Origin of the sequence: Streptomyces sp. NPDC047917, assembly GCF_043204345.1 — a bacterium.
GTDB lineage: Bacteria > Actinomycetota > Actinomycetes > Streptomycetales > Streptomycetaceae > Streptomyces > Streptomyces sanglieri.
Map to the genome: position 1 here is coordinate 112,932 of NZ_JBIDCA010000018.1, position 56,552 is coordinate 169,483.

At 70.8% G+C, this 56,552-nt stretch carries 50 protein-coding genes and 5 tRNA genes (2 of these 55 cut by a window edge); 16 read left to right on the plus strand and 39 right to left on the minus strand.

What is annotated here, in order from left to right; all coding sequences use genetic code 11:
• A protein-coding gene (gene ndgR / locus ACGF8B_RS36250; protein ID WP_014048551.1) for an IclR family transcriptional regulator NdgR crosses the window boundary here: on the plus strand, nt 1-101 show its end. It extends 616 nt beyond the left edge of the window; only the last 101 of its 717 coding nucleotides appear in the window; its start codon lies off the left edge, out of view; its stop codon occupies nt 99-101.
• 57 nt (nt 102-158) lie between these two features.
• Here ndgR and ACGF8B_RS36255 read toward each other — a convergent pair whose 3' ends face one another.
• Nucleotides 159-656 (minus strand): DUF4188 domain-containing protein, encoded by a 498-nt coding sequence (locus tag ACGF8B_RS36255; RefSeq protein ID WP_392746585.1) that lies wholly within the window; start codon nt 654-656, stop codon nt 159-161.
• An 88-nt stretch (nt 657-744) separates the two neighbouring features.
• Between ACGF8B_RS36255 and ACGF8B_RS36260 the strand changes: the two genes are divergently transcribed.
• Nucleotides 745-1,386: a MerR family transcriptional regulator gene (locus ACGF8B_RS36260; protein ID WP_392746587.1), complete on the plus strand. Its 642-nt coding sequence runs from the start codon at nt 745-747 to the stop codon at nt 1,384-1,386.
• Between the two features lie 86 nt (nt 1,387-1,472).
• On the opposite strand, the gene ACGF8B_RS36265 is transcribed toward ACGF8B_RS36260, so the two are convergent.
• The 9 genes from ACGF8B_RS36265 to ACGF8B_RS36305 all read right to left on the minus strand — a co-directional run bounded on the left by ACGF8B_RS36265 (nt 1,473) and on the right by ACGF8B_RS36305 (nt 5,441).
• A tRNA-Glu gene (locus ACGF8B_RS36265) sits at nt 1,473-1,545 on the minus strand.
• A 35-nt stretch (nt 1,546-1,580) separates the two neighbouring features.
• A tRNA-Gln gene (locus tag ACGF8B_RS36270) sits at nt 1,581-1,652 on the minus strand.
• Between the two features lie 12 nt (nt 1,653-1,664).
• Nucleotides 1,665-1,737, minus strand: a tRNA-Glu gene (locus tag ACGF8B_RS36275).
• 60 nt (nt 1,738-1,797) lie between these two features.
• Nucleotides 1,798-1,870 (minus strand) — tRNA-Glu (locus tag ACGF8B_RS36280).
• Nucleotides 1,871-1,905: 35 nt separating this feature from the next.
• A tRNA-Gln gene (locus ACGF8B_RS36285) sits at nt 1,906-1,977 on the minus strand.
• A gap of 87 nt (nt 1,978-2,064) precedes the next feature.
• Nucleotides 2,065-2,784 carry an HAD family hydrolase gene (locus ACGF8B_RS36290; RefSeq protein ID WP_392746589.1) on the minus strand — a complete coding sequence of 240 codons (720 nt, stop codon included), beginning with the start codon at nt 2,782-2,784 and terminating at the stop codon, nt 2,065-2,067.
• 99 nt (nt 2,785-2,883) lie between these two features.
• The gene (gltX, locus tag ACGF8B_RS36295; RefSeq protein WP_392746591.1) at nt 2,884-4,356 is read right to left on the minus strand and encodes a glutamate--tRNA ligase; all 1,473 of its coding nucleotides are present in this window, start codon (nt 4,354-4,356) and stop codon (nt 2,884-2,886) included.
• Nucleotides 4,349-5,125, minus strand: a complete 777-nt coding sequence (locus ACGF8B_RS36300; RefSeq protein WP_392746593.1) for a fumarylacetoacetate hydrolase family protein — start codon at nt 5,123-5,125, stop codon at nt 4,349-4,351. Before ACGF8B_RS36300 ends, gltX begins: the two co-directional genes overlap by 8 nt.
• A gap of 127 nt (nt 5,126-5,252) precedes the next feature.
• On the minus strand, nt 5,253-5,441 hold the full coding sequence (locus ACGF8B_RS36305) for a hypothetical protein (protein ID WP_392746595.1): 189 nt from the start codon (nt 5,439-5,441) through the stop codon (nt 5,253-5,255).
• 577 nt (nt 5,442-6,018) lie between these two features.
• On the opposite strand from ACGF8B_RS36305, the gene ACGF8B_RS36310 reads away from it, so the two are divergent.
• From ACGF8B_RS36310 to ACGF8B_RS36345, 8 genes are all read left to right on the plus strand, one after another.
• On the plus strand, nt 6,019-9,807 hold the full coding sequence (locus ACGF8B_RS36310; RefSeq protein WP_392746596.1) for a nitrate- and nitrite sensing domain-containing protein: 3,789 nt from the start codon (nt 6,019-6,021) through the stop codon (nt 9,805-9,807).
• A 9-nt stretch (nt 9,808-9,816) separates the two neighbouring features.
• Nucleotides 9,817-10,230 carry a roadblock/LC7 domain-containing protein gene (locus ACGF8B_RS36315; protein WP_259934900.1) on the plus strand — a complete coding sequence of 138 codons (414 nt, stop codon included), beginning with the start codon at nt 9,817-9,819 and terminating at the stop codon, nt 10,228-10,230.
• 133 nt (nt 10,231-10,363) lie between these two features.
• Nucleotides 10,364-10,771 (plus strand): DUF742 domain-containing protein, encoded by a 408-nt coding sequence (locus ACGF8B_RS36320; RefSeq protein WP_003966010.1) that lies wholly within the window; start codon nt 10,364-10,366, stop codon nt 10,769-10,771.
• The gene (locus ACGF8B_RS36325) at nt 10,752-11,333 is read left to right on the plus strand and encodes an ATP/GTP-binding protein (protein ID WP_072487286.1); all 582 of its coding nucleotides are present in this window, start codon (nt 10,752-10,754) and stop codon (nt 11,331-11,333) included. The genes ACGF8B_RS36320 and ACGF8B_RS36325 overlap by 20 nt, the downstream gene beginning before the upstream one ends.
• 347 nt (nt 11,334-11,680) lie before the next feature.
• Nucleotides 11,681-14,890, plus strand: a complete 3,210-nt coding sequence (locus tag ACGF8B_RS36330; protein WP_392746598.1) for a nitrate- and nitrite sensing domain-containing protein — start codon at nt 11,681-11,683, stop codon at nt 14,888-14,890.
• A 10-nt stretch (nt 14,891-14,900) separates the two neighbouring features.
• The gene (locus ACGF8B_RS36335) at nt 14,901-15,314 is read left to right on the plus strand and encodes a roadblock/LC7 domain-containing protein (RefSeq protein ID WP_006127847.1); all 414 of its coding nucleotides are present in this window, start codon (nt 14,901-14,903) and stop codon (nt 15,312-15,314) included.
• Nucleotides 15,315-15,399: 85 nt separating this feature from the next.
• Complete coding sequence (locus ACGF8B_RS36340; RefSeq protein WP_392746600.1) at nt 15,400-16,026, plus strand: DUF742 domain-containing protein; 627 nt, start codon at nt 15,400-15,402, stop codon at nt 16,024-16,026.
• Nucleotides 16,007-16,588, plus strand: a complete 582-nt coding sequence (locus tag ACGF8B_RS36345; protein WP_014048542.1) for an ATP/GTP-binding protein — start codon at nt 16,007-16,009, stop codon at nt 16,586-16,588. Before ACGF8B_RS36340 ends, ACGF8B_RS36345 begins: the two co-directional genes overlap by 20 nt.
• 73 nt (nt 16,589-16,661) lie before the next feature.
• On the opposite strand, the gene ACGF8B_RS36350 is transcribed toward ACGF8B_RS36345, so the two are convergent.
• The 11 genes from ACGF8B_RS36350 to ACGF8B_RS36400 form a co-directional block, all read right to left on the minus strand.
• The gene (locus ACGF8B_RS36350) at nt 16,662-16,865 is read right to left on the minus strand and encodes an acyl-CoA carboxylase subunit epsilon (protein ID WP_093545194.1); all 204 of its coding nucleotides are present in this window, start codon (nt 16,863-16,865) and stop codon (nt 16,662-16,664) included.
• A 65-nt stretch (nt 16,866-16,930) separates the two neighbouring features.
• On the minus strand, nt 16,931-18,514 hold the full coding sequence (locus ACGF8B_RS36355; RefSeq protein ID WP_392746602.1) for an acyl-CoA carboxylase subunit beta: 1,584 nt from the start codon (nt 18,512-18,514) through the stop codon (nt 16,931-16,933).
• A gap of 153 nt (nt 18,515-18,667) precedes the next feature.
• Nucleotides 18,668-19,903: a carbohydrate ABC transporter substrate-binding protein gene (locus ACGF8B_RS36360; protein ID WP_392746604.1), complete on the minus strand. Its 1,236-nt coding sequence runs from the start codon at nt 19,901-19,903 to the stop codon at nt 18,668-18,670.
• A complete protein-coding gene (locus ACGF8B_RS36365; protein ID WP_392746606.1) occupies nt 19,900-20,907 on the minus strand; it encodes a hypothetical protein in 1,008 nt (335 codons plus the stop codon). The genes ACGF8B_RS36360 and ACGF8B_RS36365 overlap by 4 nt, the downstream gene beginning before the upstream one ends.
• Entirely contained in the window at nt 20,904-22,313 is a 1,410-nt protein-coding gene (locus ACGF8B_RS36370) for a hypothetical protein (protein ID WP_392746607.1), read from the minus strand. Before ACGF8B_RS36370 ends, ACGF8B_RS36365 begins: the two co-directional genes overlap by 4 nt.
• Nucleotides 22,313-24,658, minus strand: a complete 2,346-nt coding sequence (locus ACGF8B_RS36375; RefSeq protein ID WP_392746609.1) for a tetratricopeptide repeat protein — start codon at nt 24,656-24,658, stop codon at nt 22,313-22,315. The genes ACGF8B_RS36370 and ACGF8B_RS36375 overlap by 1 nt, the downstream gene beginning before the upstream one ends.
• On the minus strand, nt 24,655-26,037 hold the full coding sequence (locus tag ACGF8B_RS36380) for a serine protease (RefSeq protein WP_392746611.1): 1,383 nt from the start codon (nt 26,035-26,037) through the stop codon (nt 24,655-24,657). Before ACGF8B_RS36380 ends, ACGF8B_RS36375 begins: the two co-directional genes overlap by 4 nt.
• A 161-nt stretch (nt 26,038-26,198) precedes the next feature.
• Nucleotides 26,199-30,071, minus strand: a complete 3,873-nt coding sequence (locus tag ACGF8B_RS36385) for an endo-alpha-N-acetylgalactosaminidase family protein (protein WP_392746613.1) — start codon at nt 30,069-30,071, stop codon at nt 26,199-26,201.
• A gap of 184 nt (nt 30,072-30,255) precedes the next feature.
• The gene (locus tag ACGF8B_RS36390) at nt 30,256-31,629 is read right to left on the minus strand and encodes a cryptochrome/photolyase family protein (RefSeq protein WP_392746615.1); all 1,374 of its coding nucleotides are present in this window, start codon (nt 31,627-31,629) and stop codon (nt 30,256-30,258) included.
• Between the two features lie 54 nt (nt 31,630-31,683).
• A complete protein-coding gene (locus ACGF8B_RS36395; protein WP_392746616.1) occupies nt 31,684-33,237 on the minus strand; it encodes an SDR family oxidoreductase in 1,554 nt (517 codons plus the stop codon).
• A gap of 195 nt (nt 33,238-33,432) precedes the next feature.
• Complete coding sequence (locus tag ACGF8B_RS36400; RefSeq protein WP_392746618.1) at nt 33,433-33,849, minus strand: hypothetical protein; 417 nt, start codon at nt 33,847-33,849, stop codon at nt 33,433-33,435.
• Between the two features lie 114 nt (nt 33,850-33,963).
• Here ACGF8B_RS36400 and sigJ point away from each other — a divergent pair, with 114 nt between their 5' ends.
• On the plus strand, nt 33,964-34,881 hold the full coding sequence (gene sigJ / locus ACGF8B_RS36405) for an RNA polymerase sigma factor SigJ (protein ID WP_392746619.1): 918 nt from the start codon (nt 33,964-33,966) through the stop codon (nt 34,879-34,881).
• 6 nt (nt 34,882-34,887) lie between these two features.
• Here the strand turns inward: sigJ and ACGF8B_RS36410 are convergent, their stop codons facing one another.
• Both ACGF8B_RS36410 and ACGF8B_RS36415 read right to left on the minus strand, forming a co-directional pair.
• Nucleotides 34,888-35,760 (minus strand): MBL fold metallo-hydrolase, encoded by an 873-nt coding sequence (locus ACGF8B_RS36410; protein ID WP_392746620.1) that lies wholly within the window; start codon nt 35,758-35,760, stop codon nt 34,888-34,890.
• A gap of 116 nt (nt 35,761-35,876) precedes the next feature.
• Nucleotides 35,877-36,320 carry an ATP-binding protein gene (locus ACGF8B_RS36415; RefSeq protein ID WP_392746622.1) on the minus strand — a complete coding sequence of 148 codons (444 nt, stop codon included), beginning with the start codon at nt 36,318-36,320 and terminating at the stop codon, nt 35,877-35,879.
• 111 nt (nt 36,321-36,431) lie between these two features.
• Here ACGF8B_RS36415 and ACGF8B_RS36420 point away from each other — a divergent pair, with 111 nt between their 5' ends.
• The 3 genes from ACGF8B_RS36420 to ACGF8B_RS36430 all read left to right on the plus strand — a co-directional run bounded on the left by ACGF8B_RS36420 (nt 36,432) and on the right by ACGF8B_RS36430 (nt 38,889).
• A complete protein-coding gene (locus ACGF8B_RS36420) occupies nt 36,432-37,256 on the plus strand; it encodes a helix-turn-helix domain-containing protein (protein WP_392746624.1) in 825 nt (274 codons plus the stop codon).
• Nucleotides 37,253-37,501, plus strand: coding sequence for a DUF397 domain-containing protein (locus ACGF8B_RS36425; protein WP_392746625.1), 249 nt, complete (start codon nt 37,253-37,255; stop codon nt 37,499-37,501). The genes ACGF8B_RS36420 and ACGF8B_RS36425 overlap by 4 nt, the downstream gene beginning before the upstream one ends.
• Nucleotides 37,502-37,659: 158 nt before the next feature.
• Complete coding sequence (locus ACGF8B_RS36430) at nt 37,660-38,889, plus strand: glycoside hydrolase family 64 protein (protein WP_392746627.1); 1,230 nt, start codon at nt 37,660-37,662, stop codon at nt 38,887-38,889.
• Nucleotides 38,890-39,338: 449 nt separating this feature from the next.
• Here the strand turns inward: ACGF8B_RS36430 and ACGF8B_RS36435 are convergent, their stop codons facing one another.
• The gene (locus ACGF8B_RS36435; RefSeq protein WP_392746628.1) at nt 39,339-39,728 is read right to left on the minus strand and encodes a hypothetical protein; all 390 of its coding nucleotides are present in this window, start codon (nt 39,726-39,728) and stop codon (nt 39,339-39,341) included.
• Nucleotides 39,729-39,835: 107 nt separating this feature from the next.
• A complete protein-coding gene (locus tag ACGF8B_RS36440) occupies nt 39,836-40,390 on the minus strand; it encodes a hypothetical protein (protein ID WP_392746629.1) in 555 nt (184 codons plus the stop codon).
• Nucleotides 40,391-40,527: 137 nt separating this feature from the next.
• On the opposite strand from ACGF8B_RS36440, the gene ACGF8B_RS36445 reads away from it, so the two are divergent.
• Nucleotides 40,528-40,815 (plus strand): DUF1905 domain-containing protein, encoded by a 288-nt coding sequence (locus tag ACGF8B_RS36445; RefSeq protein WP_392746631.1) that lies wholly within the window; start codon nt 40,528-40,530, stop codon nt 40,813-40,815.
• A gap of 28 nt (nt 40,816-40,843) precedes the next feature.
• Here the strand turns inward: ACGF8B_RS36445 and ACGF8B_RS36450 are convergent, their stop codons facing one another.
• The 6 genes from ACGF8B_RS36450 to ACGF8B_RS36475 all read right to left on the minus strand — a co-directional run bounded on the left by ACGF8B_RS36450 (nt 40,844) and on the right by ACGF8B_RS36475 (nt 45,331).
• A complete protein-coding gene (locus ACGF8B_RS36450; RefSeq protein ID WP_392746632.1) occupies nt 40,844-41,614 on the minus strand; it encodes an alpha-ketoglutarate-dependent dioxygenase AlkB in 771 nt (256 codons plus the stop codon).
• Nucleotides 41,598-42,833, minus strand: coding sequence for a hypothetical protein (locus ACGF8B_RS36455; protein WP_392746633.1), 1,236 nt, complete (start codon nt 42,831-42,833; stop codon nt 41,598-41,600). The genes ACGF8B_RS36450 and ACGF8B_RS36455 overlap by 17 nt, the downstream gene beginning before the upstream one ends.
• 65 nt (nt 42,834-42,898) lie before the next feature.
• The gene (locus tag ACGF8B_RS36460) at nt 42,899-43,144 is read right to left on the minus strand and encodes a hypothetical protein (RefSeq protein WP_392746634.1); all 246 of its coding nucleotides are present in this window, start codon (nt 43,142-43,144) and stop codon (nt 42,899-42,901) included.
• Nucleotides 43,141-44,094 (minus strand): hypothetical protein, encoded by a 954-nt coding sequence (locus ACGF8B_RS36465; RefSeq protein ID WP_392746636.1) that lies wholly within the window; start codon nt 44,092-44,094, stop codon nt 43,141-43,143. The genes ACGF8B_RS36460 and ACGF8B_RS36465 overlap by 4 nt, the downstream gene beginning before the upstream one ends.
• Before the next feature lie 61 nt (nt 44,095-44,155).
• Nucleotides 44,156-44,632 (minus strand): hypothetical protein, encoded by a 477-nt coding sequence (locus ACGF8B_RS36470; protein WP_342283343.1) that lies wholly within the window; start codon nt 44,630-44,632, stop codon nt 44,156-44,158.
• Between the two features lie 174 nt (nt 44,633-44,806).
• Nucleotides 44,807-45,331: a hypothetical protein gene (locus tag ACGF8B_RS36475; RefSeq protein ID WP_360548719.1), complete on the minus strand. Its 525-nt coding sequence runs from the start codon at nt 45,329-45,331 to the stop codon at nt 44,807-44,809.
• Between the two features lie 236 nt (nt 45,332-45,567).
• On the opposite strand from ACGF8B_RS36475, the gene ACGF8B_RS36480 reads away from it, so the two are divergent.
• A complete protein-coding gene (locus ACGF8B_RS36480; protein WP_392746639.1) occupies nt 45,568-46,194 on the plus strand; it encodes a YceI family protein in 627 nt (208 codons plus the stop codon).
• Between the two features lie 103 nt (nt 46,195-46,297).
• On the opposite strand, the gene ACGF8B_RS36485 is transcribed toward ACGF8B_RS36480, so the two are convergent.
• From ACGF8B_RS36485 to ACGF8B_RS36520, 8 genes are all read right to left on the minus strand, one after another.
• Nucleotides 46,298-47,377, minus strand: a complete 1,080-nt coding sequence (locus tag ACGF8B_RS36485) for an NAD(P)/FAD-dependent oxidoreductase (protein ID WP_392746640.1) — start codon at nt 47,375-47,377, stop codon at nt 46,298-46,300.
• Between the two features lie 101 nt (nt 47,378-47,478).
• Nucleotides 47,479-50,277: a SpoIIE family protein phosphatase gene (locus tag ACGF8B_RS36490; protein ID WP_392746642.1), complete on the minus strand. Its 2,799-nt coding sequence runs from the start codon at nt 50,275-50,277 to the stop codon at nt 47,479-47,481.
• A gap of 53 nt (nt 50,278-50,330) precedes the next feature.
• Entirely contained in the window at nt 50,331-51,713 is a 1,383-nt protein-coding gene (locus ACGF8B_RS36495) for a hypothetical protein (RefSeq protein WP_392746644.1), read from the minus strand.
• 91 nt (nt 51,714-51,804) lie between these two features.
• On the minus strand, nt 51,805-53,229 hold the full coding sequence (locus tag ACGF8B_RS36500; RefSeq protein ID WP_392746645.1) for a GH1 family beta-glucosidase: 1,425 nt from the start codon (nt 53,227-53,229) through the stop codon (nt 51,805-51,807).
• A gap of 25 nt (nt 53,230-53,254) precedes the next feature.
• Complete coding sequence (locus ACGF8B_RS36505; RefSeq protein WP_392746646.1) at nt 53,255-54,268, minus strand: ABC transporter ATP-binding protein; 1,014 nt, start codon at nt 54,266-54,268, stop codon at nt 53,255-53,257.
• Nucleotides 54,265-55,242: an ABC transporter permease gene (locus tag ACGF8B_RS36510; RefSeq protein ID WP_392746648.1), complete on the minus strand. Its 978-nt coding sequence runs from the start codon at nt 55,240-55,242 to the stop codon at nt 54,265-54,267. Before ACGF8B_RS36510 ends, ACGF8B_RS36505 begins: the two co-directional genes overlap by 4 nt.
• A 3-nt stretch (nt 55,243-55,245) precedes the next feature.
• The gene (locus ACGF8B_RS36515; RefSeq protein ID WP_392746650.1) at nt 55,246-56,226 is read right to left on the minus strand and encodes an ABC transporter permease; all 981 of its coding nucleotides are present in this window, start codon (nt 56,224-56,226) and stop codon (nt 55,246-55,248) included.
• A protein-coding gene (locus ACGF8B_RS36520) for an ABC transporter ATP-binding protein (protein WP_392746652.1) crosses the window boundary here: on the minus strand, nt 56,223-56,552 show its end. 795 nt of this gene lie beyond the right edge of the window; 330 of the gene's 1,125 nt are visible here — the last part of the coding sequence; its start codon lies beyond the right edge, outside the window; the stop codon is at nt 56,223-56,225. The genes ACGF8B_RS36515 and ACGF8B_RS36520 overlap by 4 nt, the downstream gene beginning before the upstream one ends.

Consider the following 56,552-nt stretch of genomic DNA (forward strand, 5'->3'; position numbering starts at 1 on the left):
GACCGATCGAGCGCCTGACCAGGCACCCGGGCCGGATGCACGCCCAGGCGGTCATCGACTCGGCGGCGAGGCTCAGCGAGGCCCTGCGCCGCACCGGCTGACCCGTCCGGCACCCCTCCCCGGCCGCCCCAGCGTCGTGGCGGCCCCCTTCCAGCGCCTCACTTCGCGGGCGAGCGGTGCGCGAGCCGGTCCGCCGCGCGGCGCCCCCGCCCCTCGATCGGCAGTACGCCGGTCGCCCCGGCCAGTCCGTAGGCCGGCATGTCGGCGTAGATCGATTCGTATCCGCCCTCGGGAACCACATAGGTCTCGTGCCACAGCCCCACGTGCTGCCGGGACTTCCTCTCCTTCCGGTTCACGATCGCCCAGGCCTTGCGGTGGAACATGTCGGGAGCGCTCGCGTACGCGTAGAGCTTCTCCTTCGACTCCCAGTACTGGACGACGTAGTACGTCCGCGGCGAGCCGGTCAGCAGCGTCCAGCCCAGCAGGCCGCGCTCCTTGTCCCTGCCCAACTCCCGCAGCATGCGCGGCATCGCGGCGAGGACCGGCAGCCAGTGGTGCACGCCCCAAAAGTGGTTGATGCGCATCCCGATCAGCAGCACGACCACCTCCCCCTCGGCCGCGGCGGTGGTCCGTCCCGGTATCGGCTTCGCGAACATGGCTGCCCCTTCACTGTTGGAGAGTGTCACTATCCAATGATTGGATAGTGGCACTGCCCAAGAGGTGGCGCAAGGGAAGGCACGGAACATGCGACTCTCGGAACTGAGCGAGCAGAGCGGTGTGAAGACCGCGACGATCAAGTACTACCTGCGCGAGGGGCTGCTCCACCCCGGCCACCGGGTCACCGCCACACAGGCCGAGTACGACGAGAGCCATCTGCGCCGGCTGCGCCTGGTGCGGGCACTGATCCAGGTGGGCCGCCTTCCTGTGGCGACGGCACGCGAGGTCCTCTCGCACATCGACGACGAGTCCCTGGGCCGGACGATCCGGCTGGGCGCGGCGCTGTGGGCGCTCCCGCACGGCCCGGACCCCGATGAGGAGGCACCGGAGACGGCGGAGGCCCGCGAGGCCGTCGAGCGGCTCCTGGACCGGATCGGCTGGGCGACGTCGCAGGAGATCGGCGCCCTCTCCCCCGCACATCGCTCACTGGTGTCGTCGGTGGCGACACTGATCCGCCTCGGCTACCCCTGTGACGTCGACTACCTGGCCGAGCAGGCCCGGCTGATGCACCAAGTCGCCGTCCAGGACCTGGACATGATGGAGACGCATCCCACGGAGTCGGAGCAGGTGGAGATCGCGGTCGCGTCGGCCGTGCTCTACGAGCCGCTGCTGATGTCCCTGCGGCGGATGGCCCAGGAGGAGGAGTCGGCCCGCCGCTACGGTCTCTGAAACGTTCTCTGCGGCCCGAACGGGCCGCGGGGACAACGGAGAAGGCCCTCCACCGGGGTGAAGGGCCTTCGTCCGTCCTGCTGTTGTACCCCCGACCGGATTCGAACCGGCGCTACTGCCGTGAGAGGGCAGCGTGCTAGGCCGCTACACAACGGGGGCTTGTTACTACTGATTACTACTGTTGCATTTCTGCGCTGGGCTACCAGGACTCGAACCTAGAATGACGGTACCAGAAACCGTAGTGTTGCCAATTACACCATAGCCCATGGTGTTACAAGTACCCCCGACCGGATTCGAACCGGCGCTACTGCCGTGAGAGGGCAGCGTGCTAGGCCGCTACACAACGGGGGCCCTAGCGATCCTGCATCGAGAGCGTGGGTGCGACCCAGATGATCTCGCGGGAAGGATCTGTACCCCCGACCGGATTCGAACCGGCGCTACTGCCGTGAGAGGGCAGCGTGCTAGGCCGCTACACAACGGGGGCTTGTTACTACTGATTACTACTGTTGCATTTCTGCGCTGGGCTACCAGGACTCGAACCTAGAATGACGGTACCAGAAACCGTAGTGTTGCCAATTACACCATAGCCCACCAAAACTCAACCCCTGCGAGGGGTCTTGTTCGGCTTGCGCTTCCCGTTCGGTTCTTTCGTTCCGCTCGGGCGGCGCAGGAAGAACATTACCCGAAGGTGTCCGGCGCTCCAAAACGGGTATTGCCCGCCAGCAGTCCGGGCAGCTGATCGAGCCCGCTGATACGGATCAGCTCGGGCCGTCCACCGCGCCCGTCCCGGTCCAGCCAGATCCCCATCAGCCCGGCGGCAACCGCCCCACCGGCGTCGATGTCCGGCTCGTTCCCCACGTACGCGACCTCCCGGGGCTCCAGCGCCAGGGCCTCGCAGCCGGCGTGGAAGGCGCCGGCCTCGGGCTTGGAGATGCCCAGCTCCACGGCGCACACCATGGCCTCGAACCGGTCCCGCACTCCGAGTCTGCGCAGCTTCCGGTCCTGGTTGTGGATGCTGGCGTTCGACAGCACCGCGTGCCGGAACCCGCCCGCCAGCAGGTCCAGGGCAGGCAGCACATCGGGGAAGAGCGACCAGGCGGCCTCGTAGTGGGCCGCGTGCCGGGCGAACCAGCCGTCGGCCTCGTCGTCGCCCAGCGGCCGCGAGAGGAACTCCCTGACCCGGTCCCGGCGCTGCCCCTGGAAGTCGGTCTCCCCGGCGGCGAACCGCGCCCAGTGCACGTCGGTGAGCTCCCGCCATGCGGCGAGGGCCTGCTCGACGTTCTCGTATCCGTCGGGCAGGCCCTCGTGTTCCAGGTGCTTGTGCATGCCGAGGCGGTCGGCGGTGGTGTAGTCGAAGATCGTGTCGTCGATGTCCCAGAGAACCGCGCGGATCGTCATACGGGCCAGCGTAGGTTCCCGCGCGGTGGCCGTGAACGGCGCGGAGGGGGCGGCCTCCGGACGAACCGGCGGCCGCCCCCTCCGGGCGTGGTGCGGGTGCTACGCGGCCAGCCTGGCCAGCGCCGCGTCCACCCGGGCCAGGGTCTTCCCGCGGCCCAGGATCTCCAGGGACTCGAAGAGCGGCAGGCCGACGGTGCGGCCGGTGACCGCGACGCGGACCGGGGCCTGGGCCTTGCCGAGCTTCAGGCCGTGCTCCTCGCCCGCGGCGAGGATGGCGTTCTTCAGGGCGTCCGCGTTCCACTCGGCCTCGGCCAGCTTGGCGCGGGCCGTGGTGAGCAGGGCGTCGGAGCCCTCCTTCATCGCCTTGTTCCAGGACGCCTCGTCGGTCGCCGGCTCGTCCAGGAAGAGGAAGTCGACGTTGGCCGTGATGTCCGAGAGGACCGTGACGCGGGTCTGGGCGTGCGGGGCGATCTCGGCGAACTGCGCCGCGTCGAAGGACTCCGGGGCCCAGGGGGCGAACGGGGCCTTCAGCCAGGGGCCGCACGCCTCGGTGAACGCCTTCACGTCCATCTTGCGGATGTGCTCGGCGTTGATGTGCTCGCACTTCTTCAGGTCGAAGCGCGCCGGGTTGGCGTTGACGTCCGCGATGTCGAACGCGGCCACCATCTCGTCGATGGAGAAGATGTCGCGGTCCTCGGCGATGGACCAGCCCAGCAGGGAGAGGTAGTTGAGCAGCCCCTCGGGCAGGAAGCCGCGCTCGCGGTAGAGGTTGAGCGAGGCCTGCGGGTCGCGCTTGGAGAGCTTCTTGTTGCCCTCGCCCATCACGTACGGCAGGTGGCCGAAGGCCGGGGTGTCCTTGGCGATGCCCAGCTCGATGAGCGCCTTGTACAGGGCGAGCTGGCGCGGGGTGGAGGAGAGCAGGTCCTCGCCGCGCAGGACGTGGGTGATCTCCATCAGCGCGTCGTCGACCGGGTTGACCAGCGTGTAGAGCGGCGCGCCGTTGGCGCGGACGATGCCGTAGTCCGGCACGTTCTCCGGCTGGAAGGTCAGCTCGCCGCGGACCAGGTCGTCGAAGGTGAGCGCCTCGTCGGGCATCCGGAAGCGGACGATGGAGGTCCGGCCCTCGGCCTCGTACGCGGCGATCTGCTCGGCGCTCAGCTCGCGGCAGTGGCCGTCGTAGCCGGACGGCCGGCCGGCGGCGCGGGCGGCGTCGCGGCGGGCGTCGAGCTCCTCGGTGGTGCAGTAGCAGTGGTAGGCGTACCCGCCCGCCAGGAGCTTCTCGGCGACGTCCCGGTAGATGTCCATGCGCTGCGACTGGCGGTACGGGGCGTGCGGGCCGCCGACCTCGGGGCCCTCGTCCCAGTCGAAGCCGAGCCAGCGCATCGAGTCCAGGAGCTGGTTGTAGGAGTCCTCGGAGTCGCGGGCCGCGTCGGTGTCCTCGATGCGGAAGACCAGGGTGCCGCCGTGGTGCCGGGCGAAGGCCCAGTTGAACAGGGCGGTGCGGACCAGGCCCACATGGGGGTTGCCGGTCGGGGAGGGACAGAAACGTACGCGGACTGGTGCGTTAACCACGCTTGATCACCTTGTTGGTGAGAGTGCCGATGCCTTCGATGGTGACGGCGACCTCGTCGCCGACATGGAGGGGTCCGACCCCTGCGGGAGTGCCGGTGAGGATCACATCGCCCGGGAGCAGCGTCATGGCTTCCGTGATGTGGACGACCAGGTCCTCGATCGAGCGGATCATGTCGCTCGTACGGCCGAGTTGCCGTTGCTCTCCGTTGACCGTCGCCTGAATGGTGAGGTCGTGGGGGTCGAGGTCGGTCTCCACCCAGGGGCCGAGCGGGCAGGACGTGTCGAAGCCCTTGGCCCGGGCCCACTGCTTCTCGCGCTTCTGGGCGTCGCGGGCGGTGACGTCATTGGCGCAGGTGTAGCCGAAGACGACGTCCTTCACGCGCTCGCGCGGAACTTCCCGGCACATGCGGCCGATGACCACGGCCAGCTCGGCCTCGTGGTGGAGTTCCTCGGAGAAGGAGGGGTACTCGATGGCGTCGCCGGAGCCGATCACCGAGGTGGTGGGCTTGAAGAAGGCGACGGGTACGTCCGGTACCTCGTTGCCCAGCTCCTTGGCGTGCTCCGCGTAGTTGCGGCCGATGGCCACGACCTTGTTGGGGAGCACGGGGGGCAGGAGGCGGACCTTGCTCAGCGGGACCTTGGTGCCGGAGAGCTCGAACTCGGCGTACGGGATGCCCTTGATGATGTCGAGGACGAGACCATCGGGCCCCTCGCCCTCGACGGCGCCGAAGGCGACATTGCCGTCGATGGAGAACCTGGCGATGCGCACGGGATGCTGTCGCCCCTCACTTGCTGGCTGAAGACTGACGCTCCAGGCTAACGCCTCGCCCGTCGGGAACTGCCCGATCACCGGGCGGCGCGGGCCCGACGGGCCCTGAGGGGGGACGGCGTCCGGGCTACTCCGCGGCGGCGGCGGTGACCGGGGCGTCCATCAGGATGGTGCGCCGGGGGTTGGCTGTCTGGGTGGGCAGGTCCACGGCGTGCTCCGGCTGCTCCGGCGTCCGCGGTCCGTCGGCGTCCTTGAGGTGCGCCAGCGTGGTGCGCCGGGGGTTGGCAATGTTGCGGAACATCATCGTCGTCTTCATCTGCCGATCGGACCCTGTCGGTTCGGGCACCGCCCGAAGGGGCGCCGGTTGTCGGATTTGCCATCCCTGTAAAGCGTCAGGCTAAACATCCAATTCCCTCCGGAAGCCCGGAAGAGACGACGATCATCATGTGAGTTTCCTCACGACCGGGCAGACAATTCCCTCATTCCGGGCGGTCCATCACGTCGACAGAAACGGACATTACGTAACTGAATCAGCCATTCCGCTCCTGATCATGTCGACTGGGACACCCTTCACGCTTCACTGATTCGCCCGTAATCATCCGTTTTAACCATGATCACGCTCCACGGCTTGTTACTCATTCATCACAACGCGTCACTCACGTCACGGCCGGGCGTTGGGCCCTTGTTGGAGATCCTGCACTGTGCTGGAATTCCACGCACCGCCGCGGGTTTCAAGCCGGCGCGCAGGGGGCGCAACGGAGCGCCGAGTGGCGGCGGGAAGGGGAAGGACGCCGGTCACTCACGACCACCATGGGGCGGTTACAACGCCCCACGACGCCGACACCGTCCTACCGCCCAGCGGGAGGACGCCTGGTCCAGAGGTTGCGACGCTAGTGCAGGGACGTTTCAAGAGGGATGGCAGCGCTGCGGCGGAGCAGGAGCCGCACGGCGGGACCGACCGCGGCTCCTCGGCCCAGCACGCCCAGAACCCCGGGCCTGCCGCGGCCGGTGACAGTGGCGACCGCGCCCAGCGCCCCGGTGCAGCGGCGAGCGGCGACACGGATCCGAGCACGCCGGCCAAGTCCCGGGGGTCCGTCAGCACCGGCTCCCGAGTCGCTCTTCGCAACTGGCGCATCAGCACCCGTCTGGTCTCCCTGCTCGCCCTCCCCGTGGTCGCCGCGACCACCCTGGGTGGTCTGCGGATCAACGAGTCCATGAACGACATCCAGCAGCTGGACCACATGCAGCTGCTGACCCGGATGACCAAGCAGGCGACGTCGCTGGCGCAGGCACTCCAGGAGGAGCGCGACCGTTCGGCCGGTCCGCTGGCCAACGGGGTGAAGGCCGACGACTTCAAGGTCACCGAGCCCCGGAAGAAGACCGACCGGGCGAAGACGGCCTTCCTCGACGCGACCACCTCGATCAGCGACCCCACCGGCGACGAGGCCCTCGAAGGCATCTATTCGAGCGTCACCCAGATCGCGAGCCAGCTCGCCGACATCCGCAACATCCGCAAGACGGCGTACGCCGACGGCACTCCGAGCCTCCAGACCGTCGACCAGTACAGCCAGCTGATCACCTCGCTGCTGAGCCTCTCGCAGGACATGGCGCAGGCGACCAGCAACTCCGAGATGATCAAGCGGACCCGGGCGCTCGCGGCCTTCTCCTCCGCCAAGGAGTACGCCTCGGTCCAGCGGGCGATCATCGCCGCCGCGCTGCCCGGCGGCAACGACAAGCAGCCGCACCTCGACGAGAACGACAAGCAGTTCGGCCGCGCCGCGCTGCGCAAGGAGGCCTCGGCCCTCCGCTCCTTCAAGGCGGTGTACAAGGCGACCGGCAACAACGCCGAGGAGCTGACCGCCACGCTCGACGAGGGCAACCCGGAGATCAAGGCCGCCAACACCTACGCGAAGAAGGTGCTGGACAGCCCCTCGGGCATGACCGGCACCGCGCGCCGCTCCTACCTGGACTGGTACGACCAGAGCTCCACCAAGATCCAGGCCATGAAGACCATCGAGGAGACCCTCCTCAGCGACATGGAGGGCAAGGCCCGCGAGCTCCGCGACGAGTCGAAGCGCGAAGCGATCATCAGCGGTGCGCTCATCCTGCTGGTGCTCGGTGTCTCGCTGGTCGGCGCCTTCGTCGTCGCCCGGTCGATGATCCGCTCGCTGCGCCGTCTCCAGGACACCGCTACGCGCGTCGCGCAGGACCGTCTGCCCGAGCTCGTCAAGCAGCTCTCCGAGGCCGACCCGCAGGACGTGGACACCTCGGTCGAGTCGGTCGGTGTGCACTCCCGGGACGAGATCGGCAAGGTGGCCGCGGCCTTCGACGACGTGCACCGCGAGGCCGTCCGCCTCGCCGCCGAGCAGGCCCTCCTGCGGGGCAACGTCAACGCGATGTTCACCAACCTCTCGCGCCGCAGCCAGGGCCTCATCCAGCGTCAGCTCTCGCTCATCTCCGAACTGGAGTCGCGCGAGGCCGACCCGGACCAGCTCTCCTCGCTCTTCAAGCTCGACCACCTCGCGACCCGCATGCGCCGTAACGGCGAGAACCTCCTCGTCCTCGCGGGCGAGGAGCCGGGCCGCCGGTGGACCCGCCCCGTCCCGCTGGTCGACGTGCTGCGTGCCGCCGCCTCCGAGGTGGAGCAGTACGAGCGCATCGAACTGGCGGCGGTGCCCGCCACCGAGGTCGCCGGCCGCGTGGTCAACGACCTCGTCCACCTGCTCGCCGAGCTGCTGGAGAACGCCACGTCGTTCTCCTCCCCGCAGACGAAGGTCCGGGTCACCGGCCACGCGCTGCCCGACGGGCGGGTGCTGGTCGAGATCCACGACACGGGCATCGGCCTCTCGCCGGAGGACCTCGCGGCGATCAACGAGCGGCTCGCCTCGCCGCCCACCGTGGACGTCTCGGTCTCCCGCCGCATGGGCCTGTTCGTGGTCGGCCGGCTGTCGCTGCGTCACGGCATCCGGATCCAGCTGCGGCCCTCCGACTCCGGTGGCACGACCGCGCTGGTCATGCTGCCCGTCGATGTCGCGCACGGCGGCAAGCAGCCGGTTCCCAAGCAGGCACCCGGACAGCAGCCCGGTGCCCCCGGCGGTCTGCTCGCCGGCAACGGTGCCCCGGGCGCGGGCAACGGCTCCCGTCCCGGCCTCGGCGGTCCGTCCTCGGGCCCGGCCGGCCGGCTCGCCTCGGGTCCGGGCGCCTCGCGCGGCCAGGTCGGTGCGGGCTCCGCGCCGCGTGCCGCGCTGCCCTCCCGCGACGGCGGCCCCCGCCACCAGGCGGCCCAGCAGAACCAGCAGGGACAGGGGCAGCAGAACGCCGGATTCCAGTCCGGCGGGCTGTCCGGCACCGGTCCGCAGGACACCTCCCGTCCGGAGCCTCAGCGTCACGGCGGCGGCCTCGCCGGCGCCTTCGGCAACGGTGCCCGCCTTGGTGCCCGCGGCCAGGGCGACGGACCGGGCCGTACGGACTCGGGCCGCCCCGACCTGTTCGGCCAGAACCGCCAGGACCAGAACCGCCAGGGTCCGGACCGCCAGGACCAGAACGGCCCGCAGGGCAACGGCCCCGCCCCGTGGCAGCAGCCCTCCCAGCAGCAGCCGCAGCAGGCCCGGCAGAACCCGGTCGGCCAGGGCGGCTTCCAGCCGCCTGTCGGCCAGGACGGCCCCGGCCGTCAGCTGCCCCCGGTCGGCGGCCCGCGCGCCGAGCTGCCCGGTGGCAATCCGCAGCCGCAGCGTCCGCAGACCACCAGCTGGGGCACCGAGGAGCCGTCCGCGCCGCGGCAGACTCCGCTGGACGCCCCGCGCGGTCACGAGGACCCCGAGTCCACCGGCCAGTTCCAGCGGCCGATGAACGGGCCGCTCACGCCGCGGATGCCCATGGACGACCGGCAGGGCCCCGGCTCCACCGCCGAGTTCGCCCGCCCGGACTTCTCCGCCCCGGCCCCGCAGCCCTACGGCTCGCAGGACCGGTCCGGCCAGGACCCGGCGAGCACCGGGCAGTTCGCCCGCCCCGACTTCGGACAGCAGCAGCCCGCCCGGTCCCAGGACCAGGGTCTGCCGGCGCCGCGTCAGCGCGGCCGGGACGACGAGGACTTCGGAGCCCCGCGTCCGCCCGCCGCGCCCGGCGGTGACGCGCAGTACCGCCCGGTCCTGCCCCCGCAGCCGCAGCCCGAGGCGCTGCCTCCGGCGGCCGGCCCCGGGGACGGTCGTACGCCGCTGTACGACACCCTGGAGACGAACTGGTTCCACGGCCCGCAGCCGGGCGGCCAGCAGCCGCCCGCCGAGCCGCAGGCACCCGCGCCCGTCCACCAGCAGCAGCCGGGCCAGGAGCTCCCCGCTCCCGCGGCACCGCGCCGCACCGGGGACGACCCGGGCAGCACCACAAGTTCCTGGCGCCCCTCGCCGAACGACGAACTCGTACGGCAGGCGGAGCGGGTCAAGAAGCCCGCGGCAGGCGGAGTCACCACTTCCGGACTGCCGCGCCGAGTGCCTCGCGCCAACCTGGTGCCGGGCACCGCTCAGCAGCAGAACCACCAGTCCGGTCCGCAGGTGTCACGTGCCCCCGATGATGTACGCGGGCGGTTGACCAATCTCCGCCGGGGCATCCAGCAAGGGCGGCAGGCCAACAACGGCCAGTCGACCGGCAGTTTCCCACTCGGCCCCACTCACCAGCAGGAGCGTTAGTTGAGCCCGATGAGTCAGGCCGCACAGAATCTGAACTGGTTGATCACCAACTTCGTGGACAACACCCCCGGGGTGTCGCACACGGTGGTGGTCTCCGCCGACGGACTCCTGCTGGCCATGTCCGAAGGATTTCCCCGTGACCGCGCCGACCAGCTGGCGGCCGTCGCCTCCGGGCTGACCTCGCTGACCGCGGGCGCCTCCCGGATCTTCGAGGGCGGCGCCGTCAGCCAGACCGTGGTGGAGATGGAACGCGGGTTCCTCTTCCTGATGTCCATCTCGGACGGCTCCTCACTGGCCGTTCTCGCCCACCCGGACGCCGACATCGGCCTGGTCGGGTACGAGATGGCCCTGCTGGTCGACCGTGCGGGCAGTGTCCTCACCCCCGACCTCCGCGCCGAGCTCCAGGGCAGCCTGCTCCACTAGGCGGCCCCGGATCGATGACAGACTCGATTGCCCCAGGTAATGCCCTCATCCCTCGCCCGTCCGGCCGCTTAGAGCCCCCCACCGGCCCCTTCAGACGGCAAGCCGACGTACTGCTGTCACGCCCGGAGGATTCATGACCCCGCCACCCGCCTCACCCGATCCGTACGGCGCACTGCACCACGCGTCGTACGACGGTGAAGGCGACCAGCCACTGGTCCGCCCGTACGCCATGACCGGTGGCCGGACCCGGCCGCGCTACCAACTCGCCATAGAGGCACTGGTCTCCACCACGGCCGACCCCGCGCATCTGGGGACACTGCTCCCCGAGCACCAGCGGATCTGCCACCTCTGCCGCGAGGTCAAGTCGGTGGCGGAGGTCTCGGCGCTGCTGTCGATGCCGCTCGGTGTGGCCCGGATTCTCGTCGCGGACCTGGCGGAAGCCGGCATGGTGGCCATCCACCAGCCGGGCAATGGAGAGGCCGGCGGCGCGCCGGATGTGACACTGCTCGAAAGGGTGCTCAGTGGACTTCGCAAGCTCTAGCGGCGGTGCGGCCCGGGCCACCACCTCGGCGAAGATCGTGGTGGCCGGGGGCTTCGGCGTGGGTAAGACCACGTTCGTCGGTGCCGTCTCGGAGATCAACCCGTTGCGTACGGAGGCCGTGATGACGTCCGCGTCCGCGGGCATCGACGACCTCACGCACACCGGGGGCAAGACGACGACGACCGTCGCCATGGACTTCGGTCGTATCACCCTGGACCAGGACCTGATCCTGTACCTCTTCGGTACGCCCGGACAGGACCGCTTCTGGTTCATGTGGGACGACCTGGTCCGCGGCGCCATCGGCGCCGTCGTCCTCGTCGACACCCGCCGCCTCGCCGACTGCTTCCCCGCCGTCGACTACTTCGAGAACAGCGGCCTGCCGTTCGTCATCGCCCTCAACGGCTTCGACGGACACCAGCCCTACACCCCCGACGAAGTGCGCGAAGCCCTCCAGATCGGCCCGGACACCCCGATCATCACGACGGACGCGCGGCACCGCGCGGACGCCAAGAGCGGTCTGATCACGCTCGTGGAGCACGCCCTCATGGCCCGGCTCAAGTAAGCACAAGTCGGTATTGCCATACGGTAGTTACCGTAGTCGGACGGGGGTGGACTGTGTCCTTTGACACGATCCACCCCCGTATTCATAACGTTTCGAAAGAGAATTGCCCAGCGTTCGACACCCGCCGCATCCGAATGGTGCCACTGCGCTCACCTGAGCCCCGCCTTTTGACGGGGCTCGTTCTTTATGCCCGTTTTATCTGAGGTCTGCGCCACTCGGAATGACAGATTCCGACTGTTTGGAACGCGACCGGTCCCCGTGCTGGAATTCGACGAACTCCCGAGTAGTACGGCCCTGAACGAAATACGGCACAACGTAGGTGCCGACGCCGAGAGGTTGTTGGTCGAGTGAGGCGAGGCAACGCGGGCTCCACGGCGCAGCAGGAGCGGGGCAACTTCACCCCGCCGCCGCGCGCCGCGGCGTCCATTGCGGACGCGTCCGGTACGGCGGTGCCGGACGGCGGCACCAGCCGGCTGTCGCCGCGCAACTGGCGGGTGCCCACCCGGCTGAACGCGATTCTCCTGATCCCCGTCCTGGTCGGCCTGGTCATGGGCGGATTCCAGGTGAAGGGGTCGATCGACACCTGGCGCGAGGCCCAGGACGCCGAGAAGACCGCGCTGATCGTGCGCGCGGCGGCCGAGTACGGCCAGGCGCTGCTGAACGAGCGCGACCTCTCCGCCCAGCCGCTGCTGTCCAACAAGCGGGACGCCGACATCATCGGGGAGGCCCGGGCCACCACCGACGCGGCCGCGAAGAAGTTCGACACGGCCGTGAAGGGCATGCCCGGGAAGCAGGGCCTGGAGCGGCGCCTCCAGCTGCTCCGGCTGGAGGAGCCCACCCTTCCCGAGCTGCGCAAGGCCGCCTTCGCCGAGGCCATGGACCCGGTGAAGACGGAGGAGGGCTACGTCAAGGTCCAGCACTCGCTGATGGAGTTCAGCAACGAGCTGGGGCTGGGCACCGGCAACATCACCAGCTACGGACGTACGGTCTACGCGATCGAGCTCGCCAAGGCTGCAGAATCGCTTCAGCGCTCCATCGGCATGCACCTGCTGGTGCGTCCGAGCCAGGAGAACGCCAAGTTCGACGCCCAGGTCAAGGCCTTCGGCTCGTACAACTACCTGGAGCAGATCGCGCTCGGCGAGTTCGTCTCCGGCGGTACGGAGGCCGACGCGGCCCGGCTGAAGCAGGTCATGTCCGCCAAGGCGGACGAGGGCGCGCGGGACCTGAAGCAGGCCAAGAAGGAGGCGGACGCGGCGGGAACCCCGTTCGTCGCCCCGCCCAGCATCGACGGCTCGGTCTTCGACGGCATGGCCCAGCAGATCGGGCAGGGCAAGTCGCCCGAGAAGCTGGCCGCGAAGGGCATCACCCCGGAGACCTGGATGGCGGCCGCCACCGCCAAGTTCGACGGCTACACCACGGTCCAGGACGAGCTCGTCGACAAGGCGGTGGCCGAGGCCGCGGACATCTCGTCCGGCGCCAGGACCGACGCCGTCGTCAACGCCGCGGTCGTGATCGTCTCCCTACTGGCCGCCTTCGTACTGGCCGGGCTCATGGCCCGGCAGATGAGCCGCTCGATGCGCCGGCTGCGTACCGCCGCCTTCGGGATCGCCGAGCAGCGGCTGCCGATGCTGGTCGACCAGCTCTCCCGGGCCGAGCCGGGCCGGGTGGACACCCGGGTCCAGCCGATCCCGATCCACAGCCGCGACGAGATCGGCGAGGTCGCCCGCGCCTTCGACCAGGTGCACCGCGAGGCGGTCCGGCTGGCGGCCGAGCAGGCCATGCTGCGGGGCAACGTCAACGCGATCTTCACCAACCTCTCGCGCCGCAACCAGTCGCTGATCGAGGGCCAGCTGACCCTCATCACCGACCTGGAGAACAACGAGGCCGACCCGGACCAGCTGGAGAACCTCTTCCGGCTGGACCACCTGGCCACCCGCATGCGCCGCAACGGCGAGAACCTCCTGGTGCTGGCCGGCGAGGAGCCGGGCCGCCGCTGGAACCAGCCGGTCCCGCTGGTCGACGTGCTGCGTGCCGCCGCCTCCGAGGTGGAGTCGTACGAGCGCATCGAGCTCGCCGGGGTGCCCGAGACCGAGATCCACGGCCAGTCGGTCACCGACCTCGTGCACCTGCTGGCCGAGCTGCTGGAGAACGCCACCACGTTCTCCTCGCCGCAGACCAAGGTGCGGGTGACCGCGACCCGGCTGCCCGACAGCCGTGTGATGATCGAGATCCACGACAAGGGCATCGGCCTCACCGCCGAGGACTTCGCCGACATCAACCACAAGCTGGCCAACCCGCCGACCGTGGACGCCGCGGTGTCGCAGCGGATGGGTCTGTTCGTGGTCGGCCGGCTCTCCGACCGCCACGGCATCCGGGTCCAGTTGCGCCCCTCGGGCGAGCAGGCCGGAACCACCTCGCTGGTCATGCTGCCGGACGCGATCACCCATGGCGGCGGTGGCGAACCGTCCGCCCCGGCCGACGACTTCACCGTCTCCTCGATCATTCCGGAGCAGCAGAGCTTCGAGCAGCAGCCGTCCCAGCCGCATCTGCGCACGGCGGCGGAGCTGGGCTTCGACGACTCGCGCTACGAGCAGCTCCCGGCGGACTCGTCCCAGCTGGACCCGGTGGGCCGTTCGCTGATGCGTGAGGAGCGACGGGCCGCGCTGGGGGCGCAGACGGCGGGCGAGCCCCCGCAGGCTCCGTACGCCGAAGGCCAGTACGCCGACGGCCAGTTCACCGACGGCCAGTACACCGACGGCGGGTACGCCGGGAACGGGTACGGCCAGGAGCCGCAGCAGGACATGCGGCAGGAGCGGTACGAGCAGGCTCCGTACCAGGGCGGCTACGAGCCCTACCCCGCCGGCGCGGACGTCGGCCGGCAGCCCGGACAGGATCTGCCCGGTGGTTATGCGGAGGGCGGGTACGCCGCCGGTGCGGTCCCGCAGCCGTCCTACGAGGAGCAGTTCGCTCCCCGGCCCCAGCAGGACGACTGGCCGGAACAGGGCGCCTACCAGGGGACGTACGAGCCCTCGGCACCGGCGGAAGCGGAATCCGTCCCGAGCGCCCCCGCCGAGCCGCAGGAGCGCGTAGGCTTCGACCGTCCGGGGCCCACGCCCGACTCCGGTCACGAGCTGACCGAAGCCGGTCTGCCGCGCCGGGGCGGTCAGCAGCACTGGCAGCCCACCGGCCGCGGGAACAGCCGGCCCGTCGCCGCGCAGCAGCAGCCGCAGCAGGAGGAAGTGCCGCAGCAGCCGTCGCCCGCGCAGCAGGACGGAGACGGCTCCGACGACTGGCGCTCGGCCAACGACGAGCGCTGGGAGCGGGCCGAGAAGCTCCGGGAGCCGAAGGCGGGCGGGATCACCCCGTCCGGTCTCCCCCGGCGGGTGCCCAAGGCCAACCTGGTCGAGGGCACGGCCGAGCAGACCTTGCAGGGCGGCCCTCAGGTTTCCCGCGCCCCCGAGGACGTCCGCGGCAGGTTGAGCAACCTGCGGCGGGGTGTGCTCCGGGGACGCAGCGCGGGTTCGGACGACAGTAATACCTACAACCAGGAGCGTTAGTGTGAGCCCGATGAGCCAGGCGGCGCAGAATCTGAACTGGTTGATCACCAACTTCGTGGACAACACCCCCGGGGTGTCGCACACGGTGGTGGTCTCCGCCGACGGACTCCTGCTGGCCATGTCCGAGGGATTCCCCCGTGACCGCGCCGACCAGCTGGCGGCCGTCGCCTCCGGGCTGACCTCGCTGACCGCGGGTGCCTCGCGGATCTTCGAGGGCGGCGCGGTGAATCAGACCGTTGTGGAGATGGAGCGCGGATTCCTCTTCATCATGTCCATTTCCGACGGATCGTCTCTTGCCGTTCTTGCACATCCGGATGCCGATATCGGTCTGGTCGGGTACGAAATGGCTCTTCTCGTCGACCGGGCCGGCAGTGTCCTCACCCCGGACCTCCGTGCCGAACTGCAGGGAAGTCTTCTTAACTAGTAGACAGACAGTGCGTTTCACGCCACCGGGCCATAAGGTGCGGTGGCGCGGCCCACTGAGACCGGGACCGGCAGGAGGAGGAATCGTGGACACACCGACAGGCGGGCACCAGTACGACGGTGGCCGACAGGTACCGGGTGAGCACGGCGACAACCGGTTCAACTTCCCCTCCGCACCCAGCGGACAGGGCGCCCAGCAGCCTTACCGGCCCTATCAGCAGCAGCCGCAGCAGCCTCCGCGGCCGCCGTACGACGCCCAGCAGGGTTCCGGGTGGCCGGCGCAGCGTCCGCACCGCTACGACTCGCCCCGGGCGCCCCGTATCCAGCCGGTCCAGCCGCGGCAGACCCCCGAGCCTGCCGCGCCCTCCGCGCACAACCCGCTGGTTCGTCCGTACGCCATGACCGGCGGCCGGACCCGACCGCGCTACCAACTCGCCATTGAGGCGTTGGTCAGTACCACGGCCGATCCGTCCCGGCTGCAAGGGCAGTTGCCCGAGCACCAGCGGATCTGCCGGCTGTGCTTCGAGATCAAGTCGGTCGCCGAGATTTCGGCACTGCTCTCGATCCCGCTAGGCGTTGCCCGGATCCTCGTAGCCGACCTGGCAGAGGCCGGACTCGTCGCAATCCATCAGCCCGGCGGCGACGAGTCCGCCGGCGGCCAGCCAGATGTGACACTGCTCGAAAGGGTGCTCAGTGGACTTCGCAAGCTCTAGCGGCGGAGCAGCCCGCTCCACTACCTCGGCGAAGATCGTGGTGGCAGGGGGCTTCGGCGTGGGTAAGACCACGTTCGTCGGTGCCGTCTCGGAGATCAATCCGCTGCGCACCGAAGCCGTGATGACGTCCGCGTCCGCGGGCATCGACGACCTGACGCACACCGGGGACAAGACCACCACGACGGTGGCGATGGACTTCGGTCGTATCACCCTGGACCAGGACCTGATCCTGTACCTCTTCGGTACGCCCGGACAGGACCGCTTCTGGTTCATGTGGGACGACCTGGTCCGCGGCGCCATCGGCGCCGTCGTCCTCGTCGACACCCGCCGCCTCGCCGACTGCTTCCCCGCCGTCGACTACTTCGAGAACAGCGGCCTGCCGTTCGTCATCGCCCTCAACGGCTTCGACGGACACCAGCCCTACACCCCCGACGAGGTCCGCGAAGCCCTCCAGATCGGCCCGGACACGCCGATCCTGACGACGGACGCGCGGCACCGCGCGGACGCCAAGAGCGCGCTGATCACGCTCGTGGAGCACGCCCTCATGGCGCGCCTGCGGTAGGACCCCCGGTCCGGGCATACGGAAAGGGCCCCGCACTCCCGAAGGAGTGTGGGGCCCTTTCGCGCGTCGTCCGTCAGCCCTGCCAGGAGTGCGGGGCGCGGAAGCCCGGCGTGCGCTCCAGACGGCGCCAGCCGGCGGTGTTGCGGCCCCGGTGGGCGGGGGGCGCGGCGGGCTGGGCCGCGGCGCGGGCGAGCAGGACCGCGGTTATCGCGGCCAGCTCCTCGGGGTCGGCGAGGCCCTTCTCGACGCGCAGCACGGACTCGGCGGCAGTGCTCATGGGTTGTTTCTCCGTCTTCTCGGCAGGTCTTCGCGGGCTCGGCAGGGGTGCTGCGCGGGTGCGGACTACTGCGGGGGGTTGCCGTGCTTGCGGGACGGCAGGTCGGCGTGCTTGGAACGGAGCATGGCGAGCGAGGCGATCAGCACCTCGCGGGTCTCGGCGGGGTCGATGACGTCGTCGACCAGGCCGCGCTCGGCTGCGTAGTACGGATGCATCAGTTCCGCCTTGTACTCCTTGACCATGCGCTTGCGCATGGCTTCCGGGTCCTCGGCGTCGGCGATCTGCCGACGGAAGATGACGTTGGCGGCGCCCTCGGCGCCCATCACCGCGATCTCGTTGGTCGGCCAGGCGTACGTCAGATCCGCACCGATGGACTGGCTGTCCATCACGATGTACGCACCGCCGTAGGCCTTGCGCAGGATCAGCGAGATCCTCGGCACCGTGGCGTTGCAGTACGCGTAGAGCAGCTTCGCACCGTGCCGAATGATTCCACCGTGCTCCTGATCGACCCCGGGCAGAAAGCCGGGTACGTCCAAAAGAGTGATGATGGGGATGTTGAATGCATCACACATCTGGACGAAGCGGGCCGCCTTCTCGGAGGCTTCGATGTCCAGGACGCCGGCGAGGGTCTGCGGCTGGTTGGCGACGATGCCGACGACCTGGCCGTCCATCCGGGCCAGGGCGCAGACGATGTTGCGGGCCCAGCGCTCGTGGACCTCCAGGTAGTCGCCGTCGTCGACGAGTTCCTCGATGACCTTGTGCATGTCGTACGGGCGGTTGCCGTCGGCCGGGACCAGGTCGAGCAGGACGTCGCCGCGCCGGTCGGCGGGGTCGTCGCTCTCGGCGGCGGGCGGGTTCTCGCGGTTGTTGGAGGGCAGCATCCCGATCAGGTAGCGGACCTCGGCGATGCAGGTCTCCTCGTCGTCGTACGCGAAGTGCGCGACGCCCGAGGTCTCGGCGTGCACGTCCGCGCCGCCCAGCCCGTTCTGGGTGATCTCCTCACCGGTGACCGCCTTCACGACGTCGGGTCCGGTGATGAACATCTGGGAGGTCTCGCGGACCATGAAGACGAAGTCGGTCAGCGCCGGGCTGTAGGCCGCGCCGCCCGCGCACGGGCCGAGCATCACGCTGATCTGCGGGATCACACCCGAGGCCCGGGTGTTGCGCTGGAAGATCCCGCCGTAACCGGCGAGCGCGGAGACGCCCTCCTGGATACGGGCGCCGGCGCCGTCGTTCAGCGACACCAGCGGCGCACCCGCCGCGATGGCCATGTCCATGATCTTGTGGATCTTCGTGGCGTGGGCCTCGCCCAGCGCACCGCCGAAGATCCGGAAGTCGTGCGCGTACACGAAGACCGTGCGGCCGTCGACCGTGCCCCAGCCGGTGATGACACCGTCGGTGTACGGCTTCTTCTCCTCCAGGCCGAACCCCGTCGCCCGGTGCCGGCGCAGCTGCTCGACCTCCTTGAACGAACCCTCGTCCAGCAGCAGCGCGATGCGCTCACGCGCCGTCAGCTTGCCCTTGGCGTGCTGCGCCTCGGTCGCCCGGTCACTCGGTCCGCGACGGGCCTGCTCGCGCAGTGCCAGCAGTTCGGCCACCCGGCCACGGGTGTCGCTCGGCTCGCCCGGGGTTTCGTCCACAACGGTCATGTACCGACCCTACGAAGCCGGGCAAGTAAACCCTGCCGTCGACTCCGTACAGTCTCCTGACCGGTTTCCTGGCGGAGCCCGACAGAATCCGGAGGGCATGCAGGCGAAGTACCAGCCGGTACCGGGCAGTCTTTGTGCGAGTCCGACAAAAGCTCACTGTGGTCTGCTGCACACCCCGGTCAGCCTCGGGGTGTGGGCCGGTTGGGCGTTCTGGACCCGCTGGACGTCGTCCAGCCGGTCCCGCACCGGGGCCCCGGGGTGGGCCATGGTCAGCAGCACCGCCTCGTAGAAGGCGTCCCGCACGGCGGCGGGCATCACGTCCGAGGCGTCCAGACAGAGCGGCACCCGCTGGTCGGTGAGGCGGTCGCTGATCTGCTTCTCGACCGTGCCCTTCCGGGCCGGCACGTCGGAGTCCGGCGAGAATACCCCGGCCCTGCGGCCCCACTCCTCCTGGGCCGGGCGCGAGGTGAGCCGGGTGAGCAGGTCGCGGGCCGGTGCGGAGCCGCTGAAGAGTGCCGCGAAGTCGGCGGACACCTCGCGGCCCTTGATCCTCGGGCCGGAGGGCAGCAGCGACGCGGAGTCCGTGAAGGCGGCCTGTCCACCGCGCGCCCCGTAGAAGGAGCGGGCGAAGGAGCCCTGGTGCTCCAGGTCGCAGCCGCCGTCGAAGAGCAGCCCGTGGCCGCCGGGCCGGCCCCGGTGGTCGCGGCGCATCGACCGGCCTGCGGCGTCGGGGTCCTGGGCCAGCAGTCCGGCCCACAGGCTCCAGGCGTTGACCACCGGGTCGTCCGTCCACTTCAGGGTCCCGGTCGCCCATCGCTCGTACAGCACGGGGCCCGCCGTCTGCAGGATCAGGTCCTCGATCCAGTCGCTGCCCGGCCAGCCCGAGGCACCGTCGTCGCCCATGCCGACGCACCAGGAGGCCGCCGGGGCGGGGCGGGCGGGGGGCGGGCGGTCCTTGCGGTACCAGACGATGCTCTTGAGGTCGGTCTTGAGCGGCACCCAGAGGTCGGCCTCTATGCCCCTGGCCTCCGGCTGCCAGGGCCTGCCGTACTTCGCGGCGGCGCCCTTCGCGCCCAGCGGGTGCAGCCGCCGCTCCGCGGCGTACTCGACGAGGTCTCCGACGCCCGGCAGGATCGCGATGTCGGGCGGGTTGCCCGCCTGCACCGCGGCGAGCAGGACCTCCCGGCTGGCGGCGGTGCCCTGGTAGGTGTACGGGGTGCCCAGGGTGTCCAGGACCGCCTTGAACTGCTTCTCCTGGTCGTCGGTCCACGGGCCGAGGATCGTCACGCTCGGCTGTTCGCCGCCGCTGCCGGGTGCGGCGAGCCCGCAGCCGGCCGCGGTCAGCGCCAGACACAGCAGGAGCAGAACGGCTCGGGCGGGCACCCTCATCCGGTCCTCCAGTAGTCGGCGTTCAGGTGCCGGCCGATGCCGACGGCGGGCAGCAGCACGACCAGGGCGGCGGCCGCGAGCGCCGCGTAGTACATGCCGCTCTGCCAGTCCCGGGCGGCCAGGCCGGCCCGCACCCGCGTCCCCATGTCGGTGACGGCCTGCTGGGATCCGGCCAGATCGCTGTGGTGCCCGGCCTGCTGCTCGATCCGGACCAGACCGTCACGGGCCGCGCCCAGCCGGTCCTGGGTCTCGCTCGTCGCGATCAGCGGGCCCGTGGCCAGGAAGACGACGGCCAGCAGCGAGACCAGCAGACAGAGGTCGAGGCTGTGTCCGCAGCGGGTGCGCAGCACCCACAGCGCGGAAAGGGTGATCAGGACCATGGCCAGCAGGCCGAGTTCGGCGACCACCCAGCCGGACCACTGCACGGGGCTCATCGTGCTGAGGGTGCCGACCCTGGCCATCTGGTGCCCCTGGAGGACGTCCAGCCTCGGCACCACCCCGGTGCCCTCGCGGGTGAGCAGCGTCTCGGCCTCCGCGAACTTCTCCTGCTGCATCAGCGGGTCCGTCACGTACTTCACCGCGCCGGGGGTGATGGAGCTGCTGTACGAGGTGAGCACCCCGTTCACCGTTTCGAGCACCCCGCGGCCGCGGTCCCCGTCGATCTGTACGTCGGAGAGCCGGGACAGGCCCTGGTCGGCGGCGGCGAGCTGGTTCTCGTACCGCGCACCGGCGCCGACCACGTCGGCGATGCGGCTGTCCACGGATGCCACGGCCTCCTTGTGGGCGCGCAGCAGGGCGAGCTGGGTGGCGGCCACGCCCTGCACGGCCGGGGCACCGCGGGTGCGCATCTCGCCCGCCGAGACCTGGACCTCGCGGTACGAGACGAGCAGGGCGCTCATCGAGACCAGGGCGGCCACCAGCATCGCGGCCAGATGGCGCTCCAGCAGCCGCCGGGTGCGGGAGCGGTAGGTGTTCCCGTCCGTTCGGGCCGGTCCTGGGCTCACAGCCGCCTCCCGCAGTCGATGCAGAACCCGGCCGCGGGCCCGGCCGGGTGGTCGCAGTCCGGGCAGCGGGGCTCCGGGCCGGACACCGGGAGTCCGGGCAGTTCCACCGGGTGCCCGGAGGTGATGTTCAGCAGCCCCCGGCGGACGGTGCCCGCGTCGACGGCCGGGCCGATCCTGACCCGTCCCTGCGGGCCGTCCACGATCCGGGCGACCTTGCGGACCTCGTCCAGCACCCAGTCGGCGGCGATCTCGGTGGCGAGCCGGACGGCCAGTCCGAGCTGTGCCTCGGCCCGTTCGCGGCTGTCCAGGTCGAGGGCGGTGTACCCGTGGTTGAGGGCGGTCCGCATCTGGGTGGAGACGTTCATGGTGTGGATGTCGCGGCCGACCGCGCCGGAGATGCGTGCGGTGTCAGCGGCGGTGCCGGCCGGCAGCCAGCGGACCACGACCGGTTCGACGGCGCCGCCGACGGCGACCTCGGCGAGCTGGAGGGGCACGCCCAGCGGGTCGTCGCTCGCGTCGGCCCGCAGGGTGAGGAGGTAGTCGCGGGACTCCGGCTGCCACTGGTGGGTGCGGAACTCCAGCCGGTGCGGGCCGTGCCGGACCCGGTCCGGCTCCAGCCGCCGCTGGTGCGGCGCGGTCTCGGTCAGCGTCACTTCCCGTACCGCCGGGCGCACGCTCACCTCGATGGGGAGTTCGGGGCTGCGGACCCTGCGGAGCCGGTCCAGGGCGGTGGCCATGGCGGGGGCGAAGTCGTCGGGCGAGGAGGCGGCGGTGCCGTGCAGCCGTGTCGCGACGGCGAGCAGCGGTACCGGATCCCAGCCCGCTCCGGGTGCGATGACGTCGGCGGTGAACATGCCTTCGTCGTGGGCGAGTTCGAGGCTCAGGGCACTGTCCGGGCGGCTCGCGTCGTCGTCGTCGCCCCGGCTGCCGCCGTCGGTGACGAGGATCAGGTGCCGTACCGGGAGGGCGCGTTCGGCGAAGAGTTCGCGTGCCCTGGCCAGCCAGGTGGTGTATCCGGCCGGGGCCCGCCCCTCGGCGGACGCGGCGATCTGGCCGACGCTGAACGCGGCCCGGCGCCGGTCGTCGGGGCCGGCCAGCGCCCACCGGCCGCGCAGCGGGTAGCACTGCTCGGCGCCACCGCCCAGCACGGTGTACGAGAGCCCGTCGGGCAGTGCGCCCACCGTCCCGGACAGCGCGGCGACGGCCGCGTCACGGCGCTCGGCGCTCACGTCCACCGCGACGACCAGCGCGATGTCGACGGCGGGCACCCGGTCACGGGGCCCGGCGGCGAACGCCCGGACGCGCACATGGGCGTCGATCCGGGCGTCCCGGTCGGGCCGCTGCTTCTTCGCGACCTGGACGGTGAGGCCGATCCCGAGTCCGGGCGTCGCGGCGGTGCGGCCCATCAGCTGCCTCCGGGGGTACGGCGTCGGGGCGGGAACCAGAAGCGGGTCTGCGGGCGGACGGCGTGCGAGAGGTCGATGAGCTTCTCGTGGTCGGCGGTGTCCCGGCACTGCCGGGCCATCCAGCGGTAGCAGCGGGCCAGTTCCTCCCGTACGGCCCGCTCCCCGGGCACCGGCGCCGGTGGCAGTCCGCGCCGCCACCAGTGGTCGTCGGGGGGCGGTTCGCCGGCCGCGGCCCGCACCGCGTCGAGCTTCCACTCGTAGAGTTCGGTGCGCAGCAGCCGGGCCGATTCGTCTCCGGTGACCACGGACGCCGGATGCCGTCCGGGGCCGCCCTCGCGCAGCGGCACCGCGGCGAGCACGGCGTCGATCCGCCGTGTCCCGGGCAGCGGCCGCCCGCCCGCCGCGAGCCGGGCCGCCCGGATGCGCAGCGCGGCGATCCGGGCGACGGTGTGGTCCCGCGACTCGTCGGGCACCAGGTCCAGGACCTCGGCGGCGGTGTCCCGGTCGCCGTGTTCCAGGGCCAGCCTGGCCAGGCCCAGCGCGGCGCCGACGTGGGAGGGGTTGCGGGCGTGCACGGCCCGGAAGAGTTCGTACGCCGACGGGATCGGACCGGACCGGCGGTCCGGGCCGAGCTGCTCCGCGACATAGGCCAGGGCCAGCTTCGCGGCGTACTCGCCGGGCAACGCGCGGTGGACGGCGGCGAAGTGCTCCAGGGCCGCCTCCAGCCGCTGCCGCCGGTCGTCCAGTACCTCCGCGCTGCGCAGCGCGACCAGTCCCCGGTGCCAGCTGAGCCGCCACTGCCGCACCGGGCCGGGGCCGGGAATGGCGTTCGCGGCCTCCACCTGTTCGCGCGCCCGGGTCAGCGCCTCGGCGCCCTCCCGGCCGAGCAGCAGCCGGGCGTTGTGCAGGCAGATCTCCACCGAGCGTTCGCCCTCGGCGGGCTGGGCCAGCAGCCGGCCGGGGTCGTAGCTGCTCACCAGGAAGCGGGCGGCCTCGGGGTCTGCCGGGTAGGGCCGGGGTACCGGCAGCCGCCGGGCGATCTCGGTGGGGGTGGGGAGTCCGCTGTCCAGGGCGGGTGCTTCGGGTGTCCGGTCGCGGCGGTGCGGCGTGCGCTCCAGCCAGTGCGCGTAGTCGGGTACGGAGCCCAGCCGTGCGCCGAGCAGTTCGGTGGACGGGGTGAAGCAGGCGGAGGGTTCGGTGCGGTCCCGTTTGCCGCGCAGCGCCCGGATCTCGCGCAGCACTCCGCGCAGCTGGCCCGCCATCTCCTCGGCGTCGGCGAACCGGCGTTCCGGGTCCCGGTCCGTCGCCCGCTCCACCACCAGCCGGAAGGAGCTGGTGCCGAGGCCGGGCACGTCGTCGCCGACCGCCCAGCCCGCCAGCTCGGCCAGGGTCGCGCCGACCGTGTGGATGTCGTGGGCGACGGTCAGCGGGCTGCCGCTGACCATCTCGGGCGCGGCGTATCTGGGGGTGATGACGGGCGGCGGTTCGGTGGACCCCTGTTTGCGGACGCCGCCGAGGTCGATGACCTTCACTCCGTCGTGCTGGTGGACGACGTTGGAGGGTTTCATGTCCCCGTACAGGAATCCCATGCCGTGCAGGTGGGCGAGGGCTTCGAGGATCTGGCAGCCGTAGGTGATGACGTGTTCGATGTCGAGGACGAAGTTGCCCTGCCGGGTCGCCTCGACGACGGCGGACAGGGTCCGGTCGCCGACGTCCTGCATCACGATGTAGCCGCCGGAGACCGTGCCGTCGGCGCTGCCGGTGCTGACGAAGTCCCGGATCTGGACGATGCGTTCGTGCCGGATGGCGACCAGGCTGCGGCGCTCCTCGGCGGCCTGGACGGCGCCGCGTTCCGCGTACCGGTTCAGCATTCCCTTCACGGCGACGAGGTCTTCGAGGTGGGTGTCGCGGGCGAGGTAGACCCAGCCCTGGCCGCCGTGGGCGATGGGCCCGAGGATGCGGTACTGGTCCTGGAGCAGCGGCCCGTCCCGGTCGAGTTCGGGGCGGTAGGAGTACGGGGCGCCGCATCGGGGGCAGTGGCCCTCCTCGGGCGGCGGGGCCGCGGTGAACGGGGCGACGAAGTAGGTGGCGCAGGACTTGGACGAGCAGCTCATCCGGACGTGTGCGCGGGTGACGGCGGCGCCCAGCCGCCGGTCGGGGGTGCTCGGGTCGAGCGGCGGCAGTTCCAGCAGTCCACCGGGGCCGCACAGGTCGGGGGAGGCGGGCAGCGGCGGCAGTCCCGGGCCGTCCTCACAACGCCCGCAGGTGTCGCAGTAGCCGGTGGGCCGCACCGCTCCTTCGCAGGGTGCTCCGGTGAACCGGCGGTGCGGGCAGGGGATCCTCATCGGTGGCCGGTCCGGCCCTGCGCGTCGCGCGGTCCGGGTACGTCCGCCCGGCCGTGGCGTCGCAGCTCCGCCCGGAGTTCACCCAGCAGGGCGCGCAGGGCGTTGAGCCGGTCGCGCGGGTCCGCCACGGTGCGCAGTTGAGCCAGCCGCCGCCGGTGGTGGGACGTCTCGGCGCGCGGCATGGGTCCCAGGGAGCCCGATTCCACCAGGCCGCTCAGTCCGGCCCATTGCCTCTCGATGTCCTCGACGCGGCCGACCAGCTCGGCGGCCCGCTCGTCGAGGGCCGGTAGGAGCAGCTGCCTTGCCACCTCGGTCACTTCGTCTCCGCCGCTGTCCCGCACGACGACGAGCAGCCGGAAGCCGAGCGTCCGTACCCGGGCGAGCAGGGGCACCAGCCGGTGCGGCTGTGGGTCCTCGTCGAGGCCGATCACGGCGAGGGTGGGCCCGGCGCCGCCGGCCGTGCCGCCCGCCGGCCGTTCGGGCGGGGTGCCGCCCGTGAGCAGCCAGTCGCGGTAGGCCCGGGCCTGGTGGCGGGGCGGGCGCAGCCGGGTCACCAGTTCGGCGACGAACTCCTCGGGGGTGGTGCGGCCGCCCCGGTAGACGAGGTGGGCGCGGTGCAGGTGGTGTCCGAGGGTGCGGTCGCGGCCACCGCCGTGCGGTACGACACTGAAGCGCACCGCGGGTTCGTCGCCTCCGGCGAACCATTGCCGCAGTCGCCGGTCCAGCCCCTGGTCCCAGCCGTCCGGCCCGCTCAACTCGGCGACCAGTGGCACGAGTTCGGCGATCCGGTCGATCGGGATCATGTAGGAGAACGCCAGGTCGTTGTCGGTGGGGAGCGCCAGATCGCGGTCGCCGCGCCAGCTGACGACCATCCCGACGACCCGCTCGGGCGATCCGGCCGCCTCGCCGCGCACCTGCACGGCGGCCCCGCTGAACCCCGGTTTCACCACCTGCTCGTTGCGTCCGGCGTCGAGCTGGATCCAGGCACCGTGCACCCCGCTGATCCGCCCGGTCAGCCACATCCCGTCGGCGAAGGACCGCGCGTACCCGCCGATCCACACCTCACGGCCGCGCTCCAGGCTCCGGTCGAGCGTCGCGGGGGTGGCGTGCGGGCGCGGGCTGTCCAGGGCGAGTACGGCGATGTCCTCGCGGGTGGCGCCGAGTCCGGGCAGCCAGCCGCCCTCGGCCACCCGTGCTCCGACCGGGGCGATGGCGGGGTTCTCGGCGAACTCCACCCAGATCCTGGCGCCCTCCTCCCCCACCACGTGCGCACAGGTGAGTGCCCGGTCCCGGGTGAGCAGCACACCGGCGCCGCAGACCGGCCCGTTCGCGTCGCCCCGCCGTAATCGGATGCGCCAGTCCGCTCTCAGCTCCCCCATGCCGCACGAGAATACGCGCGTGGCGGGGGCGGATCCCAGTCCTCGGACACACTTCCGGTCACTCCATGTCCATCCGGCGTCACGGAGCGGTGGGGCGCCGCCGCACGCGTGATGCGGGACGGGCCCGGCCCCCGGCCGCACCCGTCCCGCATCGCGTCGGGTCAGCCGCCGCAGTGGAAGCGGGCGTCGCCCCAGTCCGCGTGGTCGTTGCCGTTGCCGTCGCCGCCGTCACCGACGACCAGTTCGACGTACTTGGCTCCGGTGACGTCCGCCGTCAGCGACCAGGCGCTGTCGGCCGCCTTCAGCACGGGCGACTTCACCTTCTCGGTGCCGTCGGCCGTGACGGAGAACTGCACGCTGCCGGCGCTCTTCTGCACGTCGTCCACGCCGACCTGGGCGGTGAACGAGGTGCACTTCCCGCCCAGGTAGTAGCGGACCTTCGCCGGTGCGTGGCTGCCGAGGCCCTTGGTGTAGACGGTGCCTCCGACGGTCAGCGGGGAGCCGTCACCGGTCCCGGTCTCTCCGTTGGAGAGGTCCTTCTCGACGGGACCCCAGCCGTTCTCGGAGGCCGTCCAGTCCAGGTCACTGGCCCAGCTGTCGGTGGTGGGCGGCGGCGGCAGGGTCCGTACGGAGGTCTGCGCGCCGAGCGTGCGCCGAGCGCCGCCGACCGTGTACTTCGCCTCGGAACTCAGGCCGTACGTCTGGTACTTGGCGTCCACCGGCGGGGTGACCCGCCAGCTGCCGGTGACCTCGGTGCCCGCCGGGACCGAGTCGAAGGAGACGGCGCCGGTGGGCTGCGACTGCCAGCCCTCGGGGACGGTGAGGCTCAGTGCGACACCGGTCGCCGCCGTCGCCTCGTAGTTGGTGAACGAGACCTTGACGGTGTTGGCCGTGCCCGGCTCCAGGGTCTCGGCGGCCGGTTCGACGCCGAGGGTGCCGCAGGCGGCCTGCTCGGAGTCGGGGGCGGGGCCGAGGTCGGTCACGGTGAAGGAGTCGAGCACGAAGTCGGCGCCCTCGGGGGCGTCGTCGCGCTTGCGCAGCCCGGTCCAGGTGTCGCCGCAGCCCGCGGTGACGGTCTCGGCGAAGTGGCCGGTGGTGCGCTGCTGTCCGATGGCGGTGGTCCGGGTCTCGACCGCGTCGGGCTTGCCGTCGGCGGTGATCCGGTCGTAGCCGTCGACCCACTCGTAGGCGCCCGCGTGGCTGGACTGGTAGTCGTACTCGACCTTGTAGCGGTGCCCGTCGGCCATCGGCACGGTCCACGGGGCGGTGCGGTAGACGAGTCCGGCGTTCTCCTCGTGGGACTTGAGGGACTCCTTGCCGCCGATCACGTCGTCGATCAGCTTTCCGTTCCAGCCGGCCTGGGTGTACGGGGCGTGCAGCTGGGAGATGACGGTGCGGGGGTCGGTGGAGCCGCCCGCGTCGCCCTTGCGGAAGGGGCCCCAGCCCTGGTCGACGGCCTCGAAGTCCTCGTAGGAGACGGTGTTCTTCTTCGTCGCCGGGGCATTGGCGACGATGCGTACGTCATCGGCCCGGACGCTCGCGGTGCTGCCTCCCGCCGCCTCGACGCGCAGGGTGGTGCGGCCGTTCGCGGGGGCGGTGAAGTTCACCTTGGCCCGCTGGAAGTACGTGCCGTGCCGTTCGGAGGCGGCGACGTAGTCCTTCGCGGTGGAGCGGTCCACCGCGACGGACTTCCCGCCGATCGAGAGCGTGGTGTGCCGGCTCTTCCCGGGCTGGACCTCGATGAGCGCGGACGCGGTGTAGCGCCTGCCGGGGGCGAGGCCGTCGATGCGCTGCGAGAGCGCGGCGGTGGAACTGCCGGAGAGCTGGGCGCTGGTGAGGCCCTTGGCGTCGGTCTCACGTGCGACGGTGCCGGTCTTCGACCAGGCGGTCAGAGCCTTGTCGTTGAAACCCGGGTCGTCGACCGGGGTGCCCTCGCCCCACCGGGGGTCGGCGGCCTTCGGGGCCTGCTTCGGGTAGAGGACGTACGGCTGCCCCGCCTTCGCGGTCAGCGTGATCTTCCCGTCGACGGGCTTGACCGTGCCGGTCCTGACCCGGCCGTTGTCGGTGAGCCGGTAGACGGTGTACGCGCCCTTCGAGGGCACCGCCCAGCTGCTCGTACCGCCGGACTCGCTGTAGTGGTAGAGCTTCTTCCCGCCGTCCCACGGCAGCAGGTAGTCGGTGCCGCTGAGGACCTTGCGGCCGTGGTCGTAGAACGTCCGCCTGCCGTCCTCGACCGTGCCCCGGACACCGCCGGTGAAGGTGATGTCGTTGCCGTCCCAGCGGGTGATCTTCTGGTGCTGGAGGTACTTGGCGGGCAGGTTGCGCTGCCAGATGTTGCTGGAGAAGGCGTTCCAGTCGGTCTCGTTGGTCCAGCCCTCGAACTCCTCGATGGCGCTCTGTCCGAGGACCGGGTCGTTGTTCCAGACGTCCTTCTCGCCGTTGCGGATGAACCGGATGATCTTCGAGTTGAGGCCCTTGTTGGTGGCGCCGCCGTAGTCGAGGTCATTGGCCCAGTGCGACCAGAGCGAGCCGCGCTCGAACTTGTCGGCCCACTCGGTGGCGACGTTCCAGCCCTGCTTCTGCACGGACTGAAGGGTCTTGTCCGCGATCCAGCCGTGCGAGTAGTAGACGTCGATGTAGAGCAGGCTGAGATTGGGGTCCGTCTCGTCGCGCAGCTGCTGGAAGCGCTTGGCCAGGTCGCCGCTGTTGATGTCGCGGCGCTGGTCGATGTAGTAGCTCTGCCCCAGCCAGTTCCAGCCCGGCTTGGTCTTGTCGACGAGCTTCTCGTCGAAGGCCTTGGCCTCCGGGTACGCCTCGGTGGCGTTGACGTGGACGCCGAAGGTGGCGCCCCACTTCTTGCCGTCCTTCAGGAGCTCGTTGAGTTCCTTCAGCCCGCCGGCCCGCTTGTTGTAGTCGCCGCCGTAGTCGGGGTGGGCGGAGTCGTGGCCCTCGGAGGCGTACCCCTTGAGGAGCGCCATCTGCCCGAGACCGTCGGTGGCCAGGGAGATCCGCTTGACGTCGTCGAGGGTGCGCAGGAAGGGGTGGGTGGCCTGGCTGGCGAAGTTGAACGGGATGTGGGTGACGACCCGGTCCGGGGTGTCCTTGCTGCCGGGCGCCTCGACGCCGATGGAGCGGAACGCGACGGCGCCGTCCTGCCAGTCGACCGACTTGTCGCCGTTGGCGTCGGGGGTGACGACGACCTTCGCCCAGGGGAGGTCGTTCCCGCTCTCCGGCTTCGGCGCCCCGTCGCCCCGGTAGGTCCACTGGCCGGACCAGACGCCGACCCGGACCCCGCCGTCGTCGTCCTTGCGGGCCTGGTGCCAGAACCGGGCGTCGTCGCCGCCGGTGGCGCCGGACGGCTTGTCGTACGAGGAGTTGGACTCCACGGCCGCGGCGAGCGAACCGGTGTTGAGAATCGCGTACGAGGCACCGACCGGTGCCTTGTCGGCGGCGGTGTCCGCGGTGACCTTCGCGAAGACGTCGGCGGTCTTCGTCGAGTCGTTGTCCAGCCGGGTGAAGGCGGTGGCCCCGCCGGTGTCCGCGGAGCCGACGGAGACCAGGTCGTGGCCCGGGATGTCGATGGTGGAGACGCGGAACGCCTCGGTGTCGCGGACCGCCGTCACCTTGAAGGTGGTGGCGCGGCCGGAGACGGACAGCGAGGCGTCGATCTCGATGCCCGGCAGGTCGGTGAAGGTCAGCGTGTAGCGGGCGGCCGAGGCGGTGACCCGGGGGGCGCCCTTGAGCTTCACCGGGTGCGCGGTGCCGTTGAGGGTCACGGCGGTGACCGGCCGGGTGCTGCCGAACAGCCGGCTGCCGGTGGCCCGGTCGGTGTACGCCAGGACGCGCGGGAAGTCGTCGGCGACGGCGACCGAGAGCTGCGCGGACCCGATGACGGTGGCGCCCGCGGGCACGGACGGACCGACCGCGGCGGGCGAGGGAGCGGCGGCGGTGGCGGGGAGCGCGGTCCCCACCAGTGCCAGGACGGCGGCTGAGGCGGCGGCGACAGCGCCCGCCGAAGTGAATCTTCGCGACATGTGCTCTGAGTAGTCCCCGTGACCGGACACCGTCAACGACCTGCGACGACTCGGAGCGCTCCAGTCCAACAACCGCGTCGCGTAAGTCCAAGTGGACGGTGGGTGTCCCGCCGGGTACGGAAACCGGGCGACGGCGCCGCCGGGAAGGCCTCGGAAGTCGTTGTCCCGCAACGCCCCCGGCGGCTCAGTCCAGGCCCCGGGCGTGCCTGAACCGTGCCAGGCCGTCCGCGAGGTCGATCAGCGGCTCCGGGTAGTCCAGGCGCGCCCGTTCGCGCTCGGGCAGCCGCCACGGTTCATGGATGCGATTGCTTGCCACGTCTCGCAGTTCGGGCACCCATCGGCGTACGTACGCTCCTTGCGGGTCGAAGCGTTTGCCCTGGACGACCGGGTTGAGCACCCGGTTGGGACGGGTGTCGGTGCCGGTTCCGGCGACCCATTGCCAGTTGAGCTGGTTGTTGACGATGTCGCCGTCCACGAGGAGGTCGAGGAAGTGCCGGGCGCCGATCCGCCAGTCCACGTAGAGGGTCTTGGCCAGGAAGCAGGCCGCCAGCAGGCGCGCCCGGTTGTGCATCCAGCCCTCGTGACGGAGTTGGCGCATCGCCGCGTCGACGACCGGGTATCCGGTGCGGCCCGCACGCCATGCGGCGATGTCGTCGGCCGCCTCGTCCTCGGTCCGCCACCGGTCGTGCCGCGTGCGGTAGTCCTCGGCGGACGCCGCCGGACGCGCCGCGAGTACCTGTTGGTGGAAGTCGCGCCAGCACAGCTGGCGCACGAACGCGTCGGCGCCGGGCCCGCCGTGCGTGCGGGCCCGCTGGACGAGTTCCACCGGCGAGAGCGACCCGAAGTGCAGGTACGGTGACAGCCGCGAGGTCACGTCGCCCGCCAGGTCGTCGTGGCCGTCCTCGTACCCGGCCAGATCCCTGCGCGCCCACCGGGCGAACCGCTCACGCCCCCGCGTCTCCCCTCCGGCCGGAAGACCGGGGGAGACTCCTGACAGCCCGTCACGGGACGGCAGTGGTTCGCCGCGCACCGGGTCGGGGACGCGCACCGTGCGGGGCGCCGGGCAGGGATTCCTCAGCCGCTCCTGCGACCAGCGGCGGAAGTAGGGCGTGAACACGGCGTAGTGGTCGGAGCCGGCCGGTGTGACCGCCCCCGCGCCGACGGCGGTGACCACACCGTCGTGCACCCGCAGCGCGACGCCCTGTTCGACGAGGGCGTCACGCAGCCGCTCCTCCCGGCGCTGGGCGAATCCGGTGACGCCCGCGGACATGTGCACCTCGCAGGCACCGCACTCGGCGGCGAGCGCACCGGCCTCCCGGACGACCGGCCCCGTGCGCACCACCAGCCGGCCGCCGCGCCGGCGCAGCGAGGCGTCGAGGTCGGTCAGGCACTCCGCGAGGAAGGCGTCGCGGTTGGGCGTGTCGAAGCCGGCCGCGTGCACACCCGGATCGCGTACGAACAGCGGCACCACTTCGTCCGCCGCCGCGAGCGCGGCGCGCAGCGGGGGATGGTCGTGCAGACGCAGATCCGAGGTGAACAGGACGACCGCGACGGTCATGACGTCACTCCAGGTGTCAGGGGGTGCCGATCTGCGCCGGGCCCGCCGGCCGGTTCATCGGCGCGAGCTTTGGGCGTGGTCACCGTGCGACGGGCCTCCGTGCGCGCTCATGCCCTTGGCCGCCGCTTGGGTGATGTTACGGGCCATGCCGCCGAAGACCACGGAATGAAAGGGGGACACGGACCACCAGTAGGCGTGGCCCAGCAGACCGCGAGGGTGGAACAGCGCTCGTTGCCGGTAGCGGGTGCGGCCCTCGGAGTCCGTCTCGGCGTACATCTCCAGCCAGGCCAGGCCCGGCAGCCGCATCTCCGCGCGCAGCCGCAGCAGCCGTCCGGGCTCGATCTCCTCGACCCGCCAGAAGTCCAGTGAGTCCCCGACCCGCAGGTGCTCGGCGTCGCGCCGTCCGCGGCGGAGCCCGACGCCGCCGACGAAACGGTCCAGCCACCCCCTGACCGCCCAGGCGAGCGGAAAGGAGTACCAGCCGTTGTCGCCGCCGATCCCCTCGATCACCTTCCACAGTGACGTTCGGGACGCGTCGACCGACAGCTGCCGTTCGTCCTGGTAGAGGCTGCCTCCGGCCCAGTCCGGGTCCGTGGGCAGCGGATCGCTGGGCATCCCCGGTACGGCGGCGGAGGACCAGCGGGTGGCGACCTGGGCCTCCCGCACCCTGCGCAGTGCCAGGGCCAGTGCCTCGTCGAACGGCAGCGGCATTCCCGGGGGGTCGGGCACGTACCGGGCGATGTCGTGCTCCTGGCAGACGACCTCGTGGCGCAGCGACTCCGTCAACGGGCGGGCCAGGGCGGCGGGCACCGGGGTGACCAGGCCGACCCAGTGGCTGGACAGCCTCGGCGTGAGCACCGGAACCGGCACGATGAGCCGCCTGGGAAGTCCGGCGACGGTGGCGTAGCGGCACATCATCTCCCGGTACGTGAGGACATCGGGCCCGCCGATGTCGAACGCCCGGTCGACGTCGTCCGGCATGGTGGCCGAGCCGGCGAGATAGCGCAGGACATCGCGTACCCCGATGGGCTGGGTGCGGGTGTGCACCCAGCTGGGGGTGACCATGACCGGCAGCCGCTCGGTCAGATAGCGCAGCATCTCGAAGGAGGCCGACCCCGAGCCGATGACGACTGCCGCTCGCAGCACGGTGGCGGGCACGGGCGCGTCGAGGAAGATCCGTCCGACCTCGGCCCGGGAACGCAGATGCGGGGAGAGCGACTTCTCGGGCACATGCGGTGGGGTGAGCCCGCCCAGGTAGACGATCCGCCGCACGCCGGCGGCGTGCGCCTGTTCGGCGAAGATCCGGGCCGCACGGCGGTCGGTCTCCTCGAACGCGGAGCCGGTACCGAGGGCGTGCACCAGGTAGTACGCGACGTCGATCCCGCGCATGGCCGCGGCCACCGAGCCCGTGTCCGTCACGTCGCCCTGTGCCGTCTCGACGTCACCCGCCCAGGGGTGGTCACGGAGTTTGCGGGGGGTGCGGGCCAGACAGCGCACCCGGTGGCCCGCCCGCAGCAGTTCCGGTACGAGACGCCCGCCGATGTACCCGGACGCCCCGGTGACCAGGCAGTGCAGCCCTGCCGTGTCCCTCCGCTCGTTCGTGCCCACGATCGTTCCTCCAGGTGCTCGCTCCGGCCGCCCCCTTGTCTCGCCCCGATCATGGCCTCCCCGGTGGGACCGCGCCCGGCACGGCGGACGGACGCGCACGTCATGGACCGCAATGCCGGACGGCCGAACGCCGCGGAAGGCGCGCCGGCTGCGGTCCGGCCCCGATCCGCCGGTCGGGCCCCGGCCGCGGGCCGCTCACGGGTTCCGGCGGGCCAGCACCAGGACGCTCAGGCCGAACATCAGGACGCCCAGGGGGACATGGACCGACGGCACGTGCGCGATGCCGAGCACCACCTGCGCCGAGGCGAGGACGAGGAAGCCGGACGCGTACGCGATGGGCCGGGGCGAGCCGCCGCCCGGCCGCCAGGCCAGTACCGCGGCGAGCAGGTACAGCATCGAGGCCCCGTACATCACGCGCGCCCCGATGCCGTGCAGCAGTTCACCGTGCGACGAGGAGAGCAGTACCCCGGCGCTGACCGCCTGGAGGAAGATGGTCAGGGTCTGCAACGCGACCGCCACCCGCAGGAACCGGGCACCGCGCGGTGCCGCGTCCGTCGTCGTCGCTGTCGTCGCTGTCGTTCCGGTCGTTCCGGTCGTCGTCCGCGTGGTCATGATGCCGTCCCCTTGTCCGCCCGCAGGCAGTGGATCGATAAGGTCTCACCAGCCCGACGACGCAGCACCGCGAAATGCAAGGCGAGAACGGCGACGGGCTCGGGGGGAGTGGTCATGGCCGGGGTTGTACCGGAGTGGAGCGCGGCGGACGTCGCCGGTGAACGGCGCCAACTGATCAACATCGCCTACCGGTTGCTCGGCACGCTGGCCGAGGCCGAGGACGCCGTGCAGGAGGCGTACGCCCGCTGGTACGCGCGGCCGCGGAGCCAACGGGAGGCGATCGTCTCCCCCGGTGCCTGGCTGACGACGGTGACCGGGCGCATCTGTCTGGACGTGCTCGGCTCGGCCCGGGCCCGGCGCGAACGCTATGTCGGCGCCTGGCTGCCCGAGCCGCTGCCCGACCGCGGGGAGTGGGCCGGCGGGGCCGGTGGTGACGCCACCGACCCCGCCGACCGGATCACGCTGGACGAGTCGGTGACCATGGCCTTCCTCGTCGTCCTGGAATCGATGACGCCCGCCGAGCGGGTCGCCTTCGTGCTGCACGACGTGTTCCGTTACTCCTTCCCCGAGATCGCCGGGATCGTCGGCCGTACCCCGGGCGCCTGCCGGGAGCTGGCGAGTTCGGCCCGGCGGCGGGTACGTGCCGAGCGCGCCCCGGTGGGCGCGGCGGCGGCACGGGCCGGGGTGGTGCGATACGTGAAGGAGGCGTGGGAGGCGAAGGACATCACGGCTCTCGTCGGCATCCTGGACCCCGACGCCGTGATGACCGCCGACGGCGGCGGCCTGGTCGGCACCGTGCTGCGCCCGGTCGAGGGCGGCGCGCTCATCGCCCAGTACATGATCGCGATCGCCGACAAGGCGCCGGGGCTGCGGCTCCTGGAACGTACGGTGGCCGGTGCGCCCGGACTGGTCGCCCAGCACGCGGGCATCACCGCCACCGTGGCCGCGTTCGACGTCCGCGACGGCCGCGCCACCCGGATCTGGGTGGTCCGCAACCCGGAGAAGCTGCGCCTGTGGACGCCGGGCGGGTGAACGTCCTCACCAGCGCAGAGCCGTGAAGTCGACCGGCCGGGGCCGCAGAAGCCCGGTACGTTCCGCCAGCGCCTCCAGCCGCCGGGACATCTCGTCGGCGTCCAGCCGGCACCGGTCGCCGTGCCCCGGCAGCACCCACTCGAACCGCAGCTTCCCCGCCGTCCGCGCCAGCGAGGCGGCCAGTTCCTCGATGGAGTACCAGGTCACGCTCTCCGCGACTTCGAGGTCCTCGGTCGTGCGCGACCAGTAGAAGCTGTCGCCGCTGAAGCAGTACCGGTCGTCGGCCAGGTACAGCACGCTCCCCCGGGTGTGACCGGGCAGCGGATGCGCGGTGACGCCCTCGCCGATCTCCACCGGGTCGAGCCCCCGGATCACCTGGTCCGCGTCCGGGACCGCGTCGAGGTCGCCCTCGTGGATCCACAGCCTGGCCCCGAAGTGGTCGGCGTAGCGGCGCCCGTGCGCGACGTGGTCGCGGTGGGTGAGCAGTACGTCGGTGACGGGTCCGGTGGCCGCCACGTACCGCTCGGCGAGTCCGGGGCTCCAGCGCGGGGTGTCGATCATCATGGCCGTGCCGGACGGCCGCCGGAGCAGATAGGAGTTGGCACCGGCGGTGTGCGTGGAGTTGTGCCCGCACACCAGCACACCGTCGTCCAGTGCCATCGGGAACGGGTCGAGCGAGGGGTCCGGCTGTCCGGACGCCGGCCGGATCGAGCGGGTGTGGCAGGCGAAGGCGGCGGCGTGTAAGCGCCGGTTCTCCGAATCGTCGTCCGGCTGCCGCAGGATCCGCGACGCCCCTTCCTCCTCGATGATCAGCTCGGGTGCGAACTGTCGGGCGACGTCGCAGTTGGTGCAGCGGTCGTCCACGTACCAGCCGTCCACGGCAGGGCTCCTTCATTTCCACGGGAAACGACCCGTCGAGGGCCGCAGTTCCAGGGATAGCCCACGCACGACCGGAACCGGTAGACCGCGCCGATCTTGTATCTCGGCCCCCGGGTCTATCTCGCCGACATGCCGCACCCCGCCCCCACCGACACCTCGAACTCGCACCACACCACCTTGCCGGGGTTCCGCTCCCCCACCCCCCACTTGTCGGCGAGCGCCGCCACCAGCAGCAGCCCACGGCCCCCTTCCTCGTCGGAGGCCGCCCAGGAATCCGCGACCCGGACCTCCCCGTCGCCACTGTCGTGGACCTCGATGCGCAAGGTCCCGTCGGCCGGCTCCAGGCGGATCCGGAGGCGGAACCCACGGCCGGGCGGGACGCCGTGCAGCAGGGCATTGGTGACGAGTTCGCTCACGCAGAGCAACACGTCGTCGATCCGGGCCTCGCACGCCCAGTCGACGAGAGCATCCCGCACGAACTGTCGTACGAGCGGGACGGACCGGCGTTCGCGACGGTGGAACACCTCGCGGAAGTGGGGGAGTCGGGTTGTCTCGTTCACGCTTCCAACGTCACACATAGTCACTACGTTTGAGCAGCGCGTGGAGTCGTACATCTCCGTTGTACGACTCCTGACGGGTCATTCGAGGTTCGTGACGGGGAGAGGCAGTTCATGCAACCGGCAAAGATGAAGAGCAAGCGGATCACGTCCTGGCACCTGATCGGCGCCCAGTTGGCGATGTTCCGCAAGGCGGCCCGACTGACCCAGGCGGCCCTGGCCGAGCGGTGCTCGGTGGGCGACGACACGATCGCGTCGATCGAGCAGGGGCGCCGAGCACTGCAATGGGACTTCGCGGCCCAACTGGACGAACTACTGGAAACCAAGGGGGCGTTGCAGGTCGCGGTGTCGAAGGTGCCGCAGAAGGAACGGTTCACGGCGTTCGTTCAGGACTTCGTGGACTACGAGCAGGAGGCGGTGACGCTGCTCTCGTACGAGAATCAGGTGGTGCCGGGGCTGCTCCAGACCGAGGAGTACGCCCGGTTCATCTTCTCCTGCCTCTACCCGCCACTGGAGGAGGACGAGCGGGAGGAGTGGGTAGCAGACCGGCTCGATCGGCAGAAGCTCCTCAACCGCAAACCCCGCCCCATGCTCCACTTCCTGCTGGAGGAGAGCATTCTGCGCAGCCAGATCGGCGACCCCGCCGTTCTGCGGGAGCAGATCCGGCATCTGCGCCAGTGCATGGAACTCCCTTTCTTGGGGCTCCAGATCATGCCGATGAAACTCCCGAAGCATGCCGGGCTGTCGGGGCCGATGGTGCTGCTGGAAACCCCCGATCACGACCACCTGGTCTACGTGGAGGGGCAGCTGACCAGCTACCTGCACGACGACCCCGCCGTCGTCAGTGTGCTCCAGCAGAAATGTGGGATGCTGCGTTCGCAGGCGCTTTCCGTCGAGGCGAGCGCACGCCTACTGGACGAACTGCTTGGAGAGACATGACCCACGCACGTACCACCACCCTCGCCTGGTTCAAGTCCAGCTACAGCAGCGACCAGGGCGGCAACTGCCTCGAAGTCGCCTACGACTGGCGCAAGTCGAGCTACAGCGGCAGCCAGGGCGGCGACTGCGTAGAGGTGGCCGACCACCCCGCCGCCGTGCACATCCGTGACTCCAAGGTGACGGACGGCCCCGTCCTCACCGTTCCCCCCACCGCCTGGACCGCGTTCCTGAACGCCACGGTCTGACCCCTTTACGGCCCGGGACGCCGGGCCACAACCTTCACCGCATGACGTCGAGTTGTGAAGACTTCCCGTTTCTGAGAGCGCTCTCAGTCATAAGTATTGACGCCGGATGCGGCCCTCACGAGAGTGGTTGACCCCCCACAAACCTCGGGAGTCCTCTCGTGATTTCGCGCAGACTGTTCCTGACGGGCGGCGCCGCCGCCACCGCGACCGCCCTCACCTACCCGGCCTGGGGCAGCGCCCTGAGCCCGAGCGCCTCCGCCGCCCCTGCAACCTGTGAACTCGCCCTGGAGAACCGTTCGTTGCCGGGCAGGGTCAACGCCTACGTCACCGGCCATGAGCAGGGCACCGACCGCTGGGTACTGCTGCGGGCCGACGGCAGCGTCTACCACCCCGACTCCCCCGCCGCACCGCAGACCCCACTGCCTGTCGACTGCGCCATCCCCCTGAACCCGGCGGGTGGGGCTCCGGTGGTCCTCACGCTCCCCCAGATGTACGGCGCCCGTGTCTACTTCGTACGCGACGACACGCTTACGTTCTATCTCAACCCGGGCCCCGCCCTGGTCGAGCCGGCGTTCGCGACGTCCACCGACGCCAACTACGGCCGCACGTGGTCCTTCTGCGAGTTCACCTTCAACCCGCAACAGCTGTACGCGAACATCAGCTACGTCGACCTGGTCACCGCGCTGCCGATCGGCCTGACCCTGGCCGGGGACGCGACGCACACCGTGGCGCCGCTCCCGGACGGCGCGGTGCAGCGGATCGCGGACGGCCTCACCGCCCAGGCGGCCGCCGACGGCCAGCCGTGGGACAAGCTGGTGATCCGCGGCGCGGACGGCAACGTACTGCGGGTGATCTCGCCGCAGAACCTGATGGCGCCGTTCTTCGACCGACCGGACGAGATGCCGTTCCGGGACGTGTTCACGTCGTACATCGACCGGGTCTGGGAGAAGTACCGCTCCACCGACCTGCGCATCGACCTCCAGGGCGGCCGGGGAGTGCGCACCGGCAGGGTGAACGGCGACGTCCTGACCTTCGAGGGCGGCCACACCTTCACCAAGCCCGTCTCCAAGGACGTCTTCACCTGCAACCACGGCCCGTTCGCCAACAACCCGGGCGACCCGGACGACAAGAAGGCCCTCCTGGCCCGCCTGGCCTCCGGCTTCAACCGCTCCCTGATGCTCACCCACCCCGACCAGCCGAACGGCACCTCGACCGCCGACTACTACCAGGACCCGGCCACCAACCACTGGTCCCGCGTCGTCCACGCCAACACCCCGATCGGCTACGCCTTCCCCTACGACGACGTCCGCCCCGACGGCGAACCCGACGTCTCGGGCGCCGCCAACGACGGCAACCCGCGCCGCTTCACGGTGACCGTGGGGGCCTGAGCCACCCCCTTCCCGGGGCCGCCCGCCATTGCGACGCGGCGGGCGGCCCGGACAGCTGGCAGCGCTTGAAAGTCGAGCGGTCGAGCGCCTGGCCCTTCGACTACCGCCGACTCGCCGTCCGGTACGAGCGAAGGGAAGGTGCGCGTTCAGCCGACCGCTCTCGTGCCCAAGTGATGAACGGGGCGAAGATCCCACTGTCCTCTGCCGCTGCCAGCAGGCCCTCCATCTCCCCGGCCGTTCCGTCGTCGACCCTGAGCACGATCTCGCACATGGTGAGCTCGCGAAGCCGCACCAGCCCAGATGTGGGGTTTCGGTCCTCAGCGGTCGCCGCGTTCGAACGCACCAGCCATGCAGGGGACTTGACAGGCATTGTCGGCCACCGAGAGCAGAGCGCCCACCATCGGGGGTGCCCGATGAGAGCGGCAAAACCAGGTCGACCAGGCGGGAGCTCAGCGAGCGGCCCCGCCGTAGCCGAAGATGATGAGAAACAGAGCCGCGCAGGGCACGACGGACCCGCCGAGCAGCGCCAGCGCCGCCGGGACCGCCGCTGTCAGTCGCCTCTTGCCCTTGCGCCGACCCGAGCGAAACACCACACAGGCCAGGCCGGGCGGCAGTGCCACGAGGGCGAGGCAGATCACCGGCACCAAGAACCGGCTGAACGCGGTGGTGTCGGTGTCGGTGATCAGATACCAGGCGTTCGTACCGAAGAACACTGTCGCGCCGGCCAGCAGGTAGAACGCGAGGCCCAACACCACGGCGACGGTCACTCCTTCCGTCAGCCGCTCGGCCCACGCATGCTCCCGGCGCGCTTCCGCTGTCCCTCTGTCCTCCATGCCCATCCCCTCTCAGTTACCGCAGTTCGGTGTCGCCGCGCCGGCGCTTCGTTCCAGTGGTCCACCGCCTGGAAGTGATGGCGAGCCAAGTAGAGGGGTACCTCGCATCGGGGTCACGAGGCGCAGACCATGGACAGATAGACCCGCACTTCATCGGTGCGCAGCTGCTGGATCAGGACCGTGACGTCGTTGTCGCATCCGTCGACCCTGTTTGTGTAACTTGCCCTTTCGATCTGCGCTCCCTGCGGAACCTTCTGCCAGTCCTGTTCCACTTCCGATGAATCGGTCTTGAAGAACTTCAGCTCCACGGGCGACGATCCGCGGAGGAAGGCATCCAAACCCTCGCGGTTGGTGTCGAACTGCAACTCACCGATGGAGCCCGACCACTGTTCCTGGCCGCAATAGCGCAGATTCGCCGCATCGGCCGGTATTGCGAGTCCGTACGTCCGCCGGATCTCCTCAATGCCCTGCCCGTCGGTACAGCCCTTGTACAGCCGCGAGTCACCCTTCCCCGGGGCCGCCCCGCTTCCCTCCACATGAGCGGCACCACAGCCCCCGCACGACAATGCGAGGAGCCCCGGCACCACAAGCCCGAGCGCCACTCTGCGCCTGCTATGACGCTTTTTCATGTTGTCCCATCCCCCATCGCCCCACTCGAACTTCGGCACCGTAGCGGACCCGCATCGAGAACCGCAGAGTCCGGGCGCCGCCTCCCGCCGGCAGGCTGCCGCCACCGCCTGTGCCGAGTGGACCCGCGTGTACGCTGCCCGGAATCCGGACCGTCCCCGATGAACGGATCGACCACGTGCACGTTGAATTCACCGGCCGCGTCATCGAGTGGCGGGGGCCTTCGCCGTTCTACTTCGCCGCCGTTCCCGCCGAACAGGCCGCCGACATCCGCGAGGTGGCCGCGCTGGCCACGTACGGCTGGGGCGCGGTCCCCGTGGACGCGCGCATCGGCGAGACCTCCTTCACCACGTCGCTCTTTCCCAAGGACGGCGGATATCTGCTGCCGTTGAAGAACGCGGTCCGCAAGCCGCAGGGTCTCTCGGCCGGTGACGAGGTGACCGTGGCCATGACCGTTCAGCTGTAGCCGTCGCACGGCCCGCCCCTCCCCGAGGTCAGACGGGCGGCATCAGGTCGCTCTCGCTGACGGTGTATGCCAACTGGGGGTAGACGAAGTCCGTTTCGTTGTTCTCACAGCGCCTCAGCCGGTAGAACTCGCGTTTCTGCTCATCGTCGGCCGGCACGAGGCGCGCACCCTGTGGGAGGTATGCCTGTCCGTCGCGGAACCGGATGAAGGTCTTCGACGTCCGGAACGTCACGCCCAACCACTGGTTGTCCGGCGTCCCGGCAGGCGCGTCCCATACGATCTTGTGTCGGAGTCGCCGATTCGATTCGACGGAGAACACGACGATGCCGTTGTGGGCGAGGGGGATCTCGAACTTCTTCCCTTCCGGCTCCTTCGATTCGAAGATGAGCTTCCTCGTCGGGCCCGCTTCGGGGTATTGGTAGCAGGAGAAGACGGCGATATAGGACTCGTCGGCCAGATCGAGGGCCTGGTCGGAATGGCCGCCCATGGTTCTGTAGGCGTTCGTGTAGCTCTCGATGAGAGCGTTGTTGAAGCCGACCGGAAGCGCCGCACGTTCTTGGATCCGGCGCGCCAGCCGTTCGTGCACCGCCCGGAAACGCTGCGCCGGACTGCTGTACCGGCTGGTGGTACGTACGAGCGGCACACCGTCCGTCTCGTCGGCCCTGGTGAGTACGGCGCCTCGCCGTCCTTTTCCCATGTCTTCCAGACGGGCCGACGCGGACAGCTCCGCAAAGAGATTCTCCTCGGGCGGCAGGGCATACGAGAGGATCTCGTCCGAGAGCCTAGACGCGGGGGGCAACGTAGTCCCCCGAGTTCATGCTGAAGAGGAATTCGTCGCCGTAGTCGATGAAGGACGAGGTCCTGTTCTCCTCGGCGTACCGCCTGCGCAGCTCGTCCATGCCCTCCGGTGTGGGCGGCCCCAGCTCCACCGGTTCTCCGCCCCCGGCCGCCTTGAGGTATGTCCGGCCGTCCTTGTGAACGGCTTCGGCGCTCGAACAGCGCACCACGTATCCCAGGCGGGTCGGGAGCAGTTCGGCGTCCAGCGACGAGGGCCGGATCTCGTGCGTGTACAGGCGGTTGGTGGACAGCGGCATGAGGAACACGGAGCCGGGGTGGAGAGTCAGGGTGAACTGCGCGGGCAGTGCGACCCCGTCGCGTTCCGCGGTCGGGTCCTTCAGGCGGAAGTGGAGTCTGGTCAGCCCGCTGGTGCCCTTCACACCGTGGTCGAAGGCGTCTTCGGCCAGGGGGCGCAGCTTGTCGAGCCGGTCGTAGAAGGTGCAGAAGGCCATGATGCCGTTGGCGGGCATGTCCTTGGTCTTGTCGGCATGGGCCGAGATCCTGGCCTTGGACTGCTTGCGCCCGGCCGTGGCAAGGGTGTTGTGGTAGATCTGGGCGAGAACGTGGTTCAGCGGCGCCTGGTTCCGGAAGACTGCGGCGGCCTCGCGGTTCAGCTCCTCGACGATGCCCGTGTCGGTCGGGCGGAAGCTCTCGGTCGGCCCGGAGAGATTCGTGGAGCACCGGAGCAGGCGGAAATGCAGCTCGTCACCGTTCTGGGTGACGGGCGTCAGATAGATTCCGCTGCGACGGGCCGTTCCGGGCTTGGTGGACTCCGTCAGGGACTGGAACGCGTGCTCCGCACTGATCCGTCCGAAGTGATCGGCGTCGAGGCCGAAGAAGCGGCGGTAGTACACGCCGACGCCGTGTACGCGGAGGGGAACCCGGCCGAGGCCGACGAGGGTCCAGGGGGCGTCGTCGTCCTCCTCGTAACCGTGCGACAGCTCCCGGACCACGAACACCCGGGCCGCCGCCCTCAGTTGGCCGACGTCGATCCCGGACAGATCGCCGCACAGGTAGACGGTCCGCTGTGCGAGGTCGGTCGAACCGGAGGCAAGGTCCTCCGGCGTGATCGTGGACCCGAAGAAGTCCCTGACCACCTCATGGTCCCGCAACGCCGAAGGCGCGACCAGGAGGTTGCCCGCATCCTCGATGCGGGCCTCCGCCGACTCCGTCGTGTACATCAACCCGCACCTTCCATTCGCACCGTTCGCATTCCGGGACGCGGACCCGCGGAGCAGCCCTCTCCTCAGCGCTCCCGCGTGTACGTCACGATCCACGCGACGGTGAGAACGACTCCGAGCACCCCCACGCCGAAGATGCCGGCGGACTTCCAGATCCCCTCCCCGGCCACCGCGGCGCGCACCCCGCCGGCGAGCCCGCCGACGGCCATGGCGACGCCGAGGACGAACGCCCGTGATCCCCGGGGGCTCAGCCAGTGCCACAGGCTGGGACGGCGGCGGCCGGGCGGCGGCGGGCCTGCGGAGTGCGTCACCGATACCTCACCTTTCCGGGTTCTCCCGGGGCAACCACGCGGGTGTCACTGAGTTCCTTCTTCGACGGGGTGTAGTAGAAGTCGACTCCCGTCGCCACCACGGCGACCGGAGCGCCGAATATCTTGCCGCCGAACTTGCCGATCGAGTTCATGAACGTGGGGCGGTGGTGTTTCCCCTTCACGTCGCTCAGGATCGATCCCTTCTCCAGGTGCTTGCTGGCCTCGCCGGCGGCGTAGGCGGGTGTGCCGCCGATGAATCCCTGTATCGCGCCGTTGACGTCGCCGTGCAGGAGCGCCTCGCCGCCGCCCATCCAGGACCGGTAGCTGAGGAACTCGGCAATGGGCTTGATGGTTCCGCTGCCCCACTTCTTGGGGGGCTCGTACTCCGTCTTGTCCAGCTTCGTCCGCTGTTCCTGCACCATGCCCGTCTTCGCGTCCTTCAGCGAGCCGTAGTGCATGGTGCTGAACTCGTGCGGGTCCTTGGTGAGATCTCTCAGTCCCCAGGCGCAGAGCGCGTCGGCGTCGACCGCGCGCTGGAGAATGGCCTCCAGTCGATCGACGAGTGCGTCGACGTCACCCTGGGCCGCGCTGGAGCCCTCCGGGTGCGTGATGACGCCGTCCGGGTCGATCTTGAGGCCGTGCGGCGGGTTCTCGTAGATCGTTTCGAGATCGGCCTTGGCTCGCGTCAACTCACCGTAGGCGTCCTTGAGGATGTTGACGATGCTCTCGGCCTGGATCACCGCGTCGGTGAACTCGGCCGCCGTCCTCGTGACGAACGGCTTGGTGACGGAGGCGTTCTCGCCCTTCCAGACCGTCCCTTGCGCATAGGTGCTCATGTCCCCCGCGTCCTTGGCGAGTTCCTTGAGTTTTTTGACCATGGCGACCCAGTCGTCGATCGCCGAATCGAGCGGCTTGGTCTTCAGGTTGAGAAGCTGCTGGAAAACCAGCACCGTGCACCTCGCCTGGGTGGGGAATGAAGGGCAGTGAGCAGGAGGGGAAGGAGAGGTGGGATCAGATGATGGGGCCCTCGGGCTTCGGGATCGAGGGCTTGGTGTCCTCTTCGGGGACGTCGTAGTAGTCGGCGATCCTGGACGCGCTCACCTGGGCGGCGACCCACTCGTCGTCCTTCTTCTTCGACGCCTTCGAGAAGTCGAGGTGGTTGGAGATGTGCGCGCAGGCGTCGGCCAGCGTCCCGACCTGCTTGTCCCAGGCCTTGGATGCGGCGGTCAGTGCCTTGCCCATCTCGAACCCGTCCGACGCCAGGCTCGTACCGGCGGCCTCGGTGGTGGTCCGGGCGTGCTTGCCGTCGGCCTTCAGGTTGTTGTGCAGGCGGTAGGCGAAATGGCCGATCTTGCCGAGCTCGTCGTCGTGGACGACGAGGTCCCCGCCGGACGGCCCCGCGCCCGGGCCCTCGTCCGGCACGCTGTTCAGCTGCATGCGGGCGGCCGCGTCCGCCTTGAGACCGGCCCACTCCTCTTCGAAGGACATGCACCCTCCTGGTGATCGCGACGGCTGGTCAGCCCGGTTCGTGGCCTCGGCAGTTGACCATGCTAATCCGTCACGCGTTCGGGTCGACGGGGTGCCCCCGTCCGCCGGAAAGCAGAGCGGGGTGCCCCGGTCCGGCGGACCGGGGCACCCCGTGCGGGCCGACGTGCGCGGAGGTCAGCAGCCGCCGCAGTTGTAGAACGTCACGTCCCAGTGGTTGCCCTCGTCGGCGTAGACGTTGCCGGAGCCCGCCTGGTACTGGGGAGCGCCGTCACCGCGTACGCCGATGTAGGTGAAGACGTTGTGGACGTAGTTGGTGAGGCAGGTCGACTTGGCGAAGTCGAGCTTGTAGCCGTTCCAGTGCGAGTAGGTGCCGCTGGCGTGACCGGTCTCGGTGCCGCCGGTGATGTTCAGCGCGCAGCCCGTGGCGCCCTTGAGGGTCTGGGCGCCCTGGGCGGTGGCCAGGTTGAGCTGGTCGAACGAGGTGCAGGTGGCGACGTTGCGGTTGGAGCAGCCGCCGGAGGACGACCAGGTGACTCCGGAGGAGCTGAACCGGGCGGTGGCCTCGGCGTGCGTGAGCTTGGTGGCGGCGTGGGCCTGGGGGGCGCCACCACCGAGGACACCGACGCCCGGAGCGAAGAGAACGCCCAGAACGAGGGCGAACGCGGTCAGGACGGGGCGCAGTCTCATATGGGACAGCATGGGGGGACTCCTCCTGCTCATGACAAGTAAGGGTATGCAGATACTGCCCGAGTTCTACGCGCGTCCGCCAGAGGGGGACGGCAACGGCCGGCAGTAATTGCGGCCACGTTCGACCGGCGTTCACAACACCGCCGGCTTAGATGTTGAACATTGAACTAGATGGCGCTACAGTCATTCTCGTTGAAGGTTAAACAACTACTTCGACCCCGCTCGACCACGTCCCCCGAGGAGGAGCCATGGCTCTGTTCAACCGCAAGAACAACAACGCCCCGTCCGCCACCGCGACCATCGCCCCCGCCGTGGACCCGGCCCTGGCCGCCCTCACCGGCGAGTACGCGATCGACCCGGCGCACAGCAGCATCGGCTTCACCGTGCGCCACGCGATGGTCACCAATGTGCGCGGCTCCTTCGGCGAGCACGAGGGCACGCTGAAGCTGGACGGCTCCGACCCGGCGAACTCCACCGCGTCCCTCGACGTCCGGATCGCCAGCATCGACACCGGCATCGCCGACCGCGACGGCCACCTGGTCAGCGGCGACTTCTTCGACGCCGAGAAGTTCCCGCTCATGACGTTTCGCTCCACGCACGCCGAGCAGCTCGGCGGCGACACGTACCGCGTCACCGGCGACCTCACCATCAAGGACGTCACTCGTCCGCTCTCCATCGACCTGGAGTTCAACGGCTCCGCCACCGACGTCTACGGCAACGAGCGGGTCGGCTTCGAGGGCAGCGCCGACATCCTGCGCTCCGACTGGGGCCTGACCTGGAACGCGGCGCTGGAGACCGGCGGCGTGATGGTCAGCGACAAGGTCAAGCTCGGCTTCGACATCTCCGCGATCAAGTCCGCCGCGGCCCAGGCCTGACGCCTTACGCCGCCCACGCCCGAACCCGAGCGCGCCCGCCCTCTCCTCCCCCCGCCGGGGAGGGAGGCGGGCGCTCGGCGTTCCGGGGCGGGCCCGGTCGGCGTCAGGCGCGGCGGGCGGCGACCGCGCGGTTCACGTCGTCGGTGATCAGGTCCGCGTTGATCGCGGCGGCGGCCTGCACCCCGGCGGCGGCCGCCGCGATCACCTGACCCTTCGGGTCGGCCACGTTGCCGGCCACCCAGATGCCGGGCACCTCCGTCGCCCCGGCCGCGTCGGCCTCGACGTACGTCCCGATCACCTCACCGGCCATCTTCAGCTCGGCGGCGTGCAGCCCCAGGCCCGCGAGCATGTCCGCGCGGGCGGTGAAGCGGGGCTGTACGACCACGGCCTCGCACGCGATGCTCCGGCCTTCCGCCAGCCGCACCCCGGTCAGCCGGTCGTCCGTCACGTCCAGGCCGGCCACCTCGCCGTCGACCACGGCGATGCCACGGGCGGCCAGCTGCTCGTACTCCTCCTCGGCGAACTCGGGACCGGTGTGGCGGAAGAGGGTGATGTTCTCGCTCCACTGGCGCCACAGCAGCGCCTGGTGCACGGCCAGCGGTCCGGTCGACAGGACGCCGATCGGGCGCGAGGCGACCTCCCGGCCGTGGCAGTACGGACAGTGCAGGACCTCGCGCCCCCACCGCTCGGCCACGCCCGGCACCGGGGGAAGCCCGTCGACCAGGCCGGTGGTCACCAGAAGCCGGCGTGCCACGACGACGGCCCCGTCCTCCCGTACGACACGGAATCCCGCACCGTCGGGCAGCCGCTCGGCGGACACCACGGCGCCCCGGACGACCTCACCCCCGTAACGGGCCACCTCTTCCCGGCCGGTGGCCAGCAGCTCGGAGGGCGGGACGCCGTCGTGTCCCAGGTAGCCGTGCATGTGCGTGGCCGGGGCGTTGCGCGGGTGTCCCGCGTCGATCACCAGCACCCTGCGCCGCGCCCTGGCCAGGGTCACGGCTCCGCTCAGTCCGGCGGCCCCGCCACCGACCACCACCACGTCGTAGGGGCGGTCCGCACCGCCGTTCGCCTCCCGGTCGCCGGTCACCCCACCGGTCGTGCCGCTGATCGCGCCGCCTGACGCGTCGCCGGTCACCTCGCCGATCACGTCGCCGGTCGTACCGCTGGTCGTGTCGCTCATGAGGAGCACCTCTCTTTCGCCTTCTCCTGAGAGGGTCCGCGACCTGGCGCGAATTCAGCAAACATCATTGCCGGAGTGGCAAAATCATGTGGGAGGTGGTGCTAGAAGCCGTTCAGCTGCGGCTCGCCCGCCTCGGACTCGCCGACCGTCTGCTCCGACCAGATGACCTTGCCCGTCTCGGTGTAACGGGTCCCCCAGCGCTCGGCGAACTGGGCGACGAGGAACAGGCCCCGGCCGCCCTCGTCGGTCGTCGCCGCGTAGCGCAGATGCGGGGAGGTGCTGCTGCTGTCGGAGACCTCGCAGATCAGATTGCGGTCGTACAGCAGGCGGACCTCGATGGGCGCCGTGCCGTAGCGCACCGCGTTGGTGACCAGTTCGCTCAGGATCAGCTCGGTGGCGAAGGCCTCCTCCTCCAGGCCCCGGTCGGTGAGCCACTGGGCGACGTTCTTGCGGACCCCGGCGACGGCCGCCGGGTCGGTGGCCACCGCCCACTGTGCGACCTGCTCGGGATCGAGCGTGCGGGTGCGGGCCACGAGCAGCGCGACGTCGTCGTTGGGCCGCTCGTGCAGCAGCGCGTCGAGCACGTCGTCGCAGGTCTCCTCCGGTGTCCGGTCGCGGCCGGCGAGGGAGTCGCGCAGCAGGGCGAGGCCGACGTCGATGTCCCGGCCCCGGCGCTCCACGAGCCCGTCCGTGTAGAGGACCAGCCGGCTCCCCTCGGGTACGTGGAACTCGGCCGCCTCGAAGGGCATGCCGCCGATGCCGAGCGGGAGTCCGGTCGGGACCTCGGGGAACTCGACCGTGCCGTCCGGCAGGACCAGCACGGGCCCGGGGTGGCCGGCCCGGGCCACCGCGCAGTTCCCGGAGACCGCGTCGTAGATCGCGTACAGGCAGGTGGCTCCGGCGATCTCCGCGTCGTCGTCGGCCTCGTCCCGGTCGATCCGGCTGACCAGTTCGTCGAGGTGCCCGAGGAGCTCGTCGGGGGCGGGATCCAGCGAGGAGAAGTTGTGGACGCTGGTGCGCAGCCGCCCCATGGTGGCCGCGGCGTGCAGCCCGTGACCGACCACGTCGCCGACGACCAGGGCCACCCGGGCGCCGGACAGCGGGATCACGTCGAACCAGTCACCGCCCACCCCTTCGTACGCGGGGAGATAGCGGTAGGCGACGTCGAGGGCGTTCTGCTCGGGCAGGCCGCGCGGCAGCAGGCTGCGCTGCAGGGTCACGGCCAGGGCGTGCTCCCGCGTGTAGCGGCGGGCGTTGTCCACGCCGACCGCGCCCCGGGCCACCAGTTCCTCGGCGAAGGAGAGATCGTCGTCGTCGAACGGCTCCGAATCGCCCGAGCGCCAGAAGTTGGCCATGCCCAGCACCGTGCCGCGGGCGTGCATCGGCACCGACACCAGCGAGTGGAACCCCTGCCGCCTGAGCCGCTCGGCCACGTCGGGGTCCCAGTTGCGCCAGCCCAGCCTCACGAAGTCGCCCTGCAGATCGGCGTCGTCGCTGTGCACCCGCATGGCCCGGGTCCTGGTGGGGACGAAGCCCACCAGATGGCCGATCGGATACAGCGGGTGGTCCGGGCGGACCGCCGCGACCGCGGTGCGGCGCATCTCCAGGGTGCCGCCGTCCGGCGTCACCGGCTCGTCCCCGCGCAGTACGGGGTCGGCGAGGTCGACCGTCGCGGCGTCGGCGAATCCGGGGATCGCCACTTCCGCCAGCTCCTCGGCCGTGCGGGTCACATCGAGGGTGGTGCCGATCCGGGCGCCCGCCTCGTACAGGAGCAGCAGCCGTTCGGTGGCGTACTCCGCCTGTCCCGTGACCGCGCGGAGTTCGGTGGTGTCCCGCAGGGTCACCACGGTGCCGGGCGGTCCGCCGTTCGTGTCGGTCGGGCGGAGGTTGACGGCCAGCAACCGGTTGCCGGCCCGCAGCACCTCGTCCGTGACGGTCCGGCCGGAGACCAGCAGTTCCGCGGTGCTCCGGTCCAGCCCGAGGTCCGCCACGGCCCGGCCCTCGGCGTCCTGCGGCAGGTCGAGGAGCCTGCGGGCCTCGTCGTTGGCGAGGGTCAGCCGCCGGTCGGCCTCGACGATGAGGACGCCCTCGCGGACCGCGTGCAGCACCGCGTCGTGGTGCTCGTACATCCGGGTCATCTCGGCGGCCCCGAGGCCGTGGGTCTGGCGGCGCAGCCGCCTGCTCAGGAGTGCCGCGCCGCCCGCGGTGAGTGCCAGGGCGACCGCCGCGGCGCCGACGGCGAGCGGGATGGAGCGGTCCGCGACGCTGTTGATCGACTGGACGGTGATCCCCACCGCGACCAGTCCGGCGACCGAGCCGTCCGACCGGGGCACGGGCACGACCGAGTTGACGGCGGGCCCGTGCGTACCGGTGAAGGTCCAGGTGTACGCGTGCCCGGCCAGCGCCTCCTCGTACCGGCCGGTCAGGTGCCTGCCGATCAGCGCGGGGTCGGGGTCGGTGTAGCGGATGCCCTGCTGGCCCGCCAGGACGATGTAGTCGGTATCGGTCAGCCTGCGGATCTCCTCGGCACGCGGCTGGAGGATCGCGCTGGGGTTCCTGCTGTCCAGCGCGGCGGCGGTGCCGGGCGCGTTGGCGAAGGTCTCGGCGACGCTGAGGGTGCGGTCGCGGGCGTCGGCCATGCTGTCGTGGCGGCCCTGCACCACCAGCGCGACGGCACCACCCGCGACGAGCAGCAGCACGAGGCCGAGGACGAAGACGAAGACCTGGCCGGCCACGGTGCGCGTGTCGAGCAGGGAGCGCAGTTCGCGGCCCGGGGAACGGTCGCTCGGGTCCCGGCCGGGCGGCGCGGGCGCCTGTTGGTTCGGGCCTTCGCCATCGTGCCGATGTGATCGCCGGACGGTGCGTCGCAGCCGCGCCCGGAATCGGCCGATACCAGACATAACTTAAGGTCTAGCATGAATCGCACCTGTCCGAGCGGTCGGCGGCCGGCGGCTCAGAACCCGCCCCCGTCGAAGCCACCGCCGCCCCCGAAGTCGCCTCCACCGCCGAAGCCTCCGCCGTCGAAGCCACCGCCGTCGAAGCCCGAGGAGTCGAAGTCGGCTCCGGAGAAGTCGCCGCCGCTCCAGTCCCCGCCGGTGCCGAAGTCTGCGCCGCCGTACTCCGCCGCGTAGGCGGGGCTCGACAGCATGGAGCCGAGCAGCGTGCCGACGAGCAGGCCGGGGAGCAGGCCGCCGCCGAAGTAGCCGCCCGCCCACGGACCGTAGGCCGGGCCCGCCTCCCAGTACGGGCGGCGGCCCTCGGCGGTGTCGACGGTGCGGCTGAGCGGTTCCTCGCCGGCGCGCAGCCGGACCTCGTCGGCCGCGCAGACCGGGACCTCGCGTGCCGTGCCGCCGGACGGGGACCAGCGGACGTCGGCGACCGAGGGGCCGTGGCGCGGGTCGAAGAAGCACGGCGGGCGGCGGGCCGGCAGTTCACCGCCGGTCCGGCGGGCGTCGAGGACCGCGAGGGAGAAGCGGCCGTCCTCCAGGGCCTGGGTGACCCCGCGCACGTCGGACGGATGGCGGGCGGCCGCCATGCGGGACTTCGCGGTCTCGTACGAGTCGAGCGCCCGCTCGTAGTCCGCGCGCATGACGTCGTCGGCGCCCGCCTCGGCGGGATGGAAGTCGAGCCGGTCCAGGGTTTCGCCGTACGCGGTGATGTCCTCGTCCACGACGACCCGCAGCTTGTCGAGCGCGGCCCGTTCCCCGGCCTCCTTCCGCTTCCGGTTGCGGCGCACGATCGTGTAGGCCGTGCCGCCGCCCAGCACCAGGAGCGCGCCGACCGTGATCAGCCCGACGGCGGAGGACGATCCGCCGCCGGGCGGGCCGCCCCAGGAGGCGGGGGCGCTGCCCCGGGCCTGTTCCACGGCCCGGTCGACGAAGGTGTTGAGCTGGGTCGCGGCGTCGGTGTCCGCGCCGGGCGTCTTCACCGCGGCGGTGAGGTTGTGGACCGCCCGGGTGGACATCACCTGCGGGTCGGCGCCCGCGTCGAAGCCGTTGCCGAGGCGGACCGCGTAGACACCGGTGATCCCGGTGTCGGTGCGCAGGGTGGTCAGCAGGGTCTTCGCGGGAAAGGCGGAGGTCTGCGGCAGCACGGCCACGAAGACGGGCTTGCCGGCGTCCTTGATCTTCTTCGTCAGGGCGGCGGCCTGGCCCGGTGACAGCTGGCCGGACGCCGCCGGGTCGACGTACACCGGGCTCCTGCGCAGGGCCTGTGCGACCTCGTCGACGGTGCTCGCCCCGGTCGACGAGGTCGCGCCCGGGGCCATACCGAGGACGGCCGCCGCCAGGATCAGCAGCAGGCCGGCCAGCAACGTCGGGAACAGCCTGTTCCGCATACTTCGAAGTTAACCCGAACGAGTGATGCGTGCCCCGCGAGAGCCGGGCGCGAGAGCCGGGCGCGAACGGCGGTGGGGGCAGCGGCCGCGCTCAGCCGCCCCGGGTGAGGCGGATGGTGTCGCGGTACCACTTGGCGCTGTCCTTCGGCGTCCGTTCCTGCGTCTCGTAGTCGACGCGGACGATGCCGAACCGCTTGTCGTAGCCGTAGGACCACTCGAAGTTGTCCATCAGCGACCAGGCGAAGTAGCCCCGGACGTCGGCCCCGGCGGCGCGGGCCGCGGCGACGGCGGCGATGTGGTCGGCGAGATAGGCGGTGCGGTCGGCGTCGTGGACCTGTCCGTCCGTGTCGACGGTGTCGTCGAACGCGGCGCCGTTCTCGGTGACCACCGTCGGGACGCCATAGTCCCGCTCCAGGCCCACCAGCAGGTCGGTGAGGGCGGTGGGGGTGATCTCCCAGTCCATCGCGGTACGCGGCAGATCGCGCTCCACGCCACGGGTGACGGGCAGCCCTTCGGCGTCCACCGGGGAGCCGTCCTCCGTGACGCCGGAGAAGAGCGCGCCGCGGTAGAAGTTGACGCCGAGGACATCGATGGGAGTGGCGATGGCGGCCAGGTCGCCCTCCTGGACCGGGAGCACGGCGTCGCGCAGCGCGAGGTCGGCGACGACATCCTCGGGGTAGCCGCCCCCGACCAGCGGGTCCAGATAGAGGCGGCGGCCCATTCCGTCGGCGCGGCGGCAGGCCTCGGCGTCCTCGGGGCTGCCGGTCTCGGGGGTGGCGGTGCCGAGGTTGAGCGTGATGCCGAGTTCGAGTTCGTTGCCCCGGTCCGCGGCCGCCCGGCGGATGTGCCGCGCGGCGAGGCCGTGGCCGAGGAGCAGATGGTGGACGGCCCTGATCGCGTCGCCGAAGTCCTGCCGCCCGGGCGCCTGGTTGCCGTACGCGTAGCCGAGCATGGCCGAGCACCACGGCTCGTTCAGCGTCGTCCAGTGCTTCACCCGGTCACCGAGCGCGTCGTAGGCGAGCGCGGCGTACTCGGCGAAGCGGTGGGCGGTGTCACGGGCCGGCCAGCCGCCGGCGTCCTCCAGCTCCTGCGGGAGGTCCCAGTGGTAGAGGGTGACCCAGGGAGTGACGCCTACGGCCTCCAGCTCGTCGAGCAGCCGCTTGTAGAAGTCCAGCCCCTTCGCGTTGGCCGGGCCGCGCCCGCCCGGCTGGATGCGCGGCCAGGCGAGCGAGAAGCGGTACGTGTCGACGCCCAGGTCCGCGATCAGCCGCACGTCCTCGGGCATCCGGTGGTAGTGGTCGCAGGCCACATCGCCGTTCTCGCCGCGGACGACCATGCCGGGCACCCTGCAGTAGGTGTCCCAGATGGACGGGGTCCGGCCGTCCTCGGCGGCGGCCCCCTCGATCTGGTACGCGGCGGTGGCGACGCCCCAGCGGAAATCGGCGGGCAGGCCGGGGACGGCACGGGCGGCGAGTTCGCGGGCCTGGGCGTGGGTCTGGGAGGTGACGGGGTTCATGGGTCTCCTGTGGTGGGCGTGGTCGCTACGGGCGGGGTACGGCGGTCGCCGGGGCCGGCCGGTGGAGCCAGCAGGCCACCGTGCGCGACGCGTCCCCGTCCGGTGCGGCGAGCACCGGGACGTGGCCGGCGCAGGCGTCGAGCGCCTTGCCGCAGCGGGGGTGGAAGGCGCAGCCGGCCGGCATCGCGGACAGGTGCGGGGGCGAGCCGGGGATGCCGGTCAGTTCGCGGCGGGCGCCGTGCAGGGCGGGGAAGGAGTGCAGCAGCCCGTCGCTGTAGGGGTGGTGGGGGTCGCGGTAGATCGCTTCGGCCCGCGCCTCCTCGACGATCCGGCCGCCGTACATGATCGCGATCCGGTCCGAGAACTCGATCAGCAGCGAGATGTCATGGGTGATGAAGAGGACCGAGAACCCCAGCTCCTCGCGCAGTCTGACCAGTTGGCTCAGGATCTGGCGCTGCATGACGACGTCCAGGGCCGTCGTGGGTTCGTCCATGATGACGATCTCGGGCTCCAGCGCGAGCGCCATCGCGATCATCACGCGCTGGCGCATCCCGCCGGAGAGCTGGTGCGGGTAGGCGGCGAGCCGGTCGGCGGAGATGCCGACGAGTGCCAGCAACTCCCTTGCCCGTGCGGTCCGTTCGGGCCGCTTCATCCCCGGACGGTGGGCCCGCAGTACGTCGGTGAGCTGGCTGTGGACCGTGTGCACCGGATTGAGCGAGTTCATCGCGCCCTGGAACACGATCGACAGCTCCTGCCAGCGGAAGGCCCTCAGCCCGGCGGCCGACAGGGCCAGCAGATCGAGCGCCTCGCCGCCCCGCCGGTGGTAGTGGACCTCGCCGCCGGTGATCACCCCGGGCGGCGGGAGCAGCCGGGTGACGGCGTACGCGAGGGTCGACTTGCCGGACCCGGACTCGCCCGCCAGGCCCAGCACCTCGCCCCGGTGCAGGGTGAGGTCGATGTCGCGCAGCGCGTGCACGGCGTCGACCCCGGTCCCGTAGTCCACGTTCAGCCCGCGGACGGTGAGGACGGGCTCGCTCATGAGCGGGTCTCCTTCTCAGAGGTGCCGGGACGCGCCACCGGGGTGAAGCCGACCCGCATCCGGACCTTCCGGGACGCGCCGGTCTCCATGCGCAGGCGCGGGTTGACGAACTCGTCGATGCCGAAGTTGATCAGGCCGAGCGACATGCCGAGCAGGGCGATGCAGAGTCCGGCCGGGACGAACCACCACCACGCGCCCTGTGCCAGGGCCTGGTTGGACTGCGCCCAGAACAGGACGGTCCCCCAGTTCCAGTCGGAGATGTCGGCGACTCCGATGAAGGCGAGGGTGATCTCGGAGAGGATCGCGAAGACGACGGTGCCGACGAAGCCGGAGGCGATGACCGCCGTCAGGTTCGGCAGCACCTCGAAGAGGATGATCCGCCAGGTCGGTTCGCCGGTGGCGCGGGCCGCCTCGACGTAGTCCCGGCGCCGCAGCGACAGCGTCTGGGCGCGCAGCACGCGCGCGCCCCAGGCCCACGAGGTGACGGCGATGACGGCGGCGATCAGGAGGTCTCCGGCGTCGGAGACCAGACTGGCGATGATGATGATCAGCGGCAGTCCCGGGATGACCAGGAAGACATTGGAGAGCAGCGAGAGCAGTTCGTCGGCGGTGCCGCCGAGGAAGCCCGCGCTGACGCCGATCAGTACGGACAGTACCGTCGCGAGAATTCCGGCGACGAAGCCGACGACCAGGACGCCCCGGGTGCCGACGAGGATCTGCGAGAGCACGTCCTGACCGGTGTGGGTGGTGCCGAACCAGTGGGCGCCGGACGGCGGTTGGAGCAGTGCGTCGCTCATGGCGTCCGGGTCGTACGGGGCGATCCACGGCCCGATGACCGCGATCACGGCGAAGAAGGCGAGGATCCCGAGACCGACGACGGTCTTGCGCCCGCGCAGGAAGCGCAGCCGGCGCCGGCCGGGTGCCGGGGGCTCGGTCACGTCGGTCACGGCGGCCTCGGCGGCGGTGGCGGCCATCTCCTAGGCCTCCCTTCGGGTACGGGGATCGAGGGCCATGTAGATGACGTCGGCCAGGAGGTTCGCCGCGAGGACGGAGAGCGTGATGATCAGGAAGACGCCCTGCATCAGCGGGTAGTCCTTGGCGCCGACGGCCTGGAAGAGCTGGAGGCCGATGCCGGGATAGGAGAAGACCATCTCGACGAGGAGGGTGCCTCCGACGATGAAGCCGATGGAGAGGGCGAAGCCGGAGATGTTGGGCAGGATCGCGTTGCGTGCCGCGTATCCGAACATCACCCGGCGCTCGGAGAGCCCCTTGGCCTGGGCGACCATGACGTAGTCCTCCGAGGACACCGTCACCATCATGTTCCGCATTCCGAGGATCCAGCCGGCCACCGCGCTGAGCACGATGGTGAGGCCGGGCAGCACCCCGTGGTAGAGCGCGCTGGAGATGAACGGCCAGTCGAAGGCCGGGACGAGCGAGTTGTCGTAGCCGCCCGATTCGGGGAAGAGCGGCCACTTCACGGCGAACAGCGCGATGGCGATGAGCCCCAGCCAGAAATAGGGGATGGCCGAGATGAAGGTGGTGACGGGGAGCAGCCCGTCCAGCCAGGAGCCGCGCCGCCACCCGGTCAACACCCCGATGCCGGTGCCGAGCACGAAGCTGATCAGGGTGGTGAGGCCGACGAGGGCGAGCGTCCAGGGCAGTGACTGGGCGATCACCTCGCCGACCGGTGTGGGGAAGAAGGTGAAGGAGAGGCCCAGGTCGCCGTCGAGCAGATGCGACCAGTAGTCGGTGTACTGCTGCCAGAGCGACTGGTTCTTGTCGAGGCCGAAGAGCGCGGTGAGCGAATCGACGGCGCTGGTGTCGAGCCGGCCCTGGAAGCGGGCGAGCAGCGCCTGGACCGGGTCGCCCGGCATCATGCGCGGGATCAGGAAGTTGATGGTGATCGCGGCCCACGCGGTGACCAGATAGAAGGCGAGCCGTTGCAGCAGGTACTTCACTTCGCGGCTTCTTTCTGCGTGTGGTCCGCACCGCCGTCGCCGGTCGCCCGGTCCGTGCCGCCGGTTTCCCGGTCCGCGCCGCCGCCGGTTTCCCGGTCCGTGCCGCCGTCCGCGTACAGCCAGCAGGCCGCCCACTGCCCGCCTTCGAGGTCGAAGCGCGGCGGCGGTTCGGTGCGGCAGCGCTCCAGGGCCTTCGGGCAGCGGGGGTGGAAGCGGCAGCCTGCGGGCGGGGCGATCAGCGAGGGCGGTTCGCCGCTGCCGGTCTCCTCCTGTTCCGTCCCGGCGACCGCCCGGTCCGGGTCGGGCGCGGAGGCGATGAGGAGCTG

Bases quoted from the DNA above. Each gene is read 5' to 3' on its own strand.
- ACGF8B_RS36255 (WP_392746585.1), bottom strand. From the start codon at position 656: ATGTTCGCGAAGCCGATACCGGGACGGACCACCGCCGCGGCCGAGGGG.
- ACGF8B_RS36260 (WP_392746587.1), top strand. From the start codon at position 745: ATGCGACTCTCGGAACTGAGCGAGCAGAGCGGTGTGAAGACCGCGACG.
- ACGF8B_RS36290 (WP_392746589.1), bottom strand. From the start codon at position 2,784: ATGACGATCCGCGCGGTTCTCTGGGACATCGACGACACGATCTTCGAC.
- ACGF8B_RS36305 (WP_392746595.1), bottom strand. From the start codon at position 5,441: ATGAAGACGACGATGATGTTCCGCAACATTGCCAACCCCCGGCGCACC.
- ACGF8B_RS36315 (WP_259934900.1), top strand. From the start codon at position 9,817: ATGAGTCAGGCCGCACAGAATCTGAACTGGTTGATCACCAACTTCGTG.
- ACGF8B_RS36320 (WP_003966010.1), top strand. From the start codon at position 10,364: ATGACCCCGCCACCCGCCTCACCCGATCCGTACGGCGCACTGCACCAC.
- ACGF8B_RS36335 (WP_006127847.1), top strand. From the start codon at position 14,901: ATGAGCCAGGCGGCGCAGAATCTGAACTGGTTGATCACCAACTTCGTG.
- ACGF8B_RS36350 (WP_093545194.1), bottom strand. From the start codon at position 16,865: ATGAGCACTGCCGCCGAGTCCGTGCTGCGCGTCGAGAAGGGCCTCGCC.
- ACGF8B_RS36355 (WP_392746602.1), bottom strand. From the start codon at position 18,514: ATGACCGTTGTGGACGAAACCCCGGGCGAGCCGAGCGACACCCGTGGC.
- ACGF8B_RS36360 (WP_392746604.1), bottom strand. From the start codon at position 19,903: ATGAGGGTGCCCGCCCGAGCCGTTCTGCTCCTGCTGTGTCTGGCGCTG.
- ACGF8B_RS36370 (WP_392746607.1), bottom strand. From the start codon at position 22,313: ATGGGCCGCACCGCCGCGACGCCCGGACTCGGGATCGGCCTCACCGTC.
- ACGF8B_RS36375 (WP_392746609.1), bottom strand. From the start codon at position 24,658: ATGAGGATCCCCTGCCCGCACCGCCGGTTCACCGGAGCACCCTGCGAA.
- ACGF8B_RS36380 (WP_392746611.1), bottom strand. From the start codon at position 26,037: ATGGGGGAGCTGAGAGCGGACTGGCGCATCCGATTACGGCGGGGCGAC.
- ACGF8B_RS36385 (WP_392746613.1), bottom strand. From the start codon at position 30,071: ATGTCGCGAAGATTCACTTCGGCGGGCGCTGTCGCCGCCGCCTCAGCC.
- ACGF8B_RS36390 (WP_392746615.1), bottom strand. From the start codon at position 31,629: ATGACCGTCGCGGTCGTCCTGTTCACCTCGGATCTGCGTCTGCACGAC.
- ACGF8B_RS36400 (WP_392746618.1), bottom strand. From the start codon at position 33,849: ATGACCACGCGGACGACGACCGGAACGACCGGAACGACAGCGACGACA.
- sigJ (WP_392746619.1), top strand. From the start codon at position 33,964: ATGGCCGGGGTTGTACCGGAGTGGAGCGCGGCGGACGTCGCCGGTGAA.
- ACGF8B_RS36420 (WP_392746624.1), top strand. From the start codon at position 36,432: ATGCAACCGGCAAAGATGAAGAGCAAGCGGATCACGTCCTGGCACCTG.
- ACGF8B_RS36425 (WP_392746625.1), top strand. From the start codon at position 37,253: ATGACCCACGCACGTACCACCACCCTCGCCTGGTTCAAGTCCAGCTAC.
- ACGF8B_RS36435 (WP_392746628.1), bottom strand. From the start codon at position 39,728: ATGGGCATGGAGGACAGAGGGACAGCGGAAGCGCGCCGGGAGCATGCG.
- ACGF8B_RS36455 (WP_392746633.1), bottom strand. From the start codon at position 42,833: ATGTACACGACGGAGTCGGCGGAGGCCCGCATCGAGGATGCGGGCAAC.
- ACGF8B_RS36470 (WP_342283343.1), bottom strand. From the start codon at position 44,632: ATGTCCTTCGAAGAGGAGTGGGCCGGTCTCAAGGCGGACGCGGCCGCC.
- ACGF8B_RS36475 (WP_360548719.1), bottom strand. From the start codon at position 45,331: ATGCTGTCCCATATGAGACTGCGCCCCGTCCTGACCGCGTTCGCCCTC.
- ACGF8B_RS36480 (WP_392746639.1), top strand. From the start codon at position 45,568: ATGGCTCTGTTCAACCGCAAGAACAACAACGCCCCGTCCGCCACCGCG.
- ACGF8B_RS36485 (WP_392746640.1), bottom strand. From the start codon at position 47,377: ATGAGCGACACGACCAGCGGTACGACCGGCGACGTGATCGGCGAGGTG.
- ACGF8B_RS36490 (WP_392746642.1), bottom strand. From the start codon at position 50,277: ATGTCTGGTATCGGCCGATTCCGGGCGCGGCTGCGACGCACCGTCCGG.
- ACGF8B_RS36495 (WP_392746644.1), bottom strand. From the start codon at position 51,713: ATGCGGAACAGGCTGTTCCCGACGTTGCTGGCCGGCCTGCTGCTGATC.
- ACGF8B_RS36500 (WP_392746645.1), bottom strand. From the start codon at position 53,229: ATGAACCCCGTCACCTCCCAGACCCACGCCCAGGCCCGCGAACTCGCC.
- ACGF8B_RS36505 (WP_392746646.1), bottom strand. From the start codon at position 54,268: ATGAGCGAGCCCGTCCTCACCGTCCGCGGGCTGAACGTGGACTACGGG.
- ACGF8B_RS36510 (WP_392746648.1), bottom strand. From the start codon at position 55,242: ATGGCCGCCACCGCCGCCGAGGCCGCCGTGACCGACGTGACCGAGCCC.